This window comes from Pseudomonas frederiksbergensis (genome assembly GCF_003732705.1).
Classification (GTDB): domain Bacteria; phylum Pseudomonadota; class Gammaproteobacteria; order Pseudomonadales; family Pseudomonadaceae; genus Aquipseudomonas; species Aquipseudomonas frederiksbergensis_F.
On sequence record NZ_MOBR01000017.1, the window covers coordinates 227,833 to 285,503 of the forward strand.

The 57,671-nt window shown below is 60.6% G+C and carries 47 protein-coding genes (2 of these 47 only partly in view); 21 read left to right on the forward strand and 26 right to left on the reverse strand.

Features of this window, described 5'->3' with window-relative positions; all coding sequences use genetic code 11:
• A protein-coding gene (locus BK667_RS19470) for an ammonium transporter (protein ID WP_123598592.1) crosses the window boundary here: on the forward strand, nt 1-1,101 show its 3' portion. It extends 108 nt beyond the left edge of the window; only the last 1,101 of its 1,209 coding nucleotides appear in the window; its start codon lies off the left edge, out of view; the stop codon is at nt 1,099-1,101.
• Here the strand turns inward: BK667_RS19470 and BK667_RS19475 are convergent.
• Entirely contained in the window at nt 1,098-2,810 is a 1,713-nt protein-coding gene (locus BK667_RS19475) for a cation:proton antiporter (RefSeq protein WP_123598593.1), read from the reverse strand. The two genes, BK667_RS19470 and BK667_RS19475, sit on opposite strands and share 4 nt — an antisense overlap.
• A gap of 208 nt (nt 2,811-3,018) precedes the next feature.
• On the opposite strand from BK667_RS19475, the gene BK667_RS19480 reads away from it, so the two are divergent.
• From BK667_RS19480 to BK667_RS19490, 3 genes are all read left to right on the forward strand, one after another.
• A complete protein-coding gene (locus BK667_RS19480; RefSeq protein WP_123510309.1) occupies nt 3,019-3,276 on the forward strand; it encodes a glutaredoxin family protein in 258 nt (85 codons plus the stop codon).
• Between the two features lie 132 nt (nt 3,277-3,408).
• The gene (locus tag BK667_RS19485; RefSeq protein ID WP_123598594.1) at nt 3,409-3,717 is read left to right on the forward strand and encodes a transcriptional regulator; all 309 of its coding nucleotides are present in this window, start codon (nt 3,409-3,411) and stop codon (nt 3,715-3,717) included.
• A 71-nt stretch (nt 3,718-3,788) separates the two neighbouring features.
• Nucleotides 3,789-4,679 carry a pseudouridine synthase gene (locus tag BK667_RS19490; protein WP_123510313.1) on the forward strand — a complete coding sequence of 297 codons (891 nt, stop codon included), beginning with the start codon at nt 3,789-3,791 and terminating at the stop codon, nt 4,677-4,679.
• Nucleotides 4,680-4,757: 78 nt separating this feature from the next.
• On the opposite strand, the gene BK667_RS19495 is transcribed toward BK667_RS19490, so the two are convergent.
• Together BK667_RS19495 and mobA are read right to left on the reverse strand one after the other, a co-directional pair.
• Nucleotides 4,758-4,979, reverse strand: coding sequence for a YgdI/YgdR family lipoprotein (locus tag BK667_RS19495; RefSeq protein ID WP_054052090.1), 222 nt, complete (start codon nt 4,977-4,979; stop codon nt 4,758-4,760).
• A gap of 77 nt (nt 4,980-5,056) precedes the next feature.
• Entirely contained in the window at nt 5,057-5,659 is a 603-nt protein-coding gene (mobA, locus tag BK667_RS19500) for a molybdenum cofactor guanylyltransferase MobA (RefSeq protein ID WP_123598595.1), read from the reverse strand.
• Between the two features lie 81 nt (nt 5,660-5,740).
• Here mobA and moaB point away from each other — a divergent pair, with 81 nt between their 5' ends.
• A complete protein-coding gene (gene moaB, locus BK667_RS19505; RefSeq protein ID WP_092279602.1) occupies nt 5,741-6,280 on the forward strand; it encodes a molybdenum cofactor biosynthesis protein B in 540 nt (179 codons plus the stop codon).
• 22 nt (nt 6,281-6,302) lie between these two features.
• A complete protein-coding gene (locus BK667_RS19510) occupies nt 6,303-7,490 on the forward strand; it encodes a molybdopterin molybdotransferase MoeA (RefSeq protein ID WP_185058251.1) in 1,188 nt (395 codons plus the stop codon).
• Nucleotides 7,491-7,545: 55 nt separating this feature from the next.
• Here the strand turns inward: BK667_RS19510 and BK667_RS19515 are convergent, their stop codons facing one another.
• The gene (locus tag BK667_RS19515) at nt 7,546-7,812 is read right to left on the reverse strand and encodes a hypothetical protein (RefSeq protein WP_259698121.1); all 267 of its coding nucleotides are present in this window, start codon (nt 7,810-7,812) and stop codon (nt 7,546-7,548) included.
• Nucleotides 7,813-8,046: 234 nt separating this feature from the next.
• Between BK667_RS19515 and yegS the strand changes: the two genes are divergently transcribed.
• On the forward strand, nt 8,047-8,964 hold the full coding sequence (gene yegS, locus BK667_RS19520; RefSeq protein ID WP_123598597.1) for a lipid kinase YegS: 918 nt from the start codon (nt 8,047-8,049) through the stop codon (nt 8,962-8,964).
• Here yegS and BK667_RS19525 read toward each other — a convergent pair.
• The 3 genes from BK667_RS19525 to BK667_RS19535 form a co-directional block, all read right to left on the reverse strand.
• Nucleotides 8,948-9,607, reverse strand: coding sequence for a response regulator (locus BK667_RS19525; protein WP_123598598.1), 660 nt, complete (start codon nt 9,605-9,607; stop codon nt 8,948-8,950). The genes yegS and BK667_RS19525 overlap by 17 nt on opposite strands.
• Nucleotides 9,604-10,497, reverse strand: a complete 894-nt coding sequence (locus BK667_RS19530; protein WP_123510323.1) for a sensor histidine kinase — start codon at nt 10,495-10,497, stop codon at nt 9,604-9,606. Before BK667_RS19530 ends, BK667_RS19525 begins: the two co-directional genes overlap by 4 nt.
• 500 nt (nt 10,498-10,997) lie before the next feature.
• Nucleotides 10,998-11,468 (reverse strand): hypothetical protein, encoded by a 471-nt coding sequence (locus tag BK667_RS19535; protein WP_123598599.1) that lies wholly within the window; start codon nt 11,466-11,468, stop codon nt 10,998-11,000.
• Between the two features lie 443 nt (nt 11,469-11,911).
• Here BK667_RS19535 and BK667_RS19540 point away from each other — a divergent pair, with 443 nt between their 5' ends.
• Entirely contained in the window at nt 11,912-12,847 is a 936-nt protein-coding gene (locus BK667_RS19540; protein WP_054052105.1) for a chemotaxis protein CheV, read from the forward strand.
• A gap of 205 nt (nt 12,848-13,052) precedes the next feature.
• A complete protein-coding gene (locus BK667_RS19545) occupies nt 13,053-13,859 on the forward strand; it encodes an MOSC domain-containing protein (RefSeq protein WP_123598600.1) in 807 nt (268 codons plus the stop codon).
• A 75-nt stretch (nt 13,860-13,934) separates the two neighbouring features.
• Here BK667_RS19545 and ppnP read toward each other — a convergent pair whose 3' ends face one another.
• The 8 genes from ppnP to BK667_RS19585 all read right to left on the reverse strand — a co-directional run bounded on the left by ppnP (nt 13,935) and on the right by BK667_RS19585 (nt 23,271).
• The gene (gene ppnP / locus BK667_RS19550) at nt 13,935-14,219 is read right to left on the reverse strand and encodes a pyrimidine/purine nucleoside phosphorylase (protein ID WP_054614024.1); all 285 of its coding nucleotides are present in this window, start codon (nt 14,217-14,219) and stop codon (nt 13,935-13,937) included.
• Between the two features lie 62 nt (nt 14,220-14,281).
• A complete protein-coding gene (locus tag BK667_RS19555; protein WP_123510329.1) occupies nt 14,282-14,833 on the reverse strand; it encodes a 3'-5' exonuclease in 552 nt (183 codons plus the stop codon).
• A gap of 71 nt (nt 14,834-14,904) precedes the next feature.
• The gene (locus BK667_RS19560; protein ID WP_123598601.1) at nt 14,905-16,866 is read right to left on the reverse strand and encodes an acetyl/propionyl/methylcrotonyl-CoA carboxylase subunit alpha; all 1,962 of its coding nucleotides are present in this window, start codon (nt 16,864-16,866) and stop codon (nt 14,905-14,907) included.
• A 136-nt stretch (nt 16,867-17,002) separates the two neighbouring features.
• Nucleotides 17,003-17,800 carry an enoyl-CoA hydratase/isomerase family protein gene (locus tag BK667_RS19565; protein ID WP_123598602.1) on the reverse strand — a complete coding sequence of 266 codons (798 nt, stop codon included), beginning with the start codon at nt 17,798-17,800 and terminating at the stop codon, nt 17,003-17,005.
• Nucleotides 17,797-18,954, reverse strand: a complete 1,158-nt coding sequence (gene atuD, locus BK667_RS19570) for a citronellyl-CoA dehydrogenase (RefSeq protein WP_123598603.1) — start codon at nt 18,952-18,954, stop codon at nt 17,797-17,799. The genes BK667_RS19565 and atuD overlap by 4 nt, the downstream gene beginning before the upstream one ends.
• A 24-nt stretch (nt 18,955-18,978) precedes the next feature.
• Complete coding sequence (atuC, locus tag BK667_RS19575; RefSeq protein ID WP_123598604.1) at nt 18,979-20,595, reverse strand: geranyl-CoA carboxylase subunit beta; 1,617 nt, start codon at nt 20,593-20,595, stop codon at nt 18,979-18,981.
• Nucleotides 20,596-20,598: 3 nt separating this feature from the next.
• Nucleotides 20,599-21,468, reverse strand: coding sequence for an SDR family oxidoreductase (locus tag BK667_RS19580; protein WP_123510339.1), 870 nt, complete (start codon nt 21,466-21,468; stop codon nt 20,599-20,601).
• Nucleotides 21,469-21,480: 12 nt separating this feature from the next.
• Nucleotides 21,481-23,271, reverse strand: coding sequence for an acyclic terpene utilization AtuA family protein (locus BK667_RS19585; protein WP_185058245.1), 1,791 nt, complete (start codon nt 23,269-23,271; stop codon nt 21,481-21,483).
• A gap of 190 nt (nt 23,272-23,461) precedes the next feature.
• On the opposite strand from BK667_RS19585, the gene BK667_RS19590 reads away from it, so the two are divergent.
• The 5 genes from BK667_RS19590 (at nt 23,462) to BK667_RS19610 (ending at nt 28,080) form a co-directional block, all read left to right on the forward strand.
• On the forward strand, nt 23,462-24,088 hold the full coding sequence (locus BK667_RS19590; protein WP_123510343.1) for a TetR/AcrR family transcriptional regulator: 627 nt from the start codon (nt 23,462-23,464) through the stop codon (nt 24,086-24,088).
• Nucleotides 24,089-24,180: 92 nt separating this feature from the next.
• Nucleotides 24,181-24,975, forward strand: coding sequence for a substrate-binding periplasmic protein (locus BK667_RS19595; RefSeq protein ID WP_185058246.1), 795 nt, complete (start codon nt 24,181-24,183; stop codon nt 24,973-24,975).
• 131 nt (nt 24,976-25,106) lie between these two features.
• Complete coding sequence (locus tag BK667_RS19600; RefSeq protein WP_123598607.1) at nt 25,107-25,940, forward strand: sugar-binding protein; 834 nt, start codon at nt 25,107-25,109, stop codon at nt 25,938-25,940.
• Between the two features lie 215 nt (nt 25,941-26,155).
• Nucleotides 26,156-26,989 carry a sugar-binding protein gene (locus tag BK667_RS19605; protein WP_148060146.1) on the forward strand — a complete coding sequence of 278 codons (834 nt, stop codon included), beginning with the start codon at nt 26,156-26,158 and terminating at the stop codon, nt 26,987-26,989.
• A gap of 77 nt (nt 26,990-27,066) precedes the next feature.
• Nucleotides 27,067-28,080 carry a GNAT family N-acetyltransferase gene (locus BK667_RS19610; protein ID WP_123598609.1) on the forward strand — a complete coding sequence of 338 codons (1,014 nt, stop codon included), beginning with the start codon at nt 27,067-27,069 and terminating at the stop codon, nt 28,078-28,080.
• 127 nt (nt 28,081-28,207) lie between these two features.
• On the opposite strand, the gene BK667_RS19615 is transcribed toward BK667_RS19610, so the two are convergent.
• Entirely contained in the window at nt 28,208-28,756 is a 549-nt protein-coding gene (locus tag BK667_RS19615; RefSeq protein ID WP_054614033.1) for an RNA polymerase factor sigma-70, read from the reverse strand.
• A gap of 371 nt (nt 28,757-29,127) precedes the next feature.
• On the opposite strand from BK667_RS19615, the gene BK667_RS19620 reads away from it, so the two are divergent.
• Both BK667_RS19620 and BK667_RS19625 read left to right on the forward strand, forming a co-directional pair.
• A complete protein-coding gene (locus tag BK667_RS19620) occupies nt 29,128-42,111 on the forward strand; it encodes a non-ribosomal peptide synthetase (RefSeq protein WP_123598610.1) in 12,984 nt (4,327 codons plus the stop codon).
• 195 nt (nt 42,112-42,306) lie between these two features.
• Nucleotides 42,307-43,116, forward strand: a complete 810-nt coding sequence (locus BK667_RS19625) for an alpha/beta fold hydrolase (RefSeq protein WP_123598611.1) — start codon at nt 42,307-42,309, stop codon at nt 43,114-43,116.
• Nucleotides 43,117-43,235: 119 nt separating this feature from the next.
• On the opposite strand, the gene dsbG is transcribed toward BK667_RS19625, so the two are convergent.
• The 6 genes from dsbG to BK667_RS19655 form a co-directional block, all read right to left on the reverse strand.
• On the reverse strand, nt 43,236-44,006 hold the full coding sequence (dsbG, locus tag BK667_RS19630; RefSeq protein ID WP_123598612.1) for a thiol:disulfide interchange protein DsbG: 771 nt from the start codon (nt 44,004-44,006) through the stop codon (nt 43,236-43,238).
• A complete protein-coding gene (locus BK667_RS19635; RefSeq protein ID WP_123510357.1) occupies nt 43,982-44,833 on the reverse strand; it encodes a TlpA disulfide reductase family protein in 852 nt (283 codons plus the stop codon). Before BK667_RS19635 ends, dsbG begins: the two co-directional genes overlap by 25 nt.
• The gene (gene dsbD, locus BK667_RS19640; RefSeq protein WP_123598613.1) at nt 44,833-46,563 is read right to left on the reverse strand and encodes a protein-disulfide reductase DsbD; all 1,731 of its coding nucleotides are present in this window, start codon (nt 46,561-46,563) and stop codon (nt 44,833-44,835) included. The genes BK667_RS19635 and dsbD overlap by 1 nt, the downstream gene beginning before the upstream one ends.
• A 139-nt stretch (nt 46,564-46,702) precedes the next feature.
• A complete protein-coding gene (locus BK667_RS19645) occupies nt 46,703-47,644 on the reverse strand; it encodes a tetratricopeptide repeat protein (protein ID WP_123510361.1) in 942 nt (313 codons plus the stop codon).
• A gap of 102 nt (nt 47,645-47,746) precedes the next feature.
• Complete coding sequence (locus BK667_RS19650) at nt 47,747-48,454, reverse strand: hypothetical protein (protein WP_123598614.1); 708 nt, start codon at nt 48,452-48,454, stop codon at nt 47,747-47,749.
• 45 nt (nt 48,455-48,499) lie between these two features.
• Complete coding sequence (locus BK667_RS19655; RefSeq protein WP_123598615.1) at nt 48,500-49,201, reverse strand: hypothetical protein; 702 nt, start codon at nt 49,199-49,201, stop codon at nt 48,500-48,502.
• Between the two features lie 276 nt (nt 49,202-49,477).
• Here BK667_RS19655 and BK667_RS19660 point away from each other — a divergent pair, with 276 nt between their 5' ends.
• The 5 genes from BK667_RS19660 to BK667_RS19680 all read left to right on the forward strand — a co-directional run bounded on the left by BK667_RS19660 (nt 49,478) and on the right by BK667_RS19680 (nt 54,053).
• Nucleotides 49,478-50,158 carry a response regulator gene (locus BK667_RS19660; RefSeq protein ID WP_123510368.1) on the forward strand — a complete coding sequence of 227 codons (681 nt, stop codon included), beginning with the start codon at nt 49,478-49,480 and terminating at the stop codon, nt 50,156-50,158.
• Complete coding sequence (locus BK667_RS19665; RefSeq protein ID WP_123510370.1) at nt 50,155-51,480, forward strand: ATP-binding protein; 1,326 nt, start codon at nt 50,155-50,157, stop codon at nt 51,478-51,480. Before BK667_RS19660 ends, BK667_RS19665 begins: the two co-directional genes overlap by 4 nt.
• 221 nt (nt 51,481-51,701) lie before the next feature.
• On the forward strand, nt 51,702-52,187 hold the full coding sequence (locus BK667_RS19670; protein ID WP_123598616.1) for a GNAT family N-acetyltransferase: 486 nt from the start codon (nt 51,702-51,704) through the stop codon (nt 52,185-52,187).
• 143 nt (nt 52,188-52,330) lie between these two features.
• A complete protein-coding gene (locus BK667_RS19675; protein ID WP_123598617.1) occupies nt 52,331-53,743 on the forward strand; it encodes an aspartate aminotransferase family protein in 1,413 nt (470 codons plus the stop codon).
• A gap of 82 nt (nt 53,744-53,825) precedes the next feature.
• Nucleotides 53,826-54,053 carry an MbtH family protein gene (locus BK667_RS19680; protein ID WP_007990131.1) on the forward strand — a complete coding sequence of 76 codons (228 nt, stop codon included), beginning with the start codon at nt 53,826-53,828 and terminating at the stop codon, nt 54,051-54,053.
• 260 nt (nt 54,054-54,313) lie between these two features.
• Here the strand turns inward: BK667_RS19680 and BK667_RS19685 are convergent, their stop codons facing one another.
• The 4 genes in view from BK667_RS19685 to BK667_RS19700 are tightly spaced (each overlapping or abutting the next) and all read right to left on the reverse strand, a layout consistent with a single transcriptional unit that may run on beyond the window.
• A complete protein-coding gene (locus BK667_RS19685; protein ID WP_123598618.1) occupies nt 54,314-55,285 on the reverse strand; it encodes a metal ABC transporter substrate-binding protein in 972 nt (323 codons plus the stop codon).
• Complete coding sequence (locus BK667_RS19690) at nt 55,286-56,185, reverse strand: metal ABC transporter permease (RefSeq protein ID WP_054052155.1); 900 nt, start codon at nt 56,183-56,185, stop codon at nt 55,286-55,288.
• Nucleotides 56,185-57,048, reverse strand: coding sequence for a metal ABC transporter ATP-binding protein (locus tag BK667_RS19695; RefSeq protein WP_123598619.1), 864 nt, complete (start codon nt 57,046-57,048; stop codon nt 56,185-56,187). Before BK667_RS19695 ends, BK667_RS19690 begins: the two co-directional genes overlap by 1 nt.
• Nucleotides 57,045-57,671: the 3' portion of a metal ABC transporter substrate-binding protein gene (locus BK667_RS19700; RefSeq protein ID WP_123510383.1), read on the reverse strand. The gene runs 300 nt beyond the window's last position; the window shows 627 of its 927 coding nt (coding positions 301-927); its start codon lies off the right edge, out of view — the gene reads right to left on this strand; the stop codon is at nt 57,045-57,047. The genes BK667_RS19695 and BK667_RS19700 overlap by 4 nt, the downstream gene beginning before the upstream one ends.

The following is a 57,671-nucleotide window of genomic DNA, read 5'->3' on the forward strand; positions in this document are numbered from 1 at the left end:
CTGGAAGTCGGTACGGTTCGACAAAAGAACCAGGTCAACGCCTTGTCGAAGATCCTCAGCGACTTCGCCATTTCGACGTTGGCGTATTTCTTTATAGGCTACTGGATTTCCTACGGCGTCACTTTTATGCACCCGGCGGCGGTGATCAATGCCGATCACGGTTATGGTCTGGTGAAATTCTTCTTTCTGCTGACCTTTGCCGCGGCGATCCCGGCGATTATTTCCGGTGGCATCGCCGAACGTGCACGCTTCGTTCCGCAGTTGTGCGCGACGGCGCTGATCGTGGCGTTCATCTACCCGTTTTTCGAGGGCATGGTCTGGAACGGTAACTTCGGTTTGCAAGCCTGGTTGCTGGAACGCTTTGGCGCCAGCTTCCATGATTTCGCCGGCTCCGTGGTGGTCCACGCCATGGGCGGCTGGCTGGCGCTGGCGGCGGTGTTGTTGCTGGGGCCCCGGAACGGACGTTATCGCGATGGTCGCCTGGTGGCGTTCGCGCCGTCGAGCATTCCGTTCCTGGCCCTGGGTTCGTGGATTCTGATCGTCGGCTGGTTCGGCTTTAACGTCATGAGCGCGCAGACGTTGCAGGGCGTCAGTGGGCTGGTGGCAGTGAATTCGCTGATGGCCATGGTCGGCGGCACTGTGGCGGCGTTGATCGTCGGGCGCAACGACCCAGGCTTTCTGCATAACGGTCCGCTGGCCGGGCTGGTGGCGATTTGCGCCGGTTCCGACCTGATGCACCCGGTGGGCGCGCTGGTGACCGGTGCGATTGCCGGGGCATTGTTCGTCTGGTGCTTTACCGCCGCTCAAGGCAAATGGCATATCGACGATGTGCTCGGTGTGTGGCCTTTGCATGGTTTGTGTGGCGTGTGGGGCGGGATTGCTTGCGGCATTTTCGGTCAGACTGCGCTGGGCGGCCTGGGCGGTGTGAGCCTGATCAGTCAGTTGATCGGCACCTCGCTGGGTGTGATCGTGGCACTGGCCGGCGGCTTTGCGGTGTATGGCACGATCAAGGCATTCCATGGTTTGCGCCTGAGTCAGGAAGAAGAGTATTACGGTGCGGATTTGTCGGTGCACAAGATCGGCGCCGTAAGCCAGGACTAGTTTTCTTCATCTTCAGCACCGGGATAAAACCGGTGCAGCAGGCTGTAGCGGTCATGCCGGACCTGATCGACGCGCTCCTGAACCTGATGCGCCGGCAAGCCGAGCATAATCAGCGCATGGGAGGCGAGCATCAGGCTCGACTCCAACAGTTCCGGTACGACTTCATTGGCGCCAGCCGCTTTCAACTCGGCCCACTGACTGTCGTCCCGGGTGCGCACCAGGATCGGCACGCTCGAGTTGTATCGACGCGCTTCCTTCAGGATCAGCAAGGCAATATCCGTCTGATCCACGGCGATCACCAGCAACCGGGCTCGTTCCAGCCCCACGGCAGCCAGCAACTCGCCGCGCCGTGAGTCGCCGTAGTGCACGCTGCTTTCGCCGGCGGCCGCTTCCTGGACCCGAACGGGGTCGTTGTCCAGGGCGATATAAGGTTGCTGCGCATTGTGCAGGAACCGTCCGATGGACTGCCCCACGCGACCGTAACCGCAAATCACCACATGGCTGTGCAGCCCGGCGTTGAGTGCGCTGATTTCTTCAAGCTTCGCTTCTTCGTTGGGTTTACGGTGCAGGCGCGCGGCAATGCGTGGCGCGGCGCGCAGCAACAGCGGCGTGACCAGCATCGAACAGAACGTCGCGGCCAGCAGCAGGCCGCCAAGGTCGGCGGGCATCAGTTGGTGTTGCTGCATCTGCGCCATCAAGGCAAAGCAGAACTCGCCGCCCTGGGCCAGCGCCAGACCACTGCGCCACGCGGTTTCGCCATCGCTGCCGCGCCATTTGACCAGCAGGGCCACCACGCTGCCCTTGATCAGCAGCAACCCTAGGGTCAGGCCGAGGATCAGCAAGCCGTGGCTGGCAAACAACTGCAAGTCGATCAGCATGCCGATACTGACGAAAAACAACCCGAGCAGGATGTCGCGGAACGGCCGAATATCAGCCTCGATCTGATGCCGGTAATGGCTTTCCCCCAGCAGCATCCCGGCGAGGAACGCGCCGAGGGCAGGGGAGAGGCCAAGCAGATGCGTCAACCAAGCAGTCAGCAGCACAATCACCAGCGCCAGCAGCACGAACAGTTCCGCAGAACGGGACGCGGCGACTTCATGGAACAACCGGGGCAGCAACCAGCGACTGGCGAGCAGCAGGCCTACAAACAGCAAAACGGTCTTGGCCAGTGTCAGGGGGAGTGCCCAATACCAGGCTTGATCGCTGCTGCCGGCGAACACCGGCACCAAGGTCAGCAGCAACACCGCTACCACGTCCTGGAACAACAGCACGCCGATGGCATTCTGGCCGTGGCTGCTGAAAATCTCCCCCAGGCTGCCCAGCTCCTTGCTGACGATGGCCGTGGACGACAGCGCCAGACCGGCGCCGAGCAACAAGGCCGGGGTGACCGCCATGCCGAACAGCATCAGCAAGATCCCCAACAGCAGCCCGGAAATCAACACTTGCAGGCTGCCAAGTCCGAACACCACCCGGCGCAGCGCGAGCATTTTCGACAGGGAAAACTCCAGTCCCAGGGAGAACAGCAGAAACACCACGCCCAGTTCGGCAAGGTCCGGCAGTTCGTCGCTTTCGTTCACCCAGTTGAATGCCGTCGGGCCGACCATCAGTCCCACGCAGAGGTAGCCCAGCACCGGCGGCAAGCGCAGGCGACGGAACAGCGCGATGACTACCAGGGAGGAGGCGAGGATGATCAACAGATTGGCAAACACTGAAAACTCCGGTGAAGGATTCGGACTACCCCAGCGTAGAGGCAAAAAAAGTCCAGAGCATCGCGCAAACGCAATTGCGCGCAAATGATGTGCGTCAGGGAATTGCCGAAACCTTTTGAAATTGGTTCGCAGGCCCTGGGGGCGTTGGCTCGACGGTTGATGGCAGCGGGGCCTAGAATGAAACCCTACTTTATCGGGTCTGTTTGTCATGCCTCCTGAATGTCAGTTGTTCGGAACCCTGGGTTGCCATCTCTGTGAAATTGCCGAAGCCGAACTGATGCCCTTGGTCGAGCACGGTTTGATGGTGGAATTGGTGGATATCGCGGAAAACGAGGATTGGGTCGAAGACTACGGCCTGCGTATCCCGGTGCTGCGACGCCTCGATACCGGCGCTGAACTGGATTGGCCCTTCGACGCCGAGCTGGTCGTCAGATTCTTGGGCTTAGAGAATTCCCACTTGTCGTAGCGACATGTTCATCCATTGGCGAAAAACAGGTTATTCGGTTACTGTATGTTCATACAGTTATTCGGGTTGCCTGCCATGCGTCCTCCTTTTACGGATTTGGCCAGGTGATCCCGCTAGTCAGAGGGATGAGCCGTGGTCAATGTCGAACAATTGAAGAACAGCGTGAACCGGATGTCGATCGAGGTGGTGCGCGAGGCGGTGATCGAACTGCGCCTGGATGGCCTGGTCACTGAAGGTAAAACCCCCTTCAACAAGCTGCATTTCAACACCTGTTTCGCCGAAATCGAAGCCTTGTTCCAGCGTGCGGGTTATCACCGGCAGCTGGATGTGGTGGGTTATCAGGGCTTGATGTATGCGCTTTACGATCCCGGTCGCTGGGAAGCAGTGGATGTCCTGCGCTGGCTCAAGGAATTTACCGAAGCAGCCGCGCGGACCGCTTGAGGAATCTGCGCTAGGTTCGCTCCGGCCGCTGTTGGATAATGCCGCCCTGTATTGAGGGTTAGAGCGTTCGTATGTCCACTTCATCGTTTTCCGCCGCACACAGCCAAGCCAGTACCCTGTACCTGCCACCCGGCCCATGGCAGACCGTACTCGATTGCCTGTGCGAGCATTTCGGCGCCATCGGCCGTGAACAATGGCTGGATCGCATCGCTCGCGGCCGTGTCCTTGACGGCCAGGGTCAGCCGATCGCCCTTGATCTGCCGTACAAGGAAGGCCTGCGGATTCATTATTTCCGTGAGGTGCCGGACGAAAAGCCGATCCCGGTGGTCGAGTCGATCCTGTACGCCGACGAGCACTTGGTGGTCGCAGACAAACCGCACTTTCTGCCCGTGACGCCGGCTGGCGAATACGTGGAGCAGACCCTGCTGCGGCGATTGATCCACCGGTTGGATAACCCGCATCTGGTGCCGTTGCACCGTATTGACCGGCATACGGCGGGGCTGGTGCTGTTTTCGGCCAATCCCCAGACGCGTTCGGCGTATCAGTCGTTGTTTCCGACGCGGCAAATCGAAAAACGCTACGAAGCGATTGCCCGCGCGTTGCCTGAGTTGTCCTTCCCGTTGGTGCATAAAAGCCGTCTCGTGGACGGCGAACCGTTCTTCCGCATGCAGGAAGGCCCTGGCGTCAGCAATACCGAGACGGCGGTCGAGGTCCGGGAGAAAAACGGCGAACTCTGGCGTTATGGGCTCTACCCGGTCACGGGCAAGAAGCACCAGTTGCGGGTGCACATGACGGCCCTGGGCGCCAGTATCTGCAATGATCCGTTCTATCCTCAGGTACTCAAGGACGTCGAGGATGACTACGCCAACCCCTTGAAGCTGCTGGCCCAGGGGCTGCGTTTTGTAGACCCGGTCACCGGCCAGGAACGTGTCTTCGAGAGCACCATTACGTTGCAGTGGTGATCGATACCGCACTTTTCTTCGGACACGAAAAAGCCCGCATTTAGCGGGCTTTTCTGTATCCGATTGTCACCGCAAAGATTACAAGTCTTTAACGGTACGAACCTGATCCTTGTTGATGCGCGTGTGCTTGCCGTCCAGCTGTTCGAACTCGTAGAAACCCGACTCTTCATCGAATTTAGGTTGGTCGACGGCCTGGATTTCACGACCATCATTCAAGGTGATCACTGTTGGCGATGCGCAACCGGCGAGGGTAGCGAGGCCCAGTGCGAGCATGAAAGTGGCGAGGGTCCGTTGAGTCATGAGTGTGTCTCCGAATATGAATTCTTTTGGTTACTGAGCTTGTAGACGTATGCAACGCGCGCAAGTTCCTTCTCGTGTCAGTCTGACACAGTGTTGTGTGCAGTTAACAGTTCGGGTGTGTTCAGATTGGCCAGGCGAGGGTCATTGTCCGGGCATTGCAGGGCGGAGGCGCCCAGTTGCCGCATGATTCTGCCTGGGCTGCGTTCGCCCTCGTTCCAGGCATTTTCGAACGCATCTGAAAGGGCGACGGGAATAATGCACAACAAAGGTTCCCAATGGTCGCCGTGGCGCAGCATCAGTGGTTTGTCCGGATGCCGGGCGGCGGTTTCGCGCATGTCTTGAAGCAGGGCGGCATCAATACGCGGCACATCACAGGGTAAAACCAGCAAATGAGTATGGCGGGCGGCCTTCAGGCCGGCACGGATACCGGCCAGCGGCCCAGGAAAACCGGCGTGATCATCAACCACCAGTTGGTCGGCGTACGGTGCGTATTTTTCCTGGTTTCTGTTGCAGGAGATGATCAAGTCATCGCTCAGGGCGCGGGTCTTGCGATGCAGATGCGCAATCAACGGTTCGCCGTGCCACTCGATCAGCCCTTTGTCCTGGCCGCCCATGCGCTGGCCACGCCCACCCGCCAGGAGCAGAATTGAACAGGTCGGCAGCGGTGTATTTGAAGTCATGGCAGCTCTCCATGGGGGCGGCGAAAAAATGAGGCGCTGTGATATAACACCGGGCTGTTTCCCCTACAACTGGACGAGCCTATGAAAGCCAAGGCTGATGTACCTTTCGCGCCGCTCAATATCGCGGTGCTGACGGTCAGCGATACCCGGACCCTGGAAACCGACACCTCTGGCCAGGTCTTTGTCGACCGCCTGAGCGCTGCCGGTCACAACCTGGCGGCACGGGTGCTGCTTAAAGATGACCTGTACAAAATCCGTGCGCAAGTCGCCACCTGGATTGCCGATGACGTGGTTCAGGTCGTGCTGATTACTGGCGGCACCGGGTTCACCGGCCGCGACAGCACGCCGGAAGCCGTCAGTTGCCTGTTGGATAAGCAAGTCGATGGTTTTGGTGAGTTGTTCCGGCAGATTTCCGTGGCGGACATTGGCACCTCGACCGTGCAGTCCCGGGCATTGGCCGGTTTGGCCAATGGCACGCTGGTCTGCTGCTTGCCGGGTTCGACGAACGCCGTGCGTACTGGCTGGGATGGCATTCTGGCCGAGCAACTCGATTCGCGGCACCGTCCGTGTAATTTCGTTCCTCATCTGAAACAGGCGGCACCCTGTGAATCCCGCGGGTAAGCCTGGCAAAACCGGCAGCTTGATGCCGGTCGAGGTGGCACTGGCACGCTTGCTGGAAATGGCCGAAGCGGCACCGATCCGCGAGCGTGAACACTTGCCGCTGGCACAGGTTCAGGGTCGTGTGCTGGCAGAGGATCTGATTTCGACGCTGGACCTGCCGCCCTGGCCCAACAGTGCCATGGACGGTTATGCCTTGCGTCTGGCTGACTGGAACGGAGAGCCATTGGTGGTCAGTCAGAAGATTTTCGCTGGCCAGGCCCCACAACCGTTACAGCCAGGGACCTGTGCGCGAATCTTCACCGGTGCGCCGGTGCCCGCGGGTGCCGATTGCGTCGAGATGCAGGAGAACGCCGAGGTCCAGGCGGATGAGCGCGTGCTCTTCACCGAAACCATGACGCCGGGCCAGAACATTCGTCCACAGGGCCAGGAAACCACCGTCGGCGAGTTGGTCCTGTCTGCCGGTACGCGTCTTGGCCCCATTGAGCAGGGGCTGGCGGCGTCACTGGGGTGTGCTGAACTTGCGGTAGTGCGCAAGGTTCGTGTGGCGGTGCTGTCCACCGGTGATGAGCTGATCGAACCCGGTCAGGCGTTGGGCCCGGGACAGATCTACAACAGCAACCGTGTGTTGCTTTGCAGCTGGTTGCAGCGTTTGGGCTGCGAGGTGATTGATGCCGGCATCCTCGTGGATGATCTGGCGATAACTCGTGCTCGCTTGGGCGAATTGACCCATGTCGATCTGATTTTGTCCACGGGCGGTGTGTCCGTGGGGGAGGCCGACTTCCTGGGCATTGCCTTGCGCGAAGAAGGCGAGCTGGCCTTGTGGAAGCTCGCGATCAAACCCGGCAAACCGCTGACGTTTGGGCATTTCCGTGGCGTACCGGTGATTGGTCTGCCGGGTAACCCAGCCTCCACGCTGGTGACCTTTGCCCTGCTGGCGCGGCCTTATCTCCTGCGCCGTCAGGGTGTCCAAGAGGTCGAACCGCTGAAATTCCCGGTGCCGGCAGGGTTTGTCTGGCCCAAGGCTGGCAATCGACGGGAGTACCTGCGTGGGCGCATCGAGAGCGGTCGGGCAACCATTTACAGGAATCAGAGTTCCGGCGTACTGCGCAGCGCCGCCTGGGCTGAAGGCCTGGTGGAAGTGCTGGAAGACCGCACATTGATCGAGGGGGAATACGTCAACTTCATCCCCCTGAGTGAAGTCTTGGGTTAATGCCTGCCAATGCAAGCCCGGTGAATCGAGCCGGGTCTTGCGTTCACTCTGTCGTTCAATGGGACAGCAGTGTCACGACCTGATCGAACCGGCTGTTGGCGATCCATCCCAAAAGCCCCAGAGCCACGGCGCCCGCGCCGGCCGAGTAGGCCAGTCGGTGCTTGATGGATTTGACGTCACTACGCACTTCGTCCATGTCTCTGCGGATGTACTTGAGGTGGGTTTCCAGCTCAACGACGCGAGGTTCCATATCGACTTCTCCGGCAGGTTTTGCGCTGTTTTTGAATTCAGCCTGATGAGCCCTTAGGGCGTTTGCATTCATTGCGTGCACATCCTTGTGTGGTTGTATTTTGATGATCGAAACCGCAGGCCCCAAAGGTGTACCAATCACCGGGCCCGGTCAATTAAGCCGATTCCTCAGATATTGTAAGAAAACGTACCGCCCTGTAGGACCCACGTCGCCGGGACTCTGAATTAATTCAAGTTCTCCTGACTTTTTTGGGTGCCCGTGAGGTCAACATCTCCCATACGGATTCCAATCATAGGAGTGATAGCAATGGGTGAGCGCAAGGCGCTGTTGATTCTGCATGGCAAGCAGGCACTCAACGAGGAAGTCCGCGCGGCCGTTGAAGGCAAGCGCAAGCAAGGATGGGAGCTGGCCGTTCGGCTGACCTGGGAGGCCGGCGATGCCGGGCGCCTGGTGGATGAAGCGCTGGCCGCCGGTTACAGGCAGGTGATTGCCGGTGGCGGCGACGGTACCTTGCGTGATATCGCCGAAGCCATGGCGGCGCATTCAAGCGATGCCAGTCTGGTGCTGATGCCGTTGGGCACCGCCAACGATTTTGCTCGCGCCGCCGGTATTTCTCTGGAACCCGCTCAGGCATTGGAACTGCTGGACAGTGCACCGAGCGCCATCGATCTGGGAACCGTCGGCGGACAGGCGTTCCTGAACATGGCCACCGGCGGATTTGGCAGTAACGTCACCGCCAACACCTCGGAGGACCTGAAAAAGATCCTGGGCGGTGCGGCGTATCTGTTCACCGGTTTATCGCGCTTCAGTGAGTTGCATGCCGCTTATGGCGAATTGCAGGGGCCGGACTTTCATTGGCGTGGCGAATTGTTGGCATTGGGCATCGGCAATGGCCGACAGGCCGGTGGCGGTCGTGTGTTATGCCCACAGGCGTTGGTGGATGATGGGCTATTGGATATCAGCATTCTGCCGGCACCCCAGGAAGTGGTCGGCACATTGAAGAACTTGCTGACGGAGGGCTTCGGCATCGACAGCATGTTCGTGCGAGCCCGTTTACCGTGGGTCGAGATCAAAGTCTCGGAAGGTCTGCATATCAACCTGGATGGCGAACCCCTGGAGGGCGACAACTTGCGTTTCGAGGCGCGTCCGGCGGCGTTGCGGGTGCATTTGCCAGCGAACTCGCCACTGCTGGGTTCATCGCCAGTCGTCAATCGTCCAGACTGATGATTTGCTCACGCACGGCGAACAGCACCAGGCCGGCCACGTCGTAGATCTGCAGGCGTTTCATGATCTGCGAGCGATGGGTTTCGACGGTCTTGATGCTCAAGCCCAGGCCGTTGGCGATTTCCCGGGTGGATTTGCCACGCACGATCAGTCGCAGGATTTCCAGTTGGCGTGCCGTCAGGTTATGGGCGTCCGGGATGGGCGCCTGGTTTTTCTGGGTGCGGATCAGCGCCTGGTTGATCACGGTGTGGGCGATGGCCGGGCTCAAGTAGCGCTCGTTGTTGCGCAAGGCGTCCAAGGCGTGTTCGAGCTCAGTGGCCGTGGTGTCCTTGAGTAAGTATCCATGAGCCCCGGATTCCAGTGCCTGCATGATCAGAGTCGGGTCGGTGTGCATCGACAGGATCAGCACTTTGCTCTGCGGGCGAACCTTTTTAAGGCGCTGCAAGGCTTCGAGGCCGCCGGTCTCCTTCATGGAGATATCCAGCAGGACGATGTCCGGGGACAGTTGCTCGACCATCTCCAGCAGTTGCGAGCCACCATTGGCCTCGCCGATTACCGCGTAGCCGGGAATATCCAGCACCAGAGCGCGCACGCCTGCCCGGATCAGCGAGTGGTCATCCACCAGAAGTAAGTTACAAGTCAACGCATAACCTTATTCGTACTGGCCCGCTCAAGCGCGCGGGGCGCCCAGGGGAAAAGTGCTTCGATTTGAGTGCCTTTGCCTGGCTCGCTGGCCACGGTCAAAGTCCCGCCCAATTGCTCGATCCGCTCCGACATCCCGGCCATTCCACGCTGTCCCTCGCGCCCGGGGTTTGCCGCGGGCGCAAAGCCCAGGCCGTCATCGCTGATCAGCAATGTCAGGCCTTGGGGCAAGCGTTGCACGCGTACCAGTAAATTGCTGGCCTCGGCATGGCGCAGGATATTGGTCACTGCTTCCTGAGTAATCCGGAAGGCGGCCACGGCCATTTCTTCCGGGATGCCGGTCAAGCGCTGATGGCATTCCAGGCTCCAGTGCACCGAGGTATTGGCCAGGGTCTTGAGCAAATGTGCCCGCAGGCTGGCTTCGAGGCCAAGACTGGTCAACTGCCGGGGATTGAGGATGGCTGAGACGTCGCGCACCTTGGTCAAGGTTTCTTCCAGGGTTTCACAGAGCACCGAGCACTGCCCCTGCAGATCTTCGGGCAGCCGGCGCTTGAGCCATTCACTTTGGAGCTTTGCCGCTGTCAGCAATTGGCCGATGTCGTCGTGCAACTCGCGGCTGAGCCGATGGCGTTCGTTTTCCTGTACTTCCAGAAGCCGGTCGGCCAACTCTTGGGGCTGAAACTTGATCGACTTGCGCGACAGGCGATGCCCGACCCAGACACACGCCAGTGCTGCGATGTTGAGTAGCAGCAGGCTCGCTGGCAGGCGAGTGGACAAACCATAAACCAGCAGGCTGCCAAGCGCCGAGCAGGTACACAGCAACAGCGTGAACCGACGCGCGTTTTCTCGGGAGGGTGGCCACGTGGTAATTGACTTGAGGCTGGCGTACATAGCAGATGGAGCCAATGGATGTTCGCTGCGGGTAGATCCGTCATGGTGGCTGACGGGTCTCTGTCTGAAAAAAGGTTGGGTCAATCTTCGACTTCAATGGTGCAAGTCAGATGACGGAATCCAGCCCTGAAGTTTAGCCGTCGAGAATCGGTGTGCCATTAATTGAAGTCAACTAATGGCCGGCATAATACCACTTAAGATACCGTTGGTCGCGTTCGGTATATATGTCCAAACAGTCAGGAATTAACCAAATTGGACGTTGGTTCCATAATGGAAAAGTTTGCTTTTCGGGGGGCGAAGATAGTAAAGGTGCCTGGTTTATTTTTAAAGTCAGGCATTACCTGAGCCCAAGACAGAAAGTCCGCGCTCGACAAGAATAAATATGTCTAATGAACTGTCGTTGGCAGATATGACATTTTCAATTGCGACATTGCGTGTACAAGTTATTGATTCGGATGGAGCAATAACAACACCAGGCGACGCATAGTTGCCTGGCAAAATCAGGCTTGCCGTTCCGAGAATGTCACAAGGGTAAGCGGCTTGGCATGGACGGGTGGCTGAAACCGGCTCTGCCCGACTTGAAAGGCAAACGCCTCGATCAGCGATGTCTGCTCGCTGTCATCCAGGCTCAACTGGCCGGTTTTCGAGTCGATCAGTTCAAGTTGCCAGGCCAGCAAGGTCAGGCAATCTTTCAGCGCCATCAGGGCATGGTCGTTTAGCGCCATCTGATGTTGGGCATGGTTCAGCAAGCCATGAATATGCAGCGAAAACTCCGAAACCGCTTCCAGCCCCAGGGCATCCGCCTTGTTCGCCAGCTTGAGCAGGGTGCTAAGCATGCAGTCGATCGCGTCCGTATCATTGCTGATCAGTTGCAGATGGCTGAGGCATTCTCCGGTTTTGGCCAGGAGTGTTTCAGCCTCGACGAGAAACTCAGGAAGCCCTTGAGTCCCCTCTTTATGGTCGTTCGGCATGCTTATCTCCACAACGTCATGTCAGATGAGGGAATGTCGTGTGTGTCGATGATCACGAGTTTTTGTGCGAGCGCACCCCGGTGGGCCTTTGCGCACGCTGGATAACTCGAGAGGGTGGAGGGCCACTGACCTGCGATCGCACACAAAAGCCTGACTCCGTTCATGCAATGAGAATGGCGTCACATTAATGGCTATTGGATATTGCGAATATCAGGTTGGGCCTGATTGTTACTAGGGGAATCCCTTACACAGGGGAACCTAACGTGCAAACCGAGGTCGCGCGGGAGGGAGTAATGCGTGAAGAAAATCACGAGGCCAGTAAAGCATGATGTTAATGTGACATCAATGCCTGAGCATGGCATTTTGTCGCAGGGTCAAGGTCCGGCAATAACAGCCGATAACCCTCATTAGTGAATTCAACAGAACAAGCCCAGGAGTCATTGATGGCCGGCATTCTCGACACGGTAGACCAACGCACGCAACTGGTGGGTGAGAATCGCCTGGAAATTCTCATGTTCCGATTGGCCGGGCGACAATTGTTCGCGATCAACGTCTTCAAAGTTCAAGAAGTACTGCAACTGCCGAAACTGACGCTGATGCCCCAGCGTCATCCGTTTGTCTGCGGCGTGGTCAATCTGCGTGGCCAGACGTTGCCGGTCATCGATCTGTCCCAGGCCATCGGCATGCGTCCCCTGGTGCCAAGCCCCACCAGTACCATTATCGTCACCGAGTACAACCGCTCGGTGCAGGCATTCCTGGTCGGTGGCGTGGACCGCATCGTCAACATGAACTGGGAAGCCATTCTGCCGCCGCCGACCAGTGCCGGTCGCCAGCATTACCTGACGGCCATCAGCAAGGTCGATGACCAGTTGGTGGAAATCATCGACGTGGAAAAAGTCCTCGCCGAAATCGTCCCGTACAACGCCAAGGTGTCCAAGGACAAACTCGATGACCCGGTGCTGGAACGCGCCCGGGGCCGTGAAGTGCTGCTGGTGGACGACTCCAACGTGGCGCTTTCGCAATTGCGCGACACCCTCGGCCAGTTGGGTGTGAAGATGCACATCGCCAGCGACGGTCTGAAGGCACTGAACATGCTCAAGGCCTGGGCCGATACCGGCGTGGTCATGACCGACAAACTGCTGATGATCTTCACCGACGCGGAAATGCCGGAGATGGACGGCTATCGCCTGACCACCGAAATCCGTAACGACCCGCGCCTGCGTGGCCTCTACGTGGTCCTGCATACCTCGCTGTCCGGCAGTTTCAACGACTCGATGGTCAAGAAGGTTGGCTGTGACAACTTCCTTTCCAAGTTCCAGCCGGACAAGCTGGTTGACGTGGTGCGCCAGCGCCTGATGCTCGACGAAGTGCCGGCCTGATAAAGAATCAACGGCTGTGCATGGTCTATCTGTGGGAGCGAGCCTGCTCGCGAAGGCGGTTAAGCATTCGACATTGATGTTGACTGTCCTGACGCTTTCGCGAGCAGGCTCGCTCCCACAAGGTATCCAGTATTCAATTTTCAGCCTTTGATTCAGCGATCAAGCTCGTATAGGGTGGCGTTTTTGGCCCATCAGGAAGCTGGCAATGCTGCATCTGAGCGCGCTTTATCGTTATCCGTTGAAATCCGCCAAGGGCGAGACCCTGCAACAGGTCAGCCTCGACAAACTTGGCCTCGACGGAGACCGACGCTGGATGCTGGTAGATGAGGCCAGCGGGCGCTTCCTGACCCAAAGGGCGGTGGCGAAAATGAGCCAGCTGTCGGCGCTGTGGAATGCCGAAGGCGGCTTGACCCTCAGTGCGCCTGGCCATGCACCGATCGATATCGCCTTGCCCGGCAATGAGGCTGAGCTGCGCGGCGTGACCATTTGGCGCGACACCCTGCGTGTGCCCGATGCCGGCGACGCGGCGGGTGCCTGGGTCAGTCAATTCATCGGCAAACCAACGCGGCTGGTGCAAGTGCCTCTGGATCGCGCGCGCGCCACTCAATCCGGTTACGGCAAGGACGACGATCAGGTAGCGTTCGCCGATGGCTTCCCGCTGTTGCTGATTGGGCAGGCGTCGCTGGAAGACTTGTCCATCAAGGTCGGTCGGCCGCTGGAAATGCTGCGCTTCCGGCCCAATCTGGTGATCGAAGGCAGTGACGCTTATGCCGAAGATGGCTGGAAGCGCATCCGCATCGGTGATGTCGAGTTCCGGGTGGTCAAGTCGTGCGCCAGGTGCATCCTGACCACCATCGATCCGCAGACCGGTGTACGCAGCGATGATCGCGAGCCCCTGGCCACGCTGCAGAAGTATCGGGCTGAAGAGGATGGCGCGATGTTCGGCCAGAACCTGGTCAACGACAGCAATGGTCGACTTGAAGTCGGCATGCCGGTGACGATCCTCGAGTAACCAACGCTATAAACGAAAAATGCCCGTGTCCTTGGACACGGGCATTTTTTTTTAGCGCTGTGAAAACCCAGGGGTTTAGCCGCGGTATTCGCACAGGTAAGCGGTGTCGACGGCCACTTTCAGCTGGAACTTGCTGTTGGCCGGCACGTTGAACTGGCTGCCGGCGGCGAAGGTTTCCCAGTCGCTGCTGTCTGGCAGTTTGACAGTCAGGGCGCCGGTCACCACGTGCATGATTTCACGCTGGCTGGTACCGAATTCGTATTCGCCCGGTGCCATGACGCCAATCGTCGCCGGACCTTCAGCAGTGCCAAAGGCGATCGACTTGACGGTGCCGTCGAAGTACTCGTTGACTTTAAACATGGGCGATTCCTCGAAAAAGGGCTTAAAAGGGCCGGCCAGTATGCACAACGCCCTTTGCGCCGTCACCTCTCCTGGATGGGAAGCACCAGCGGTAACAACCGCGCGGTATTGCGTGCATCTTCCAGCGCCCGGTGCTGCTGGCCATTGAACTGCATGCCTGCCAGTTGCAGTGCGCCGTTGAGCCCCAGTGGCCGATCCAGTCGCCGCGCCTTGGCGAAACGCTGCTTGAGGTTCATGTGCGGTACTTGGCTCAAGAAGCTGTCGAGTTGCAGTCGCTGCCATTCCTGAACCAATTGCTGGCGGTCGTAGTCGCCCCAACTGACCCAACCTTCCAGGCGCGAATGATGCTGGCCGAGCCAGCGCTCGAACGCCGGCCAGACTTCGGTCAACGGTTGCGCGGTATCGATATTGGCTTGGGTGATATGGGTCAACTCGCGGCAAAACGGCGTCAGCAAAGGCCGGCGCGTCGGGCGTACGAAGCGCTGGAATTGATCCAGCTCCCGGCCTTTGCGGTCCACCAGGGTGGCGCCGATTTCGATGATTTCCATCTCTGTGACTGGCCAGCCGCCCTCATCGGTGGTGGCTTCCAAATCAATGACCAACCAGTGAGGCATCGCAGGGTTCCTGGTATCCGCGTCCTGATAGGGCTTGAGCGTAGCCAAACCCGGCGGATCCGCCTAGCGCCTTATTCAACCTCCAACAAAATCTGACGATTTTTGACCTGATCGCCGACCCGGACCTGCAAGCGCTTGAGCACGCCGTCGATGCCGGATTTGAGCGGATGCTCCATTTTCATCGCCTCCAGCACCACCAGCAGTTGCCCCTTGCTGACGGTGCTGCCCTCACTGACCAGCACATCGACGATCGCCCCGTCCATGGGGGCCTTGAGCGTGCCGGAGCTGACGCTGGCCTGGCTGGTCACGGCAACTTGTGTGCGATCCACCAGCCGCAAGCTGCCAGGGCGAGTGAACAACCACAGTTGCCCGGCGTCGAGGCGATAGGCGTGACGCTGGCGGATGCCGTTGATTTCCAGGGTGGCGTGGTGTCTGTCGAAGTGGATAAGCTTCAAAGCGAGCATTCGATCATCGACCTGTAGGCGGTACGGCTCGCCAGGCAAAGCATTCAGTTCCACCGTCCAGTCCTGATCCTCCACACCGATGCGATAGTGCAGCGGTACGCTGGCGTTATTGCGCCATCCCGCCAACGGGGCGGCGTGATGCTGTGCTGATGCCTGATAAAACAGCGCCGTCGCGATGGCCAGTTCTTCGGCGCTCGGGATGTGGGCATGCAGGCAGGGATGCTCGGCGAAGTGCGTCGGGATAAACCCGGTGCTGAATGCGCCACTGATAAATTGTGGGTGTTCGAGCAGGCTGGCGAGCAGGCGCTGATTGCTTTGCACGCCCAGCAGCACGCTGTCTTGTACTGCCCGTAAGAGCTTGCGTCGGGCTTCTTCGCGGGTGGCGCCGTGGGCGATGAGTTTGCCGAGCATTGGATCGTAGAAGGGGCTGATGTGCTGGCCTTCGATCAGGCCATGGTCGATGCGCACGCCGTTTTGCGATGCGGGTTCCCACGCGCCGATACGTCCGGTCTGGGGCAGGAAACCCTGGGCCGGGTCCTCGGCGTACAGGCGCACTTCGATGGCATGCCCGTTGAGTTGCACCTGATCCTGACGCAACGGCAGCGGCAGGCCTTCGGCGACGTGTAGTTGCCACGCCACCAGGTCCAGGCCGGTGATCAGTTCGGTCACCGGGTGTTCCACTTGCAGTCGGGTATTCATCTCCAGAAAGTAAAACTGCCCGCGCGCATCCAGCAGAAATTCCACGGTGCCGGCGCCGACATAGCTCACCGCGCGTCCAGCCTTGAGCGCCGCCTCGCCCATGGCCTGGCGCAGCTCGGCGGTCATCACCGGGCAGGGCGCTTCCTCGATGATTTTCTGGTGCCGGCGCTGGATCGAACAGTCGCGCTCGCCGAGGTAGATAAGATGGCCGTGCTGGTCGCCGAACACTTGAACCTCGACGTGGCGCGGCTCGATCAGTGCCTGTTCGAGGATCAGTTCATCGCTGCCAAAGCCGTGCAGGGCTTCGGAGCGGGCGGTGCGCAGCTGCTCCAGCAAATCGCTGGCGTCGTGCACCAGGCGCATGCCACGCCCGCCACCGCCGGCACTGGCCTTGATCATCAGCGGATAGCCGATGCGTTCGGCCTCGCGGCTCAGGGTCGCGTCGTCCTGTGCTGCCCCTTGATAGCCGCTGATGCAGGGCACACCTACTTTGATCATGGCGAGTTTCGACAGGCGCTTGCTGCCCATCAGCTCGATGGCGTCCGGGCTGGGGCCAATGAAGGTGATGTTGGCCTGTTGACAGGCGAGGGCGAACCCGGCGTTTTCCGAGAGGAAGCCGTAGCCGGGGTGGATCGCATCGGCGCCGGTGCGGCGAGCGGCCTCGATGATCGCCGGGATGTTCAGGTAGGACTGCTGCACGGGGGCCGGGCCGAGGTTCACGGCTTCGTCGGCCATTTGTACGTGCAGGGCATCGGCGTCGGCATCGCTGAACACGGCGACGGTGCGGTAGCCCAGGGCCTGGGCGGTGCGCTGGATGCGGCAGGCGATTTCACCGCGGTTGGCGATCAGGATTTTGGTGAATCCGGGCATAGGTCTTTCCCTTGGTGTTTGCGGAGAATTTCAGGGCCTCTTCGCGGGCAAGCCTCGCTCCTACAGGGGGGGTGTCTGCCGCAAATGTTGGGCATGACAGAAAACCTGTAGGAGCGAGGCTTGCCCGCGAAGCTCTTCAGGAGGCCCACCCCGGTTTTCGCTTTTGCACGAAGGCCATCGCTCCCTCGATGCCCTCGGCCCCGGTCACCGCTTCGCTGAACCATTCGGCCGCTTGATCCAACAGTTCATCCGAAGGCTGCCCGGCACTCGCCAACAGCAGTTTTTTCGTCTGCGCATTCGCCCCCGGTGCGCAGCACAGCACATGGGCCAATACCTCTTCAAGGCGTTCGGCCAGGGCTTGCTGGTCGTGCTCGACAAAATGCACCAGGCCCATTCGCCGTGCGTGGGTGCCGTCGAATCGCGCCGCGGTGAGGGCCAGTCTGCGGGTCTGGGTCAGGCCGATGCGCTGGACCACAAAGGGTGCGATTTGCGCCGGTAGCAGACCGAGGCTGGTTTCCGGCAAACCGAATTGCGCCTGGTGATCGGCCAGGGCGACATCGCTGACGCAGGCCAGGCCGAAGCCACCACCCAGCACCGCGCCTTGCAACACCGTAATCACTACTTGCGGGGCGTGTTGCACCTCTTGCAGCAATGCACCGAATGCTCGGTTCAAGTCGCGATAAGCCTGGGGGCCTTGAGCGCGAGCGTTGGCCATGTCCTTGATGTCGCCGCCTGCGCAGAAATGTCCGCCGGCACCACTGATCACCAAGGCCCGCACAGCCCGGTCATCGTGCACTGCCGCCAGCACCGCACGCAGTTCAGCGACCATCTGCAAACTCATGGCGTTGCGGCTTTCCGGGCGGTTGAGGGTGATGTGCAATACGCCGTTGTGTCGTTCGAGCAACAGCGTCTGGCAAACCGGCAGGCTGTTCATTTCTTTTTCCCCGGCAGGGTGCCCATGAGTTTGCAGATGATCCCCAGCATGATTTCATCGGCGCCGCCGCCAATCGACACCAGTCGTACGTCACGATAGGCACGGGCCACCGGGTTGTCCCACATGAAGCCCATGCCGCCCCAGTATTGCAGGCAACTGTCGCTGACTTCCCGACCCAGGCGCCCGGCCTTGAGTTTGGCCATCGACGCCAGGCGCGTGACGTCCTGGCCTTTGATGTACTGCTCGGTAGCCTGGTAGACCAGCGCCCGCAGGCATTCGATTTCGGTTTGCAATTCCGCCAGACGGAAGTGAATCACCTGGTTGTCGATCAGCGCATTGCCGAAGGTCTTGCGCTCCTTGCAGTACTCGATGGTGCTGTCGATGCAGTATTCCAGGCCCTTGATCATGTTCGCGGCGCCGAACAGGCGTTCCTCCTGGAACTGCAACATCTGCATCATGAACCCCGCGCCTTCGTGGCCGATGCGGTTGCGCTGCGGCACGCGCACGTTGTCGAAAAACACCTGGGCGGTTTCCGAACTGCGCATGCCGAGCTTGTCCAGGTGCGAACTCAGGCTGATGCCGGGCGTGTTCATCGGCACCATGATCAGCGACTTGTTGACGTGGGGTTTGTCGTCGGAAGTATTGGCCAGCAGGCAGATGAAATCGGCGCTCGGCGAGTTGGTGATCCACATCTTGCTGCCGTTGATCACGTAGTCGTCACCGTCCTTGCGCGCGGTGGTTTTCAGCCCGGCGACGTCGGAACCGGCACCGACTTCCGAGACGCCGATGCACCCAACTTGCTCGCCGGTGATCGCCGGGCGCAGGAACTCTTCACGCAATTCATCGGAGCCGAAGCGGGCGAGGGCCGGGGTGCACATGTCGGTTTGCACGCCGATGGACATCGGAATCCCGCCGCAATGAATCGTGCCGAACGCTTCGGCGGCGACGATCGAATAGCTGTAGTCCAAACCCATGCCACCGAATTTTTCCGGTTTGGATATCCCCAGCAAGCCCAGATCGCCGGCCTTGCGGAAGATCTCATGGATCGGAAAGCGTCCGGCCTTTTCCCATTCCTCGACGTGCGGGTTGATCTCGTGATCGACGAATTGGCGAACGGTGCGGCGCAGTGCTTCGTGTTCCTGGGTGAAGATCATTTTTATTGTTCTCCTGAGCGCCGCTTAAAAGCGGGCGACACCAAAACTGTTGGCTTGCAGCGGCCGAACCTCGGCCTCCTGGCAGATATCCAGCAAATACCCGAGCAACGTCCGGGTGTCCCGGGGATCGATCAACCCGTCGTCCCACAAACTGGCGCTGCCGTAGAGCGCGGTGGACTGGCTGTCGAGTTTCTGTGCGGTGACCTGCTCCAGCATGTCGAGCATTTTCGGGTCCGGCACCAGGCCATCCTTGAGTTGCTTGGCCTCGGTGACGATCCGCAACACCTTACCGGCCTGGGCGCCGCCCATCACCGCCGTGCGGCTGTTGGGCCAGGCGAAGATGAAGCGTGGGTCGAGGCCACGGCCGCACATCGCGTAGTTGCCGGCCCCGTAGGAACCGCCGACGACGATGGTCAGTTTCGCCACCCGGGCGTTGGCCACCGCCTGGATCATCTTCGCGCCGTGCTTGATCACGCCTTGCTGCTCCGACTCGGTGCCGACCATAAAACCGGTGGTGTTGTGGAAAAACAGCAGCGGCGTCTGGCTCTGATCACAGAGCTGAATAAACTGCGCAGCCTTGCTCGCGCCCTTGGGTGTGATCGGGCCGTTGTTGCCGATAAAGCCGCAGGCGCGACCTTGAATGTGCAGGCGGCCACAGATCGTCTGCTGATCGAACTCGCCCTTGAACTCAAGGAAGTTCGAACCGTCGGCAATCCGGGCGATGATTTCGCGCACGTCGTAGGGTTTTTTCGGGTCATCCGGGATCAGGCCCAGCAATTCGTCGATGGGGTAGAGCGGTTCTTTCCATTGGCGTTCGGGTAACCATTGCAGCTGCTCGTTCCACGACAACAGGCTGACAATCTCGCGCACCACGCGCACGCCGTCGGCGTCGTTCTCGGCCAGGTACTCGGCGGTGCCGGCGGTTTGCGCGTGCATTTCGGCGCCGCCCAATTCTTCATCAGTGGCGACTTCGCCGGTGGCGGCTTTTAACAGCGGCGGGCCGGCGAGAAAGAGCTTGGCCTTGCCGCGCACCACCACGACGTAGTCCGACAAACCCGGTTGATACGCGCCGCCAGCGGTGGCCGAGCCGTGGACCACGGTGATTTGCGGCAACCCCATGGCCGACATCCGCGCCTGATTGGCAAAGCTGCGCGCACCCTCAATGAAAATCTCGGCGGCGTAATTGAGGTTGGCGCCGCCGCTCTCGGCCAGGGTGATCACCGGCAGTTTGTTTTCCATGGCAATTTGCTGCAGGCGCAGGGATTTTTTCAAACCGCTGGGGGAAATGGTACCGCCCTTGATTGCGCTATTGTTCGCCACCACCAACACCCGCACGCCGGACACGTAACCGATCCCGGCAATCAAGCCGCCGCCGGCCGAACTGCCGTCCTTGTCGTCGTGCAGCTTGTAGCCCGCAAGGCTCGCCAGTTCGAGAAACGGTGCACCGGGGTCGAGCAACAGATTGAGTCGTTCACGGGGCAGCAGTTGCCCGCGTTTGTCGAATTTGGCTTTGGCTTCGGCGGCCTTGTTCAGCAGATTCTGTTCGAGTTGGCGGACGTGCTCGATGCCCACCAGCATCACCGCACGGTTTTGCGCGAACTGTTCACTGAAAGGGTCGACTTGCGACTGGATCACCGGCATGACTTATTCCTTGTCCTTCAATACATCGGGTAAGTACGCGCGATGGAAACCGTTGTACGACTCGCTGTTCTGCGCCTTGTGAATCGGCCACGCCCGTCCGCCAAGACTCGCCGCACCGTCAATGCGCAACGTGCTGCCGCTGACGAATGCCGCCGCCGGGCTGAGCAGGAACACAATCGCTGCGCTGACTTCCGATTCGGTGCCGATGCGTTTGAGCGGCACGTGTTCGCGCAGGGTCGGGATCACGGCCTTGAACGCGCCTTCGTAAGTGTCCATGCCGCTTGAGGCGATCCAGCCCGGTGCCACGGCGTTGACCCGCACCCCGGCGTAACCCCATTCGAACGCGGCGGTCTTGGTCAGGTTGTCCATGCCCGAGCGCGACGCACCCGAATGGCCCATGCCGGGCATGCCGCCCCACATGTCGGCGAGCATGTTGACGATGGCCCCGCCGTGCTTGCTCATGGATTGATTGAACACTTCCCGGGCCATCAGGAAACCGCCCACCAGATTGGTGCGCATCACGGTTTCGAAACCCTTCTGGTTGATCGAGGCCAGGGGTGACGGGAACTGGCCACCGGCGTTGTTGACCAGGCCATGGATCGGGCCATGCAGGCGGATCAACTCGCTGACCAGATGCTTGACCGCTTCTTCCTCACGAATATCGCAAGTCTTCCAGTCCGCCTTGCCGCCATCCTCGGCAATCTCCAGGGCGACGTTTTTCAGTTTGTCGGCGTTGCGTCCCACCAGCAGCACATGGGCACCGAGGGCCGCCAGTTCGTGGGCGGTGCAACGGCCGATGCCGCTGCCGCCGCCGGTGACAATAATGGTTTGGCCAGCGAACAGATCGGGTTTGAAAATCGAGTCGTAAGCCATGGCAGCGGTCCTCTAGTTGACCAGGTCGGCGATGCGCTGGGGCACCGGAATCTGCATCTCCAGCAGTTGCTGGGCGAAGGCTTTGCCTTGCGGATCGATCCGCAGGCTGGCTACGCCACCACCGCCGAGGGCGTTTTCCAGCAGGAAGTTCAAGCTGTGGGTGCCGGGTAAATACCAGCGCTCGACACGGCCGCGAACCGGGTCGAGCACGTGGCTCATCCAGTCGACGATCACCTCCGGCGTCAGCGCTTCGGCGATCCACGGCAGGAACTGCGGCTGCCGTGCCATGACCCCGATGTTGCTGTGATTGCCCTTGTCGCCGGAGCGGGCGACCGCGAGTTTGACCAGCGCGACGCTGGCATCGGCACGCTCGGTGGGTTTGGGAGGCTCAAGCGGCACGGGCAAATCAGCGGAGTCGAGCGCATCGAGGGCGGGCAGGGCGCAGGGATGGCGTTGCCCCTTGAGATCAATCTCCAGCGTGCAGGCGGTTTTGTCGATCAGGAACGAGAACAGCCGGATCAGCGGATACACCGTCGGCCGGCCGCCGACGATCCCGGTCAACCCCGGGGCCATGCCGGTGGCGGCCTGGGCGATCTCCCGGGAGAACACGATCAACGCCTGTTTGTTCGGGTGGCGCACCGCAAGTTTGATCACCACTTCGCGGCTGTCCTGGCGTTGGCCGTGGGGGCCGTAGGTCGCCTCGCTGCCGAGCAGTTCGATATTCACTTCGCTGTAGGGCGCCCAGCCGCGCTGGCTGAAAATCTCCGAGGTTTTGTTGATGATCGCTTCGCTGACGCGCCGGGCCTTGTCCACCGCGTCAATGCCGGCAATCAGGCAACTGGCGGTGCAGCGGAAACCGTCCGGGTAGGTCGCGCTGACTTTGTATTGATCTGTCGGCGGCAAACCTTTGGCGCCGTGCACCTGCACTGCGTTTTTGCCCTGCTGTTGGAGTTTGACCTGACTGAAATTGCACACCACGTCCGGCAGCAGATAAGCCTGCGGGTCGCCGATTTCGTAGAGCATCTGCTCGCCGACGGTCAATGGCGTGACCAATCCGCCGGAGCCTTCGGGTTTGCTGACGATGAACTGGCTGTCGGCGCTGACTTCAACGATAGGAAAGCCGATGTGCTCGTAATCGGGCACCTCGCGCCAGTCAGTGAAATTGCCGCCCGTGCATTGGGCGCCACATTCGATGATGTGCCCGGCCAGTGCGGCCTGGGCCAGTTTGTCGTAGTCGTGCCATGACCAGCCGAATTCATGCACCAGCGCGGCGCTGACCACGGCGCTGTCCACCACCCGCCCGGTGATCACGATGTCCGCGCCAAGGCGCAGGGCTTCGACGATGCCCGGTGCGCCGAGATACGCGTTGGTAGAAACGCACATCGGCGGCAACGGCGCGCCGCTGAACATTTCGTGGATACCTTGGCTGCCGAGCTGTTTGAACTGCGGTTGCAGGTCATCCCCCAGCAACACGGCGATCTTCAGCGCCACACCGGCCTGGTCGCACGCCGCTTGCAGGGCGGCGGCGCAGGCTTGCGGGTTGACGCCGCCGGCGTTGCTGATGACGCGGATCTTCTGTTCGGCGAGTTGCGACAACAAAGGACTGAGGACTTCGATGAAGTCGCTGGCAAAGCCTGCCTGCGCGTCTTTCATCCGGGCGCCGGCCATGATCGACAGGGTGATTTCGGCGAGGTAATCGAACACCAGATAGTCCAGGCGCCCGCCCTCTACCAATTGCGCGGCGGCGGTCGAGGTGTCGCCCCAGAAGGCGCTGGCGCAACCGATGCGGATTGTTTTTGGCACAGTCAACTCCATGCTCAGCTCCGACAGAAGTGCTCCGAGACTACCAAGCAAGCGCTTGGTTTGTAAACGCCCAAAATATCTTCGTCCCAAGCGCTTGCTTGGTCGTCCCGGCCAGCTTAAATTGCCCGCGCAACCCCGCTGATTTAGCGGCGAGCGGCGCATCTGACTGAACGACTGTAGGAGAGAACGGGTGGACGAGCAAAAAGCCCTGAGGGTGATGCGCGAATTGGTCGACAACGGCCAGTTGACCGACCCGGACAGTGCCCGCGGCAAACTGCTGCAAGTGGCGGCTCACCTGTTCCGCAACAAAGGCTATGAACGCACCACGGTGCGGGATCTGGCCAGTGCGGTGGGCATTCAGTCGGGCAGTATTTTTCATCACTTCAAAAGCAAGGACGAGATCCTGCGCGCGGTGATGGAAGAAACCATCCGTTACAACACTGCGCTGATGCGTGCCGCGTTGGCCGAGGCCGGCAACGTACGCGAACGGGTGCTGGCGCTGATCCGTTGCGAATTGCAGTCGATCATGGGCGGCAGCGGCGAAGCCATGGCGGTGCTGGTTTACGAATGGCGCTCGTTGTCCGCAGAAGGGCAGGTCCAGGTGTTGGCCCTGCGGGACATTTATGAAGAAATCTGGCTACAGGTGCTGGGCGAGGCCAAAGACGCCGGGTTTATCCGCGGTGATGTGTTCATCACTCGGCGGTTTTTGACGGGCGCCTTGTCCTGGACCACCACCTGGTTTCGCGCCGGCGGCAGCATGAGCCTCGATCAATTGGCCGATGAGGCGTTGATTCTGGTGCTGGAAGAGCGGCAGTGACACGTCTATCTCGACGATAAACTGGCTAAGTAGGCGAAACCGCCTAGGTTGAATGCATTGATGCGTATTTTTTTGGGGAGTGGGTTGTTTTGATGTCTTCGCCAAGTTGGACGGTCTCGCGGCTTTTGCTGGCGGCACTCGCGGTGCTATGGGTGTTGCCGTCCCAGGCAGCGCAACAGGTGCGGGTCGGTGCGGCGCATTTTCCGCCTTACACCGTGCGTCCGGAGTCCGGCGCCGACACCGGTTTGTTGCCGCAATTGGTCGAAGCCTTGAATCAATTGCAGACCGATTACGAATTCGTGCTGGTGCCGACCTCGATTCCCCGGCGTTTCGGTGATTTCAAGCAGGGCCGGGTGGACATGGCGATCTTCGAGAACCCGGATTGGGGCTGGAAGGACATTCCCCACACCACGGTCGACATGGGCCTGGAAGACGCCGAGATTTTTGTCGCGCAACGCAAACCCGACCGTCAGCAGAGTTACTTTGCCGACCTCGCCGGCAAACGTCTGGCGCTGTTCAGTGGCTATCACTACGAATTCGCCAACTTCAATGCCGACCCGAAATTCCTCGCGCAGAACTTCAACGCCACGCTGACCTACTCCCATGACAGCAACCTGCTGATGGTCTTGCGTGATCGCGCGGACATCGCCCTGGTCACGCGCTCCTACCTGAGCGATTACCTGCTGCGCAACGAGAAAGTCGCCGATGAGTTGCTGGTGTCCCAGCGCATTGACCAGGTCTACCACCACTACGCACTGCTCAGCCCCGCCGCGCCGATCAGTGGCCCGGCGTTCAGCAAGTTGCTGCAAGGCTTGCGCGATAACGGCCAGATGCTGAAGATTTTTGAGCCGTACAAAATCTCTCTGGTGCCGGTGCCCAAGTCCTGACCGATTGTCTGAAAGAGCATGTTTTTGCCACGGACCTGTCAGATCTGACAGTAGAAAATCCATGAATCCCACGTTTAGATAACCTCCTGTTGTCGGCCTTCACGGGCCGACCGTGCCGAGAGGTTATTGCCATGTCGCAACCAGTCTTCGTCAACCTGAAATGTGTTCCATCACTGCGCGTTCCACAGGCCCCTGATAACAAACTCAAGGTCAGACCGACCGATGATGGAGCGGGCATCTCGGTGGCGGTGGAACCCTGGCCGTTTATGGCGCCTTCCAACACCGTAACCCTGCACGTCTGCGGCGTGCGCCAGGATGGCAGCCCGTTTATGTTGCGCCAGGTGTATGCCGAGCCGGTCACTGATACCGACGTCAACGAGGGTTGGGAGCGATCGATTCCGTGGGATGTGCTCAATGACCTGCAACACGGCAGTTCGTTGGTGTTCGTATTTCAAGTGGCCTTCGACGATTGCTGTGGCTGCTGCCCGTTGTTGTTTCCACCGCTGGCAATCGAGGTGCGCATACCCTTTGAGGACTTGACCACGTTTACCGATGGCAACTGGAATCATTGGGAAAAAGGGGATGCAATAAAAGATGCCAGGGATTTGCTGTTGGTTAACAGTAACGGTAACGAGTGTCTGGAAAACATTACTTACTCCCGCGACTCATCTGGCGTGGTTTTGATCAAGACCTTTGATCAGCTTGATGCAGGCCTGCGTTATGAGTTCGGTTTGTCGGTTCGGCGATTGAACAATTACAACCCTGTTCCAGTCCTGTCCTTGCAGACCAGCTCGGGCCCGGTGACTGCTCAAACCACTATCACTGACTTATCCTGGCATCCGCTCAAGGGCGAATTCATGGCTGATGCCAGCACCATGCAGTTGTGGATCTACAGTCATGAGCCTGATATCGGAATCAGGGGCAACGATTATGGGTTGGATGACATTCTGGTCAGGGAGCTGTAGCGCTTCGTTCTAACCCTGAAGCGATGTCATGGCGAGAAAACGCCCAGGCCTGATCGCCGTGGTGCCGGTGCCCAAGCCCTGACCGATGGTCGGAAAGCACGCTTTCTTGCCACGTACCTGTCAGATCTGACAGTAGAAAACCCATGAGCCACGCGTTTAGATGACCTCCTGTCGTCGGCCTCGTCACGGGCCGACCTTACTGAGAGGTTATCGCCATGTCGCAACCCGTCTTCGTCAATCTGGCCTGCGTTCCTTCACCTGAAGTCACCCAGGCGCCTGATAACCCGATTAGTGTCCGGCGAGTGGATGTCGGTCAATCAGAGATCACTGTTCATGTAAGACCGTGGCCGTTCATGGCGCCTTCCAACACGGTAACGCTGCATGTCTGCGGGCAGCGCAATGATGGCAGCCCCTTCATGCTGCGTGTGGCCTATGCCGAGCGGGTCACCGACGCCGACCTCGACGAGGGCTGGCAGTGTTCGATTTCCTGGAATGGGATCGAAGATCTGCTGCACGGCAGTTCGCTGGTGTTTGTATTTCAAGTGGCCTTTGACGATTGCTGCGGGTGCTGTCCTTTACTGTTGCCGCCAGTGAGCCTGCAGGTGAACGTGCCTTGGCGGGACCTCACAACCTTCACCGATGGCGATTACAACGGCTGGCAGGCCGGGCCGGCGGCTGCCGATCCACAGGATTTAAGCATCATCAAACTGCCGGACGGCAATGAGGTGCTTTTCAACAATACCTATACAAGCAACTCCAACGGCGTGGTGCTATTTAAGACCTATTCCGAACTGCGGGTGGGTGAGGTCTATGAGTTCAGCATGAGGACTCGCCGATCAACTGTGGTAGGCACCAGGCCGATTCTCGCGCTCCGGGCCGGCGACACGGTGGTGGCGGGACCGGAAGAAATCCCCGGCGCCGACTGGATGATATTGAGGGGGAGCTTCACGGCGAGCGCTGCGACGATGACATTCAATATCGTCAGCGAAGTGGCTACCGGGTCAGGTAATGATTATTACGTGGACGATATTCTGCTCAGGACGTTGTAGCAGGGGAGAGCGGGTTAAATTTACTGTTGGTGCTTACGTCCTTGTTGAAACTGTCGACGATTACGTGAGCCCGACCCATGTCCAATCTGAATGACCTGACTGCCCTGGCGTTGCCGTCAGGGCGCAGTCTTGTAGCCGATGAAACCGAAAGCCGGTTGAGCCTCAGCCTGGAAGGGCAGCCGTTGATTCGTTTGCGTCTGTTCCGCGAGCTGGCATTGCACATCGAGGTCGAAGAGCGCTTCGGCCTGCCAGCCGGTCAGGCATTCTGGGCCGCTTGCTATTGGCTGTTTGCCCGGAATCCGGATTGCCAGCACCTGACCTGGCGTCTGGGCGAAGCACCCACCGAAGCCTTGCTCAGCGGTTTGCTGATCCCGACCGAAACGGTGGGTGAGTACCGCTGTGAACGCACGCTGTTCTGGCAATTGCCGCAGCCGTGGCTGGGGGCGTCGCGGACCGACAGCTATCCGCAGCAAATGGTCATCAGCGCTGGCAAGCGCCATCCGTTGCGCCCGGCCAAACCCCGGGGTGAAGTCTATCGACGTTTCGATGCGCGCCTCGGTGCGTGGATTTCCTTGCGTAGCGTGGAAATCGAACAGGACCTGGTGCGTTTCAATCGCTGGCAGAACAGCCCGCGAGTGGCGAGTTTCTGGGAAGAGGAAGGCAGTCTCCAGAAGCATCGCGAGTACTTGAGCAAGCTCGACGCCGATCCGCACACCCTGACGTTGATCGGGTGTTTCGATGATCAGCCGTTCGCCTATTTTGAAGCCTACTGGGCCAAGGAAGATCGCATCGCGCCGTTCTACGACGCCGGCGATTACGACCGCGGCATTCACATGCTGGTGGGTGAAGAAGCGCATCGCGGCCCGCACAAAGTAGCGAGCTGGTTATCGGCGCTGGTGCATTACCTGTTTCTGGATGATCCGCGCACCCAGCGCGTGGTCGCCGAGCCTCGCGCGGACAACGCGAAGATGATCGGGCACCTGCACAACCAGTGCTTTCACTGCGAGAAAGAGTTCGACTTCCCGCACAAGCGCGCGGCGCTGATGGTGTTGGGGCGGGAGCGGTTTTTTGATCGGTGCAAGTTGGCGTGAGGCGTAGGACTCAAGATCCGTTGCGGTCTTGGGTCCGCTATCGCGAGCAAGCTCGCTCCCACAGGGTTTGCACTGAACCTGTGGGAGCGAGCTTGCTCGCGATTGGGGGCGACGAAAATCTCGGCTCTCAACGACGAGCGAAGGTATCCGCCCGACTGCCCGACACCTTGCGGCAGTGCACCAACGCATCGCGAATCATGAAGTTCACCAGGGTCGGCGAGACGCCGAGTTCCTTGGCGATGTCCTTTTGCGGCACGCCGTGCAGGCGATACATCTCGAAGGCATAGCGCGTGCGGCTGGGCAGCTCGGTCAGCGCGTCGGCGATGTGTTCCAGGGTCGAGAAGTTGATGTGCGAGGTTTCTGGCGAAGCGCCCTGGATCACCACGTTCAGACCTTCCTCTTCAGGGCCTGAATACTTCTGCTCCAGCGCCTGTTTGCGGTAGTGATCGATCGCCAGGTTGCGCACGATCTGGAACAGGTAGCTGAGCTGAGCCTTGAACGAAGAGGTGATCTGCGGCGCCGATTGCAGCCGGAAGAACGCGTCTTGCACCACGTCCTCAGCCCGCGACCGGCAGCCGGTAATGCGGGCTGCAATTTTGACCAGAATCAGTCGGTTGTCGACAAAGGCCTGAAGTAGCGGTGAATCGCACCTGCTTGTGGATACTTGTTCCGTCATGGAAATCACCTTGCTGCAAATAGGGTTGCGGGACGACAAGCGTTTCGGAGCCGTCCTACACATCGAGCGACAAATTATGTTGAATGATAATGATTGTCAATTGAGAAAGAGAATTAATGCGTCACAAAAGTGCAGCGTGTGAACTGCGACACGCTGTCGCGCCCGGCCCTGTTGGGGGGCAAGCCTGCGGACTAATTATTTCAGGACATCAATCGTTCTCATTGGTGAATGGTTCCGGATACGTCCCGGCCAAAACAGCATTCCCAAGCCTTGCGCGGTCGGCGAAGACCGCGCCCTGCACGCCATTTGAATGAGCGTGACGTACGAAAACCGATTCCAAACTTGCAAGCCGAATTCAGGCAGGAAACCTCATGACCGACGCGTTCGAACTCCCCAGCACACTGGTCCAAGCCCTCCAGCGCCGCGCGGCCCTGACGCCGGATCGCGTGGCTTTGCGTTTTCTCGCCGAAACCGCGGATCAGGCTGTAGTACTCAGTTATGCCGAGCTTGATCAACGGGCGCGGACCATTGCCGGCGCGTTGCAGGCTCAGGCCGCATTCGGCGATCGCGCGGTGCTGCTGTTCCCCAGCGGCCCGGATTACGTCGCGGCGTTTTTTGGCTGCCTGTATGCCGGCGTGATCGCGGTGCCGGCCTATCCGCAGGAATCGACCAAGCGCCATCACCAGGAACGCTTGCTGTCGATCATCAGCGACGCCGAACCGCGTCTGCTGCTGACCAGCGCTGGCCTGCGCGACGCCTTGCAGCAAATCGAAGGCGCGCCGCCGTTGCTCTGCGTCGATACCCTCGACAGCGCACTGGCGGACAGCTGGGTGTTGCCGGCGCTTGAAAACGAACACATCGCCTTTCTGCAATACACCTCCGGCTCCACCGCGTTGCCCAAAGGCGTGCAAGTCAGCCACGGCAACCTGGTGGCCAATGAGCTGCTGATCCGTCACGGCTTCGGCATCGACCTGAACCCGGACGACGTGATCGTCAGTTGGTTGCCGCTGTACCACGACATGGGCCTGATCGGCGGTCTGTTGCAGCCGATTTTCAGTGGCGTGCCGTGCGTGTTGATGTCCCCGGCGTACTTCCTCGGGCGGCCGTTGCGCTGGCTCGAAGCGATCAGCGAATACGGCGGCACCATCAGCGGTGGGCCGGACTTCGCTTATCGCCTGTGCAGCGAAAGGGTCAGTGAATCGGCGCTGGAACGTCTCGACCTGAACGGCTGGCGCGTGGCGTATTCCGGTTCCGAACCGATTCGTTTCGACACCCTCGAACGTTTCGCCGATAAATTCGCAAGCTGCGGCTTCACCCCGGACTGCTTCATGGCGTCTTACGGTTTGGCGGAGGCCACGCTGTTCGTCGCCGGTACGCCGCGCGGTCAGGGCATCGGCAACCTGCGGGTCGACGATCAGGCCCTGGCGCAAAACCGCGCCGAAGCAGGCGAGGGCGCGGCGATCATGAGTTGCGGCATCAGTCAGCCAGATCACGCCGTGCTGATTGTCGATCCGCTGGCGCTCACCGAACTGGCTGACAACGCTATCGGCGAAGTCTGGGCCACCGGGCCGAGCATCGCCCATGGCTACTGGCGCAACCCCGAGGCGAGCGCCAAGACCTTTGTTCAGCACGCGGGCCGCACCTGGCTGCGCACCGGTGACCTGGGCTTCAAGCGTAACGGTGAATTTTTCATCACCGGGCGCCTGAAAGACATGCTGATCGTGCGCGGCCATAACCTGTACCCGCAAGACATCGAGCAAACCGTCGAGCGCGAAGTGGAAGTGGTGCGCAAAGGTCGCGTCGCGGCGTTCGCGGTCAATATCGACGGCCAGGAAGGCATCGGCATCGCTGCGGAAATCAGCCGCAGCGTGCAGAAAATCCTGCCGCCCGACGCGCTGATCAAAGCCATCCGCCAAGCGGTGGCCGAGGCTTATCAGGAAGCGCCGAGCGTGGTGGTGTTACTCAATCCGGGCGCGCTGCCGAAGACCTCCAGCGGCAAACTGCAACGCTCGGCGTGCCGCAATCGCCTGGCGGACGGTAGCCTCGACAGCTATGCACTGTTCCCGTCGGCAGAGGTTAAAAGCGAAACAACGGCGCAATCCGCTTCCGAACTGCAAACCCTGATCGCCAACATCTGGTGCGAGCAGCTCAACGTCCAGCAGGTCAACGCTGACGATCACTTCTTCCTGCTCGGCGGCAACTCCATCGCCGCGACCCAAGTGGTCGCGCGGTTGCGTGAAGAGCTCGGCCTGGAGCTGAACCTGCGCCTGCTGTTCGAAGCACCGACCCTTGGCGCCTTCGCCGAGGCCGTCGCCCGACTGCAACAGGACGGCGGCCTGGCCCAAGGCGCGATTACGCCGCTGTCGCGCAGCGAAGCGATGCCGCAATCCCTGGCCCAAAACCGTCTGTGGATCACCTGGCAACTCGATCCGCAGAGCAGCGCCTTCAACATTCCCGGTGCCTTGCGTTTGCGCGGCGAACTGGACGAAGACGCGTTGCGCGCCAGTTTCCAACAATTGATCGAACGCCACGAATCCCTGCGCACGCGGTTCTTCGAACGTGACGGCGTGGCCCTGCAACGGGTTGACGCTGCGGGCGAATTCAACCTGCAACTGATCGACATCAGCGATTTGCCGGTCGACAAACGTGAAGTCCGCGCGCAACAAATTCGTGAAGACGAAGCGCGCACCCAGTTCGATCTGGAGAAAGGCCCGCTGCTCTGGGTGACGCTGGTGCGCCTCGACGACGAGGACCATCAACTGCTGGTGACGCTGCACCACATCATCGCTGACGGCTGGTCGCTGAATGTGTTGATCGATGAATTCTCGCGGCTGTATGCGGCGGCGTCTCAAGGCCAGAAAGCCACGCTCGCGGCATTGCCGACCCAGTACGCCGATTACGGCAGCTGGCAGCGCCAATGGCTGGCCCAAGGCGAGGGTGAACGGCAACTGGCCTACTGGAAAAACCAGTTGGGCGACGAGCATCCGGTGCTGAGCCTGGCCACTGACCATCCGCGCTCGGCACATCACGTCCACAGCGCCGCCCGCCACACTGTGCGTTTGGGCGTGAGCCTGAGCGAAGCCATCCGCCAGACGGCCCAGGCTCACGAATCCACCTCGTTCATGCTGTTGCTCGCCGCGTTCCAGAGTCTGCTGCACCGCTACAGCGGCCAGCGCGATATCCGCATCGGCGTGCCCAACGCCAACCGTCCACGCCTGGAAACCCAAGGGCTGATCGGCTTCTTCATCAACACCCAAGTGCTGCGCGCCGAAGTCGATTCACGCCTGCCGTTCGTTGAACTGCTGGCGCAAACCCGCCAAGCGGCGTTGGGTGCACAAGCCCATCAGGACCTGCCGTTCGAACAACTGCTCGAAGCGTTCCCCGAGGCTCGCGAATCCGGGTTGTTCCAGGTCATGTTCAACCACCAGCAACGGGATTTGAGCGCCCTGCGCCGCTTGCCGGGGCTGCTCGCCGAAGAGTTGCCGTGGCACAGCCGCGAAGCCAAGTTCGACTTGCAACTGCACAGCGAAGAAGACCGAAATGGGCGGCTGAGCCTGTCCTTCGACTACGCCAACGAACTGTTCGATGTGGCAACCATCGAGCGCCTGGCCGAGCACTTCACCAATCTGCTGCGCGAAGTCTGCGAGCAGCCACAACAGGCCATCGGTGATCTGCAACTGCTGACTTCGGATGAGCACGATCAACAAGCCTCGTGGAGCACGGCAACCTGCACACCGGCCAGCCAATGGTTGCCGGAATTACTCAATGAACAACTGCGCCTGACCCCGGAGCGCACCGCGCTGATCTGGGACGGTGGCGAACTCGATTTCGCCGAACTGCACGCCCAGGCCAATCGCCTGGCTCATTACCTGCGCGACAAAGGCGTCGGCCCGGATGTGTGCGTGGCCATCGCCGCCGAGCGTTCGCCGCAACTGTTGATCGGCCTGCTGGCGATCATCAAGGCTGGCGGCGCCTACGTGCCGCTGGATCCGGATTACCCGGCCGAACGCCTGGCCTACATGCTCAGCGACAGTGGCGTCGAATTGCTGCTGACCCAGACCGAATTGCTCGACCGCTTGCCGGCCAGCGACGGCGTCAGCGTCATCGCCATGGACGCGCTGCACCTGGAAAACTGGCCGAGCCAGGCACCGGGCCTGCACCTGCACGGCGACAACCTGGCCTACGTGATTTACACCTCGGGCTCCACCGGCCAACCGAAAGGCGTTGGCAACACCCACGCCGCCCTCGCCGAACGTTTGCAATGGATGCAGAACACCTATCGCCTCGACGAAACCGACGTGCTGATGCAAAAAGCGCCGATCAGTTTCGACGTGTCGGTATGGGAATGCTTCTGGCCGCTGATCACTGGCGCGCGCCTGCTGATTGCCGATCCCGGCGAACACCGCGATCCCCATCGAATCGCGCAATTGGTTCAGCAATACGCCGTGACCACGCTGCACTTCGTGCCGCCATTGCTGGCGCTGTTTATCGAAGAACCGCTGACCAGTGAATGCACCAGCCTGCGCCGGGTGTTCTCCGGCGGCGAAGCCTTGCCCGCCGAGTTGCGCAACCGCGTGCTGGAGCAACTGCCAGCGGTGCAACTGCACAACCGCTACGGCCCGACCGAAACCGCGATCAACGTCACCCATTGGCATTGCACGATGGCTGATGGCGAGCGTTCGCCGATTGGCCGGCCATTGGGCAACGTGATCTGCCGCGTGCTCGACAGCGACCTCAATCCCTTGCCGGCCGGCGTGCCCGGCGAACTGTGCATCAGCGGTATCGGCTTGGCGCGAGGCTACCTCGGTCGCCCGAGCCTGACCGCCGAACGCTTTGTGGTCGACCCACTGGGCGAGCAGGGCGCGCGGTTGTACCGCACCGGCGACCGTGCACGCTGGACCGCTGACGGCGTGATCGAATACCTCGGACGCCTCGATCAGCAGGTCAAGTTGCGCGGCTTCCGGGTCGAACCGGAAGAAATCGAAGCGCGTCTGCTGGCCCAGGACGGCGTCGCCCAAGCCGTGGTGTTGGTGCGCGAAACAGCCGCTGGCGGCCAGTTGATCGGTTACTACACCTCAACCGATTCTTCCGAAGAGATTGATGTTCAAACCCAACGTCTGAAAGCCGCGCTGGCCGCCGAGCTGCCGGAATACATGGTCCCGGCGCAACTGATGCGCCTGGACGAAATGCCCTTGAGCCCAAGCGGCAAACTCGACCGTCGTGCCTTGCCGGAACCGCAATGGCAAGTGCGCGAACACGTCGAACCGGTCACCGTCCTTCAGCAGCAAATCGCCGGCATCTGGCGTGAAGTGCTGGGCCTGAAGCAAATCGGTCTGCGTGACGATTTCTTCGCCCTCGGCGGCCATTCGCTGCTGGCGACACAAATCATCTCCCGCACCCGTCAGGCCTGTGACGTCGAATTGCCCCTGCGTGCGTTGTTCGAAAACAGTGAGCTGGGGGCGTTCGCCGAACAGGTGCGCTTGATCCAGGTCAGCAGCAACACCAACAAACAGCCACCCATCGAGAAGGTCGACCGCAGCCAACCGGTGCCGCTGTCCTATTCCCAACAACGGATGTGGTTCCTCTGGCAGATGGAGCCGGACAGCCCGGCCTACAACGTCGGTGGCATGGCGCGGCTGCGCGGGGTGCTGGATGTCGGGCGTTTCGAAGCGGCGCTGCAAGCGTTGATCATCCGCCACGAAACCCTGCGCACCACGTTCCCAAGCATCGATGGCGTGGCCCGGCAACAGGTGCATGCGGACACTGGCATGCGCATGGACTGGAAGGATTTCTCGGCGCTCGACGTCGAATTGCGCGAGCAACGGGTCCAGGCCCTGGCGGATAGCGAAGCCCACACCCCGTTCAATCTGGAAACCGGTCCGCTGCTGCGCGCCTGCCTGGTCAAGACCGCCGACCAGGAACACTACCTGGTGCTGACCCTGCACCACATCGTCACCGAGGGATGGGCGATGGACATCTTCGCCCGGGAACTGAGCGCGCTCTACGAAGCCTTCGTCGATGACCGCGACTCGCCGCTGGAAGCGCTGCCGGTGCAGTACCTGGATTACAGCGTCTGGCAGCGGCAGTGGCTGGAGTCCGGCGAACGTCAACGCCAACTCGACTACTGGACTGCGCAACTGGGTCGCGAACATCCGTTGCTGGAATTGCCCGGCGACCGTCCGCGTCCGCCAGTGCAAAGCCATCGGGGTGAGCTGTTCCGTTTCGACCTGAGCGATGACCTCGCCGCCCGCGTTCGCGCCTTCAACGCGCAAAACGGTCTGACCCTGTTCATGACCATGACCGCTGCCCTGGCCGTGCTGCTTTACCGCTACAGCGGCCAGACTGATTTGCGGATCGGCGCACCCGTCGCCAACCGCATCCGTCCGGAAAGCGAAGGGTTGATCGGCGCGTTCCTCAACACCCAAGTGTTGCGTTGCCAACTCGACGGGCAGATGTCCGTCGGCGAATTGTTTGAGCAGGTTCGCCACACCGTGATCGAAGGTCAGTCCCATCAGGACCTGCCGTTCGATCATTTGGTGGAAGCACTGCAACCACCGCGCAGCGCCGCTTACAACCCGCTGTTCCAGGTGATGTGCAACGTGCAGCGCTGGGAATTCCAGCAGAGCCGCACCCTGGCCGGCATGACCGTCGAGTACCTGGCCAACGATGCCCGGGCGACCAAGTTTGACCTCAACCTGGAAGTCACCGACCTCGATCATCGCCTGGGTTGCTGCCTGACCTACAGCACCGACCTGTTCGATGAACCGCGCATTGCACGGATGGCCGGGCATTGGCGCAATCTGCTGGAAGCGCTGTTGGCTGACCCGCAACAACGCCTCAGCGAATTGCCGTTGCTCGACACCACCGAGCAGAAAAACCTGCTGGACAGCCTCGGCATCGAACCGGGCGAACATCGTCTGGACCAGTGCATTCATCACCTGTTCAGCGAGCAAGCCCTGGCCCGCAAAGATGCGCCGGCCCTGACCTTTGCTGGCGAAACCCTGAGCTACGCCGAACTCGACAGCCGCGCCAATCGCCTGGCCTGGATGCTGCGCGAGCGTGGCGTCGGCCCACAAGTTCGGGTCGGCCTGGCGCTTGAGCGTTCGCTGGAAATGGTCGTCGGCCTGTTGGCGATCCTCAAGGCCGGCGGTGCCTACGTGCCGCTGGATCCGGAATATCCGCTGGATCGTCTGCACTACATGATCGAAGACAGTGGCATCCGTCTGCTTCTCAGTGACACAGCCATGTTCAACGCACTCGGTGAGTTGCCATCGACCGTGGGCCGCTGGTGCCTGGAGGATGACGCCGCCGAACTGGCCAACTACCCGGCCACCGAGCTGCCGTTTATCAGCCTGCCGCAGCATCAGGCGTACCTGATTTACACCTCCGGCTCCACCGGCAAACCGAAAGGCGTGGTGGTGTCCCACGGCGAAATCGCCATGCACTGCCAGGCTGTGATCGAGCGCTTCGGCATGCGTCCTGACGACTGCGAACTGCATTTCTATTCGATCAACTTCGACGCCGCCACCGAGCGTTTGCTGGTGCCGCTGTTGAGCGGTGCGCAAGTGGTGTTGCGCGCCCAAGGGCAATGGGACGCGGAAGAAATCTGCGGCCTGATTCGTCAGCATCAGATCAACATCCTCGGCTTCACCCCAAGCTATGGCAGCCAGTTGGCGCAATGGCTGGCAACCCAGGGCGAAACCCTGCCGGTGCGCATGATCATCACCGGCGGCGAAGCCCTGACCGGCGAACACCTGTCGCGGATTCGCGCAGCGTTCACACCCAGTGTGTTCTTCAACGCCTACGGCCCGACGGAAACCGTGGTTATGCCGCTGGCCAGTCTGGCGCCCGAGGTGTTGGAAGAAGGCCTGGGCAGTGTGCCGATAGGCAGCGTGATTGGCGCTCGCGTGGCGTACATTCTCGACGCCGATCTGGCGTTGGTGCCCCAAGGCGCGACCGGCGAGTTGTACGTCGGCGGTGCTGGCCTGGCCCAGGGTTATCACGAGCGGGCGGGCATGACGGCGGAGCGCTTTGTGGCGGATCCGTTTGCCAGCAATGGCGGGCGTATTTATCGCACCGGCGACCTGGTGCGTCAGCGCGCCGATGGTTTGGTGGAATACCTTGGGCGCATCGACCATCAAGTGAAAATCCGGGGTTTCCGCATCGAGTTGGGCGAGATCGAAACGCGCCTGCTGGAACACGAATCCATCCGCGAAGCCGTGGTGCTGGCGCTGGATGCGCCGAGCGGTAAACAACTGGTCGGCTACCTCGTCACCGAAGTCGCCGAACAGGACGAAGCGCAACAAGCCGCACTGCGCGAAGCGCTCAAGGCTCACCTCAAATCCCAACTGCCGGACTACATGGTGCCGACGCACCTGATCCTGCTGGCCAGCATGCCGCTGACCGCCAACGGCAAACTTGACCGTCGCGCACTGCCGGCGCCGGACCCGGAGCTGAACCGTCAGCACTACGTGGCGCCGAGCAACGAACTGGAGCTGACCCTGGCCGGCATCTGGTGCGAAGTGCTGAACGTGGCGCAGGTCGGTCTCAACGACAACTTCTTCGAACTGGGCGGCGATTCGATTCTGTCGATCCAGGTGGTCAGCCGCGCGCGGCAGCAGGGCATTCACTTCAGCCCTCGCGACCTGTTCCAGCACCAGACCGTGCAGACCCTCGCCGCCGTCGCGACGCGCACCGAGCAGGTCAGCGCCGAGCAAGGTTTGCTCACCGGCGAATCCGGTTTGACCCCGATCCAGCATTGGTTCTTCGACACCGAGATTCCTGAGCGTCAGCACTGGAATCAGGCGTTGCTGCTGGAGCCGACGGTGGCGCTGGAACCTCATCGTCTGGAGCAAGCGCTGCTGGCAGTGATCGAACAACATGACGCCTTGCGCCTGCGCTTCACCCAAACCGAGGCGCAATGGCACGCCGAGCACCAAGCGGTGAATGACACCCCGGTGCTGTGGCAGGTGCGCGTTGCGTCCATGGACAAATGCACCGCGCTGTTCGCCGATGCCCAACGCAGTCTCGATCTCGAACAGGGGCCGCTGATCCGTGCGCTGCTGGTCGATGGACCTGAAGGCCAGCAACGCTTGTTCATCGCCATTCACCACTTGGTGGTCGATGGGGTTTCCTGGCGGGTTTTGCTGGACGATCTGCAAACGGTTTACCGTCAACTGGACGCTGAACAGTCAGTCAAACTGCCGGCGAAAACCAGCGCCTTCAAGGACTGGGCCGCACGCTTGCAGGCCTACGCCGGCAGCGAATCCCTGCGCGAAGAACTGAGCTGGTGGCAGACGCAATTGGCCGGGCCCTGCGCTGAGTTGCCGTGTGATCGTCCGCAAGGTGGGCAGCAGAATCGTCACGCACAAACCGTCAGCGTACGCCTGGATGCCGAGCGCACCCGGCAATTGCTGCAACAGGCGCCGAGCGCATACCGCACCCAGGTCAACGACCTGCTGCTGAGCGCATTGGCCCGCGTGATGTGCCGCTGGAGCGGCCACGAATCGGCGTTGATTCAACTTGAAGGTCACGGCCGCGAAACCCTGTTCGACGAGATCGACCTGACCCGCACCGTGGGTTGGTTCACCAGCGCTTATCCGCTGCGTCTGGTGCCAGCGGCTGAGCAGGGCGCCTCGATCAAAGCGATCAAGGAGCAACTGCGCGCCGTGCCGCACAAAGGTTTGGGTTATGGCGTGTTGCGCTACCTCGCCGATGACCTGTGCCGCCAGACCATGGCCGCGTTGCCGGTGGCGCCGATCACCTTCAACTACCTCGGCCAGTTCGACCAGAGCTTCGGCGCAGACGCGTTGTTCCGTCCTCTCGATGAGCCGGTGGGCGCGGCCCATGATCCTCATGCGCCGTTGCCGAACGAATTGAGCGTCGACAGTCAGGTCTACGGCGGCGAATTGGTGCTGCGCTGGACTTTCAGCGCCGAACGCCACGACCCGCAAACCATCAGCGATCTGGCGAATAGTTATCTCGCAGAGCTGCAAAGCCTGATCGAACATTGCCTGCTCGATGAGGCCGGTGGCCTGACCCCGTCCGACTTCCCGCTGGCCCGACTGACCCAGCCACAACTCGACGCGCTGCCGATCCCGGCCGCCGTGATCGAAGACGTCTACCCGCTGACCCCGATGCAGGAAGGCATGCTGCTGCACACCTTGCTGGAACCGGGCACCGGCCTCTACTTCATGCAGGACCGCTACCGCATCAACAGCGAGCTGGATCCCGAGCGTTTCGCCCAGGCCTGGCAAGCGGTGATTGCCCGTCACGAAGCCTTGCGCGCGTCGTTCTGCTGGAACGTCGGCGAAGACATGCTGCAAGTGATCCACAAACCGGGCAGCACACCGATCGAGTACCTCGACTGGACCGCTATCGCCGAAACCGAGCAAGAACCGAAACTGCAAACGCTGCTGAAAACCGAGCGTGAAGCCGGGTTCGATCTGCTCAATCAGGCGCCGTTCCATCTGCGTTTGATCAAGGTTGGTGAAGCGCGCTACTGGTTCATGATGAGCAACCACCACATCCTGATCGATGCCTGGTGCCGTTCGCTGCTGATGAACGATTTCTTTGAAATCTACATGGCCCTGGGCGAAGGCCGGGACGCGCAATTGGCCGTGCCGCCGCGTTATCGCGACTACATCGGCTGGCTGCAACGCCAGAGCCTGGCCGAGGCGCGGCAGTGGTGGAAAACCAACCTGCAAGGCTTCGAGCGCACCACGCCGATTCCGAGCGACCGACCGTTCCTGCGTGAACACGCCGGTGACAGCGGCGGCATGGTCGTGGGCGACCGCTACACGAGGCTCGATGCCCGTGACGGTGCGCAATTGCGGGAACTGGCCCAGGCCCATCAACTGACCATCAACACCTTCGCCCAAGCGGCGTGGGCCCTGGTGCTGCGGCGCTTGAGCGGTGATCGCGACGTGCTGTTTGGCGTCACGGTGGCTGGGCGCCCGGTGGAAATGCCGGAGATGCAACGCACGGTCGGGCTGTTCATCAACAGCATCGCGCTACGGGTGAAAATGCCCGAGGACGATCAGCGTGTCAGCGTGCGCCAGTGGCTTAGTGGATTGCTCGACAGCAACATGCAACTGCGCGAATACGAATACCTGCCGCTGGTGACGATCCAGGAAAACAGCGAATTGCCCAAAGGCCAGCCGTTGTTCGACAGCCTGTTTGTGTTCGAAAACGCCCCGGTGGAAGTCTCGGTGCTCGACCGTGCGCAAAGCCTCAATGCCACCTCGGACTCGGGCCGCACCCACACCAACTTCCCGCTGACGGCGGTTTGCTATCCGGGGGATGACCTCGGTTTGCACCTGTCCTACGACCAGCGTTATTTCGATGAGTCCACGGTCGAGCGCATGCTCGGTGAGTTCAAGCGTTTGCTGCTGGCGCTGGTGGAAGGTTTCCATGGCGACATGGCCGACTTGCCGCTGCTGGGTACCGAGGAACAGGACTTCCTGATCCACGGCTGCAACCAGAGCGAACATGAATACCCGTTGGAAAAAAGCTACGTCGAGCTGTTCGAAGCCCAGGTTGCGCAGCATCCGCAGCGCATCGCCGCCAGTTGCCTCGACCGTTTGCACAGCTATGTCGAACTGAACCAGCGCAGTAACCGCTTCGGTCATGCCTTGATTGCGGCGGGTGTCGGGCTGGACCAACCGGTGGCGTTGCTCGCCGAACGTAATCTCGATCTGCTGGGCATGATCATCGGCAGCTTCAAGGCTGGCGCCGGTTACCTGCCGCTGGATCCTGGCCTGCCGAGTCAGCGTCTGAGCCGGATCATCGACTTGAGCCGCACGCCGTTGCTGGTCTGCACCCAGGCTTGCCACGAGCAAGCGGTGGCGTTGCTGGACGAATTCGGTTGCGCCAATCGACCGAAGTTGCTCGTTTGGGAAGAGGTGCAAGCGAGCGATGCGTCGGTGCAAAACCCGGGCATCTACAGCGCGCCGGACAACCTGGCCTACGTGATCTACACCTCGGGCTCCACCGGGTTGCCGAAAGGCGTGATGGTCGAACAGCGCGGCATGCTCAATAACCAGTTGAGCAAAGTGCCGTACCTGAACCTGAGCGCCGCCGATGTCATCGCGCAAACCGCTTCGCAAAGCTTCGATATTTCGGTCTGGCAGTTCCTCGCCGCGCCGCTGTTCGGGGCGCGGGTGGACATCGTGCCGAACACCATCGCCCATGATCCCCAAGGCTTGCTCGCTCATGTGCAGAGCCAGGGCATCACCGTGCTGGAAAGCGTGCCGTCGCTGATCCAGGGCATGCTCACCCAAGAGCGCATGAGCCTCGACGGCTTGCGCTGGATGCTGCCGACCGGTGAAGCGATGCCGCCGGAACTGGCGCACCAATGGCTGTTGCGCTACCCGCAGATCGGGCTGGTCAACGCCTATGGCCCGGCGGAATGTTCCGATGACGTGGCGTTCTTCCGAGTGGACATGGCGTCGACCCGCGGCAGCTATTTGCCGATTGGTACGCCGACCGACAACAACCGTTTGTACCTGCTCGATGGCGCGCTGGAACTGGTGCCGCTGGGTGCGGTGGGTGAGTTGTGTGTCGCCGGCACCGGTGTCGGTCGCGGTTACGTCAGCGATCCGCTGCGCACCGCCCAGGTGTTTGTGCCGAACCCGTTTGGCGAGCCCGGTGATCGTCTGTATCGCACCGGTGACCTGGCGCGGCGACGCAGTGACGGCGTGCTGGAGTACGTCGGCCGGATCGACCATCAGGTGAAGATTCGCGGTTACCGCATTGAACTGGGGGAAATCGAGGCGCGGCTGCACGAACAACCGGAAGTCCGCGACGGGGCGGTCGGCGTGCAGGAAGGCGTCAACGGCAAGCACCTGGTGGGTTATCTGGTGGCGGCGGATTCGGCGCTCAACCCGAGCGAACGCCTGGAACGCATCAAGCAACGCCTGCGCGCCGAACTGCCGGAATACATGGTGCCGCTGCACTGGTTGTGGCTCGACAAACTGCCGCTCAATGCCAACGGCAAACTGGATCGCAAGGCCTTACCGGCGCTGGAGATCGGCCAGTTGCAGAGCCAGGATTACCAGGCGCCACGCAATGAAATGGAGCAGACCCTGGCGCAGATCTGGGCCGAAGTGTTGAAGGTCGAGAAGGTCGGTATTCGCGACAACTTCTTCGAACTGGGCGGTCATTCGCTGCTGGCGACACAGATTGCGTCGCGGGTGCAGAAATCGCTGCAACGTGACGTGCCGCTGCGGGCGATGTTCGAGTGCAGCACGGTGGAGGAACTGGCCGAGTACATCGAGGGATTGGCGGCGAGTGAGATGACCGAGGAGAAGGTGGATCGGTTGAATGATTTGATGGCGGAGTTGGAGGGGTTGTAGTTCTTTAGCGTCTGGACTGGCCTCTTCGCGGGCAAGCCTCGCTCCTACGGGTATGTGTTGATCACAAGGGTTGTGATCACTCGATACCTGTAGGAGCGAGGCTTGCCCGCGAAGGCGTCAGCCCAGACACCCCAAGGTTGACTGCCAAGCCACACCAGCCCAGTCTTCCTGCTCCATTTGGTGAGGAGACAGCTAATGCCCTTCGCAACAATAGACGGACAACCCCTGCACTACACCGACCAAGGCACCGGCCCGGCCGTGCTGTTGGCGGGCAGTTACCTGTGGGACCAGGCCATGTGGGCGCCGCAGATCGCCGCGCTGTCGCAGCAGTACCGGGTGATTGCCCTGGACCTCTGGGGCCACGGTCAATCCGGTCAACTGCCCGAAGGCACCACGTCACTGGATGACATCGCGCGCCAGGCTCTGGCGTTGCTCGATCATCTGGATATCGACCGCATCACCCTGGTCGGATTGTCGGTCGGTGGCATGTGGGGCGTGCGTCTGGCGCTGTCGGCACCCCAGCGGCTCAATGGCCTGGTGCTGATGGACACCTACGTCGGCGTCGAGCCCGAGCCGACCCGCCAATACTATTTCTCGCTGTTCAAGCAGATCGAAGACACCGGCGTGATCTCCCCGCAACTGCTGGACATCGTGGTGCCGATCTTCTTCCGGCCGGGCATCGATCCGCAGTCGGCGCTGTATCAGGACTTCCGCGCGTCATTGGCAGCGCTGCCGGCGCAGCGTCTGCGCGAGAGCGTCGTACCGATGGGGCGCATTACCTTTGGCCGGGACGATCTGTTGCCGCGTCTGGGTGAGTTGAACCCTGAAACCACGTTGGTGATGTGTGGCGATCAGGACAAACCGCGTCCGCCGAGCGAGGCTCGGGAAATGGCTGAGTTGATTGGTTGCCCGTGTGTGCTGGTGCCGGAGGCGGGGCATATCTCCAATCTGGAGAATGCGGGGTTTGTCACTGAGGCGTTGTTGAAGTTTTTGGCGCAACGCTGATCAAGATCGTTCCCACGCTCTGCGTGGGAATGCCGCCCGGGACGCTCCGCGTCCCTTCGCAGGCGTGACGCAGAGCGTCACAGGATGCATTCCCACGCAGAGCGTGGGAACGATCAAAACTACTTAGGTCCCAAAATCTTCAACAACTTGTCCGGCGACGGAGCGCCTTGTTGTTGCTGCAATTCGCCCTTGTCGTCCATGTAGAAAATCGCCGGGGTTGCCTGCAACTCCAGGTCTTCCATCAACTGCATGTTCGCCGCCAGTTTCGCCTGGATCGCCGGGGGTACGTCCTTCAGGGCTTTGAGCGAACTTTGCTTGCCGGACTTCTCGTGATCTTCCAGGGCTTTGCTCGGGTCCTTGGCCGCCAGCAGCGCGGCGGATTTGCCGGGGCTGTCTTCGCGGATGATGCCGACCATGATGTGGCGCAACTGTACTTTGCCGGACTTGACCCACGGCCGCGCCTGTTCCCAGAACATGTTGCAGTAAGGGCAGTTTGGATCGCTGAACAGGTACACAACCCGCGGTGCGTCTTTGTTGCCGTCGCCGATCCAGTTGCTCGCTTCCATCTTGCCCCAGACTTCCTTGGACATCGGCGCGTACACCAGTTTCTGCAACGGCGCGCTGCTCAGGTCGTTGCCGTCGGCATCGTACAGATTGCCGAGCAGGACGTGCTTGCCATCCGGGGTCAGGTACAGCGCCATGCCACGGTTCTGGTATTGCGCCGCGTAACCGCGCAAACCGTCCGGTGCATCGAACTGGCCGACGATTTTCGCGCCTTTGGCTTCGATCTTCTTGATCGCCTCGGGCAGTTCTTCAACAGCCTGCGCCGACGGCAGGTGCAGCAGGGCTGCGCCCAGGGTCAGGGTCAGCAGGTGGCGGAGGCGGGGCATGGCAATTTCCTTGTGGCGGGATTGGGGGTGTCGAAGTTTTCCAGGGCGCGGGCCAGGCTGGCTTCCGACAATTCGCCCAGATGGCTGCCCAGCAGGCGACCGTCGTTGCTATAAAACAGCGTAGTCGGCAACGCCATGGAACCGACGGCCTGGCCCAAGCGACCGCTGCCATCGAACAACACGTTGGACAGGCTCAGGCCCTGGGTTTCCAGGAAGGTACTGACGCTTTGCATGCTCTCGGCCTGGTTGACGAACAGGAAGGTCAGGTCCGGGCGCTGTTGCTGGGCGTTTTCCAGCACCGGCATTTCCCGGCGGCACGGCGGGCACCAGGTTGCCCAGAGATTGATCACCAGCGGGCCACCCTGATAGTCGGCCAGTTGCACGGTTTCCCCGGCGGCATTGCGCAAGGTGATGTCCGGCAGGCGCGTGCCTTGTTCGTAAAGACTCAAGGAGAAGGTCGCCAGCAACCAGAAGAACAGGCCAGTGCCCACCCCGAAACCCAGTGGCCGACGCAAACCCGGTCGGCGCCAGCCGCGATACAACGCGGCGAGCACCAGCACGATCACGCCGGGCCAGGCGAGAAAACCGCCATCGCGCAGGTCGATGATCTGCCACGGATCATTTCGATACTGCGCCCAATAGGCGATCACGAAACTGATCCGTGCCGCCAGCATGCCCAACAGGAACAGGCTGAACAGCACCGACTCGGGGTTCTCGCCGCCGCGCTTGGCCACCCGCCAGCCAACGAAGGTGGCCAGCGCCAGGGCACTGATCAGCAGCAGGTGATTAAGCGCGATGGCAAAGGTGCCGAGGGTAAAGGTCAGCATTAACGGGCTTCTCGGGTAGTGTTCCAGCGTTGCAGGAAAGTCTCGGCATCGACCTCGCCGGTGATGCGCTGGCTGCGGCGTTCGCTGCCGTCGGCACCGATCCACAACAGGCTTGGTGGCCCCGGCACTTTATAGCGGCCGAGCAGCTCGCGGCTGGCGGCATTGTCGGCGGTGACGTCCAGCCGTAGCAAGCGCACGTCTTTTAATGCGTCCAATACCTGGGGTTTGGCGAAAACCTGTTTTTCCATGACTTTGCACGCCACGCACCAGTCGGCGTAGTAATCCAGCAGCACCCATTGGCCCTGGGCCTGGGCGGCGTCGAGTTCCCGTTGCAGGGCGGTGGGGTCCTTGATCGTGGTAAACGCATCGTGGCCGACAGGCGCACTGTTTGCCCGTGCAGCGCTATAAACCTGCAACGGCTTGAACAGATCATCACTGCCACCCGCCGCACCGACCATCAGCAGACTGCCCCACACGCCGAGCAGCAGCGAACTGGCGCCGAACACCTGGGCGACACGACCGAAACCTTCGGACTGCTTCCAGGCGCTGTAGGCCGCGATCAGCAGCAGGGCGCCGCACAGGCCGATCCACAACGATTGATCCAGCACCGGCCGCAACATCAGCAACGCCGTGGCGAGGAACAGGAAACCGAACACGCCTTTGAGCAGGTTCATCCAGGCGCCGGGTTTGGGCAGGAACCGGTTGCCGACGGTCACCAGCAACAGCAGCGGGATGCCCATGCCGATGCCCATGGCGAATAGAATCAGCCCACCGTGCAGCGCGTTGCCGCTCTGGGCGATGTAGAGCAGGGCGCCGGCCAGGGGCGCGGTCATGCACGGGCCGACCAACAGACCGGACAAGGCCCCGAGCACACCGGCGCCGATCAGGCTGCCGCCGCGTTGATTGCGCGAGACGTTTTCCAGTCGATCACGCAGCGCCACCGGCAATTGCAATTCAAAGAAGCCGAACATCGGCAACGCCAGCAGCACGAACACCGCAGCAAAACTGCCCAGCAACCACGGGTTTTGCAGTAGCGCCTGGAGGTTCGCTCCCAATAGCGATGCCAAAACCCCCATCGCCGCGTACACCAGCGCCATGCAAATCACATAGCTGCTGGCCAGGGCGAAACCGCGCTTGGGGGTGGCGCCGCTGCCGACGATCAAACCGGCGAGGATCGGCAGCATCGGCAGCGTGCAAGGAGTAAACGCCAGCAACAGCCCAAGGCCGAAGAACACTAAAAGGCTCCAGCCCAGCGCCCGCTGTTGCAGGTTGCTGGCCAAGGCTTGATCCGGTGCCTCGTTGGTCGCTGTGGTTGCAGCAGCGCCCCCCAGATCGACCACTTGGGTTTGCGGCGGATAACACAGCCCCGCATCGGCACAGCCCTGGAAACCGACCTTGATCTGGCCAGTGGCCCCGGCCGGGATTTTCAGCTCCAGGCCTTGGCGATAGACCGGTTGTTCACCGAAGAACTCATCACTGTGGGACTCGCCCTCGGGCAAAACAGGCATGTTTTGCGGGGCCAGGCCATCGAATTTAAGACGCTTCTGATACAGGTAATAGCCGTCGGCAATCTGCCAGAACAGCTGGGTTTCACCACTTTCAAGACGTTCGGAGGTAAAGATGAACGCTTTCTCCACAGGGAGAAATTCAGGTTTGGTGTCGAACGGATTCGAGCCTGCGTGGGCGATACCCGAGAGCAAGAGAATAAAGAGTAAGAAAAAACGCCGCATGAGCCATCCAGTGCCGGTACAAGTTACGGCACGATGCTGGTCGCCGATTAACCGGTGATTAATGGGTTGTTGCCGGTCTGATTGACCCGACCGACAACAACCCGCAAAGGCGATTCAGGCTACTGCGCTGTCGCGATGGTCAGACACCGTGATAGGTCAGTCGATTTTCCGACAGGGGCGGGTGCGTGGCCTTCCAGGTCTGGGCAACCTTCAGGGCCAGAGCGATTTCTTGCGGGTTCATGGCCTTGCCGAGGTCGTCCAGGAACAGGGCTGCGCTGTTATGCAGTTGGTATTCCGGGGCCGAATTCACCACCAGCCAGACGAGGGCGTAGCTGAGGGGATAATTTTTTTTGTAGCCATACTCGGGATCACCACCCGATTCACCATGGCCAAGGGCGAACCCATATTTGAGCACGCCATAGAGATCATTCAGCGCGGCGGTTTTTTCCAGCCATTCGCGCCTCAGCGATGGGAAGGTGGTCACTTTCTGACGGTTGGTGTACCAGTTCATCGCCAGGGGGAAGTTGACATGGGCCGCCCGTTCCAGCAGCAGATCGATAACATCCGTTGGATTGTGACCCTCCGGGACCAGACTTCTATCTCGGTCGTACTGCAGTGCCAGGATGTACAAGGCTTCGGGAAATCGCGTGTTCGCCGATTTTTTCAGCCACGTGATCTCCTTGGTCAATTCGTACATTTGCAGCATCGCTTCGCCATCGCCCTGCTCGATACGTGGCGGCAGGAGTTCTCGGGCCTTATCCAGCGATTCTTTGTCACCCAGTCGCAACAAGGCGTAGACATCCTCTTGGGCGGCGGCCAGTCGATACCACTTTTTGGCCTCTTCGGTGATGCTGCCTTGCCGGCGCCTGAGCACTTCAGCCAAGGCATATTGCGCTGGCCGGTCACCGGCGGAGGCGGCGATGGTCAGGTAGGGCTCTGACGCCCTGAAGCTGCCCAGATTGTAGAGCTCCAGGCCTTTTTTCCGGGCGTTTTCCTGGTGCACGTTCAGTTCGGCGATCAGGGCGGACAAGCTGTTGATCAGGTTGAAAAAGGTGGTCAAGTCATCTGTATGCGCTTGCATGGTCAATACCTTCGTAAGAGTTGATTAAGCTCGTCTAGGGTATTGATCGGTGAAGGGCAGGATGCGTTACATATGTATCGCATCGTGCAATCAGCGCATTTTTCAGTTGCGTAACAATCCGGGCCAACTGACGTCGTCCACTTTGATCGGGCCTGCCTCAATTTCGTTTTTTGGAATGTTGTAGCGAATGTATTCGTTATTGGTCAGGAAAATGTAGTAGCAGCTATCAGTGAAGGATCGATCATTTTGTACCGCCGTGATGATCCGATGTTTATAACGCTCAAGTCCCGGCCAACTGGTTTCGCTAATGGCTTCGCGGGTGAGCTTTTGCGTGGGCAGGTCGAGGTAAAGGGAATGTCCGCCATTCAGCAGAAAGCGGAACAATTGAACGTCGCGGTTATTTTGCCACCAGGTGCCCGCGATGATTTGATCGAAGTAAGGACTGAGCTTTCGCCAGGTTGAATCTTCCAAACGGTCAACACTGTGCACCTTGTCAGTGTCTTGGTCGTAGCGACACACCATGGGCACGTCATCGTGATAATAGAAGAGCCATAAAATATCCGAATCCACTCCGGAAATGCCTGAGTACACAGGTCTGATGCCGGTGGTGGTGAAGCCAAAACGCAGATGTTTGAAATAAGGGTAGAAGCCGTGCCAGTTGCTGTCGGTGATCGTGGCCGGATAGCCGTCTGGAACCTTGTTGTCGCAAATATCAAATCGGGAGTATTGGTTGCTGTCCTTGAAAAAGAAATAACAACGATCCGCTCCGGCGCGCCAATCGACGGCGACTACGTTTGTAAGCTCAGGCATGTTTTGAATCCTTTCAATTTGAAATAGCGGGAATGCGCGGCGTTGTCAGTCTCGCAATAGTCCTGGCCAGGACACGTCATCCACGGGCAATGGTCCGGCGAGCAGCCTGTTGGTCTGAAGGCCGTATCTCAAGTACTCATTGTTGGTCAGGAAGATGTAGAAGTAATTGTCAGCAAACGTCCGGTCACTCTGCACCGCGGTGATGATCCGGTCTGTATAAGGGGCCAGGCCGGGCCAGGTTTTATTGTTGACGGCCTCTTGTGTCAGTTTTCCGGTGACCAGATTAAGCGACAGGCAGTGGCCATCGTTCATCAGGAAACGAAACAAACGCGGATGCGGCGACTGTTGCCACCAAGTGCCTGCCACGATGCGTTCAAAGAAGGGCAGTAGTTGATGCCAGATAGAGTCAGCCAGTGGAAAGACATTATTGACAGTGTCAGTGTCCTGGTCATATTTGCAGACCGTGGGAATGCCCTCTTCATAATAGAAGAACCATAAAATGTCTGAGTCAAACCCGAATCGTTCCGCCGGGCTTATTCCTGTGGTGGTGAAACCGAATCGCAAGTTTGCAAGTTTGCTATGGACAGTATCCCAGTTGCCGGCATTGATAGCCTTTGGGTAGCCCTCGGGGACCTTATTATCGCCAAGGTCAAATCGGGTGTAGGTGTGGGTGTCCTTGAAGAAGAAATAGCAGCGATCCAAACCTGAACGCCAGTCGACGGCAACAAAGTTTTTGAGTTCGGGCATGTGAAGTTCCTTCTTTGCATGTTCAGTTGTTGGGTGACGTTTGCGCAGGTTAATGAGTTGGTCTGGAGGTGTATAGTTGCGAAGTGTTGATGTTTGTTTCTTTTGAAAGTTAGGGGGCTGCGATGTTTTTATATTGAATGATGAGGGTTGTTTGCTGCAGCCTCTGTGCAGATTCACCAGGATTGAAATCCCGCCCACCCGGTCGGTTGTCGCCCTGCCATAATTGCGGCTTAATCCTGTTCTGTTTGACTCGCCTTTTTGGCTCAGGGAGCTCCCATGCACGTACTGGTTTGCGAAGACGACGAGCTGATCGCCAGCGGTATCGTCGCCGGCCTCACCGCCCAGGGCTTGACCGTGGAGCACGTCGCCACGGCGTCTTCGGCGCGTGCGATGCTTAAAGTCGCGGAATTCGACGTTATGGTGCTCGACCTCGGCTTGCCGGACGAAGACGGCCTCAAGCTGTTGCAGCAGTTGCGCCATAACGGTCTGGAGATTCCGGTGCTGATCCTCACCGCGCGGGATTCGGTGACCGACCGGGTCGATGGCCTGCAGGCCGGTGCTGACGATTACCTGCTCAAACCGTTCGACCTGCGCGAACTCGCCGCGCGCCTGCACACGTTGTTGCGACGGGTGGCCGGGCGCAGCGTCAACCTGATCGAACATGGCGCCCTGACGTATGACCCGAGCAGCCGTGAAACCATGCTCGCCGGCCAACCGGTGGACCTGTCGCGCCGCGAGCAATCGCTGTTGCAAGCCCTGCTGCACAACCGTGGCCGAGTGCTGTCCACCGAGCAATTGAAAGACAGCGTCTACGGTTTCAACGATGAGCTGGAAAGCAACGCGCTCAACGTTCATATCCATCACCTGCGGCGTAAACTCGGCAATGGCATCGTCGAAACGGTGCGCGGTCTGGGTTATCGCCTCGGGCCTGCGGATGGCGGAGATCAATCGAAGTGATGAGCCTGCGTTTGCGCCTGAGCCTGACCCTCGGCGCCGCGTTTGCGCTGATCTGGGCGCTGGCGGCAGCCTGGATGCTCAGCGACCTGCGTAACCAAATGATGTTTTCCCTCGACCAGCGCCTGGTGGCTTCAGCGCGGATGGTTGCCGGGCTGATGGAACAATTGCCGGCGCTGCCGACCAAGGGCGAGGGCACGCATTTCAGCGCCGAACAACTAAATGTCCCCGGTGGCATGGCCTGTCAGGTCAGTTCGTTGCGCGGCGAAATCCTGGCGCGCAGTCACACCGACCCGCAACAAACCCTCGAAGCCGAAAAAATGGGCTTCCATGACCAGATGATCGATGGCGCGCCGTGGCGTAGTTTCACCCTGGCGCGGGGCGATTTGCGCATTACCACGGCGGATCGGCAGATCGAGCGCGAAGCCCTGAACATGTCGATTCTGCTGGCCGCTTCGGTGCCGGTAGGCGTGGCGTTGCTCGGCTGTCTGTGCCTGTTGTGGCTGGGCATCGGCCAGGGACTGGCGCCGCTCAACCGCATGCGCGATGCCTTGATGCGCCGTAGCGCCGATTCACTCGAACCGTTGCAGATCCAGCCGCTGCCCAGCGAGTTACAACCGTTGCTCGATACTCAGAATCAACTGTTCCAGCGCATCGGCCGGACCATCGAGCGTGAACGACGCCTGACCGGCGACGCCGCCCACGAATTGCGCAGCCCGCTGACCGCGATCAAGACCCACCTGCAAGTGGCGCGCATGACCGACGGCGCGGCCCGGGATCAATCCCTGGCCCGGGCCGAAGAGGGCGCCGACCGTCTGCACCGCACCCTTGAACAATTGCTCCTGCTGGCGCGGGTCGAGGGCAGTCTGTCGTTCGATGACGGCGTTCAGTGCAGCGCCGAGCAAGTGGCGAAACTGGCGATTCAGGACGCCGCGAGCGGTGATCGCCAGCGCATCAAGTTTCAACCGCCGATCAAGTGTTCCGCCGCCCCGGTGCAAATGCCCGCGGTCCTGTCGATTGCCGCGCTGCGCAACCTGCTGGACAACGCCTTGCGCCATACCCCAAGCGACGGGGCCGTGGAGTTGAGCCTGGAAACCACCGGCAACCGCGTGCGTTTCGTGGTCCGCGACCATGGGCCGGGGATTGCCGACGATGACCTGCAACACCTGACCCAACGTTTCTGGCGCAACGGCCAGAGCACCGGTTGCGGGTTGGGATTGGCGATTGTCCAGGCGATCGTTCAGCGCTGTGCCTGCACCTTGCATTTCGACAGCCGGCCGGATGGGTTGCGGGTCGAGCTGACCATGCCGCTGCAAACGGTCTAAAACACGAAGCAACTCACCTGTAGGAGCAAAGCTTGCTCGCGATAGCGGCGTGACATTCAACATCAATGTTGACTGGTCTACCGCAATCGCGAGCAAGCTTTGCTCCTACAGGGGGCGCCTGTGTTGCACATCAAATGTAACTTCTCTCCATTAGCCATTCCGCCACCCCCGGCGCTATCTTCCCCCGCAGCTTTGACTCAATGGATTGAGGTAACAGCGCCATGGATGCACCCCTGCACATCTGCCAGGCAACCCCTGCCGATGCCGGCATTATCAGCCGCATCGTCGAACGTTCGATCCGCGTCGGCTGCGCGCTCGATCACCGCAACGACGCGAAAATCGTCGCAGCCTGGACCCACAACAAAACCGCCGAACATATCCACACCTGGCTAACCGACCCACGGTTGTACCTGAATATCGCCTTGCTTCAGGACAAACCGATTGGCGTCGCCATGGCCGCGAGCAGTGGCCAAATCGCCTTCTGCTACGTGCAGCCGGAATGGTTTCGGCGGGGTGCCGGGCAGGCCCTGATTCGCGACCTGGAAGCCTGGCTTCTCGATCAGCACTTACACCAGGCTCGACTCAACAGCACCCGTACCAGCGAAGCCTTTTATCGGCACCTGGGTTATCGCGCCAGCGCTGAAACCTTCAGCGTGGCGGGGTTGCAAGCCATCCCCATGCACAAGGCACTGGCCCCACCTTCATAGAAAGCTGATCGCGGGTCTAAATCCTCAAGGCTCTGATGCGTTTCCAGAACAGGAAAACCTGCAAGTGCGCCCCGTGACCGGAATGCGCACCTGCCCGGTGTGCAGTTTTGGTCACTATCCACAGCGTATTGAGGGGTCGAGAGATGTCAGTCGCTACCAGCCTTATCGAAGATCACCCGGCCCGGGTCGCCCCGACGCCTGCCGAGACGCTTTACCAGTTCAATGAATCGCCCTTGCTGGCCCGTCAGAGCCAACAGGAATCCAATGCTCGCAGCTACCCGCGACGCATTCCCCTGGCACTCAAGCGGGCCAAGGGCATTTATGTCGAAGACGTCGAGGGCCGCCGTTTTATCGATTGCCTGGCCGGTGCCGGGACGTTGGCCCTGGGGCACAACCATGCGGTGGTGATCGACGCGATCCAGCAAGTGCTGACCGATGAACTGCCGCTGCACACCCTTGACCTGACCACGCCGGTCAAGGATCAGTTTGTCCAGGACTTGTTCGGTCTGCTGCCGCCGGCATTGGCGGCTGAAGCCAAGATTCAATTCTGCGGCCCTACCGGCACCGATGCGGTAGAAGCCGCGCTGAAACTGGTGCGCACCGCCACCGGACGCAGCACCGTGTTGTCGTTCCAGGGCGGATATCACGGCATGAGCCAGGGTGCGTTGAGCCTGATGGGCAGCCTGGGGCCAAAAAAACCCTTGGGCGCCTTGCTCAGCAGCGGCGTGCAGTTCATGCCGTATCCCTACGATTACCGCTGCCCGTTCGGGCTCGGCGGCGCGCAAGGGGTGCAGGTCAACCTCAACTATCTGGAAAACCTGCTCAACGACCCGGAGGCTGGCGTGCAGTTGCCAGCGGCGGTGATCGTCGAAGTGGTGCAGGGCGAAGGTGGGGTGATTCCGGCGGATCTCGATTGGTTGCGCGGCTTGCGGCGCATCACCGAGCAGGCCGGCGTGGCGCTGATCGTCGATGAAATCCAGAGCGGATTCGCCCGCACCGGCAAGATGTTTGCCTTCGAACACGCCGGGATCATTCCGGACGTGGTGGTGCTGTCCAAGGCCATCGGCGGCAGTCTGCCGCTGGCGGTGGTGGTGTATCGCGACTGGCTCGACACCTGGCTGCCGGGCGCGCATGCCGGGACTTTCCGTGGCAATCAGATGGCCATGGCCGCCGGTTCGGCAGTGATGCGTTACCTCAAAGACAACAATGTCTGCGAGCACGCCGCTGCCATGGGCGAACGCTTGAGTGAACACTTACGCATCCTGCAACGGGACTTCCCGCAACTGGGTGACATCCGTGGTCGCGGCTTGATGCTCGGCGTCGAATTGGTCGACCCGACCGGCACGCCGGACGTGCAAGGCCATCCACCGGCGTTCGGTCGCCTGGCGCCGTTGGTGCAGCGCGAATGCCTCAAGCGCGGTTTGATCCTCGAACTGGGCGGTCGGCATGGCGCGGTGGTGCGCTTCCTGCCGCCGCTGGTGATCACCGCTACGGAAATCGACCGGGTCGCGGAGATTTTTGGCCGGGCGTTGGCAGCGGCCACCGCCAGTCTCTAAATTTTCCGGCGCCCCGAACGTTCCTTCTACATACCGGCTGCACACGCCGTGCAGCCTACCCCTACAGCGATGGAGAGACACCATGACGTCAGTATTCGACCGCGAGGACATCCTCTTTCAGGTCGTGGTCAACCACGAAGAGCAATACTCGATCTGGCCCGACTACAAAGCCGTGCCACAAGGCTGGCGCACCGTGGGCAAGAGTGGCCTGAAGAAAGAATGCCTGGCCTACATCGAAGAAACCTGGACCGACATGCGTCCACTGAGCTTGCGCCAGAAGATGGAAGAGCAGGCGGCTGTGGCTCACTAAAGTCAGCGCCCATAAAAAACCGCTGAACCGGTAACGGTCAGCGGTTTTTTTTGTGATCGTTCCCACGCTCTGCGTGGGAATGCAGCCCGGGACGCTCCGCGTCCCTTCAAAGCCGAACGCGGAGCGTCCGTTGAGGCATTCCCACGCAGAGCGTGGGAACGAGAGGCCCGGTGGAGCGAGAAGGTCGGCGGGCTTTTTCAGTTTCGGGATTTGTGTCGTCTGTCAGGCCGCCTTCGCGGGCAAGCCTCGCTCCTACAGGGTTATGCGCCGCTCAACCCCTTGATCACCAAATCCACATTTCCCTCCAATTCCGCCACCGGATCCGCCCCGTCGGTGCTCAACACCACCAATTGACTCCCGGCCTCGCTGATCACTGCTTTCAGCGCCTCCGACGGCTGGCGATGATGCAACACCACAGCCACGTCGTTGGCTTTGAGCGTCGCGCCCAATTGCTTGAGCGCCTCTGGTGTCCACTCGGCATCTGGCCGCGCGTCGAGGCCGACCAGTTCCAGATTGAGCCCGCCGACCAAGTAGCCGAAGTGATCGCTCAGGCTCATCACCGTGAGGTTGTCGGCGCTGGCCAGTCGTGCCTCGCTGTCAGCGCTGAGCTTGAGCAAACGCTGCTTGAGCGCCGCCAGGTTGGCTTCGATTTTCGGCTTGGCCTCGGGGGCCAGGCGCACCAGGTCCGCCGCCATCACGTCGGCCATGCGCCCCATGTTGTTGCTGGAAAACCAGGGCTGGCTGTTCAAGCCATCGACCTTGTTGCCCGGCTGCACGGCGATGCCGGGCAGGGCGCCGTCAACCGGGCGGGCGGCGTCGATTTCAATGATGCGGATATTGCTGCGACGGGCATTCGGGTACAGCGGATCGTCCGGCCACAGTGAGCGCAGGCCAATCACCGCGTCAGCGTCGGACGCCAGCTTGCTCAGTTCCGCCGCGCCACGGCCCGTGAAGTAAGCGGTCTGGCGTGTACCGGGCAGGTTGGCCGGCGCTGCACGCTCAATGGCGACATCGGTGCCGTTCAGCAACACGGTGCCCAGGCCATAGGTCACTGGCAGCGAGGCCAGGACCAGGATTTTGTGCGCGGACGACGAGGCGAAGAGGGCCGTATTACCGACCCCGTGATTGGCCACCAGGCGCATCGGTTCGAAGCTGTCGCCAGCCAACGCATTGAAGGAGGCTGTCCCGCACAGGGCCACGGCCAGACTCAATTGACGCAGAGTAAAAGACATTTATCCGAGATTCCCTTTCAGACTTGGAACGACACCGCGCGCAATGGCGGACAGGGCGAAGGCGATACCGGCCACCAGAATGATCGCGGCACCGGACGGGATCGGCAGGTCGAAGACAATCGGCGCCAGAATCCCGCACAACGTGCTGACCGTCGCAATCGCCACCGAACACCAGAAAAACCCCTTCAGTGACTGGCTGAGCAACCGCGCTGCCGCCGCCGGAATCACCAGCAATGCACCGACCAGAATCGCGCCGATGACTTTCACGGCGGCGACGGTGATCAGGGTCACCAGAATCACGAACAGGTAGTCCAGGGTCTTCACCGCCACCCCGCGCACCGCCGCCAGTTGCGGGTTGAAACTGGCGAGCATGATGCGGTTGTACAGCGGCAGGGCCAGGGCCATCACCAGTGAGCCGACGATCGCCAGGACCAGCAGGTCATTGCCATTGACCGTCAGCACCGAACCGAACAGCACGTTTTCCAGAATGTGCACGTTGATCTTGCCCGCCAGAATCAACAGCAGGCTCGCCCCTAACGCCAGGGACACCGAGAGGAACACGCCGATCAGCGTGTCCGGCGCCAGGCCGGTGCGGTTGCGCAGGTAGTTGAGCAGGATGCCGAACAGCAGACAGTAACCGAACAGGCTGCCATACGGCCCGGTGTAGGGTTCGCCGAGCAGGATGCCGATGGCCACGCCGGTCAACGCCGCGTGACCTACCGCTTCGGAGAAAAACGCGAAGCGCTTGACCACCACCAGCGTGCCCAGGCCACCGAGCACCGGGCCGATCAGCAGTCCGGCGAGCAAGGCGTTGACCACAAACCCATAGGCCAGCGCCTCGGGCAAATAACCTGAAGAGGCCCAGCCCTGGACCATCAAACGAAAGGCTTCATAACTCATCAGACAGCGCTCCGGGGATGGGTCGAGAACAAGGTCAGCAAGCGTTCCGGGGTCAGCGCCTGTTTCGGCGTAGCGTCGAACAACACCCGGCGATTGAGCCCGGTAACCCGGTCCGCCAGACGCCCGACCGCCTCCAGGTCATGCTCGATCCACAACACGGTGATGCCGCTCTGGCGCCAGTCGCCGAGCAGCCGTTCGAACACCTGAATCCCGGCTTCATCGAGGGCCGACATCGGCTCGTCGAGCACCAGCAATTGCGGCGCCGGGATCAGCCCCTGGGCCAACAACACCCGCTGGCGCTCACCGCCGGACAGCGCGCCCATGCGGCGCTTGCGTTTGTCCTGCATGCCGACCCGTTCCAGCGCTTCGCCAATCGCTGCGGCGTAATGCCTGCTCAAGCCGAGAAACGCCGGGCGCCGCTGACACATGGCGGCCATGAAATCGTCGACGGTCATCGGCAAGCCCCGGTCAAACTCCAGCGCTTGCGGCACATAGCCGATGGTGCCGGGGTCGCCGGGCCATTGCAGGCTCAGACGCCCCTGGTGCGGCATCTGCCCGAGCAAGGTCTTGATCAGCGAACTCTTGCCGCCACCGTTGGGGCCGACCAACGCATGCACGGTGCCGGGCTGAACGGTAAAGGTGACCTTATCGAGGATCGTCGTGCGCCCCAGCGTCAGACTGACATTGTTGAAATCCAGAGTCGGCCCAAATACCTGTGGGAGCGAGCCTGCTCGCGAATGCGGTATGTCATTCAACAAGGATGGTGACTGATCCACCGCTTTCGCGAGCAGGCTCGCTCCCACAGGGGATTGGGTGTCAGTCAGAAGGGGATTTTGTGTGCTGATGGATTCTTTCGCCGTCATGCCCCCGACTCCTGAATCGCCCGCACCACGGTGTTGAGGTTGCCGGTCATTTCTTTTTCGTATTTGTCGGCGGTGTATTCGCCATAGGAAATGTGCGACAGCGGGTACAGCTTCACCCCGGATTCACGCTGGATGGTGTCGACGTAAGTGGACGGGAAGTCCATCTCCGAGAAGATCACTTTCACGTCCAGTTCCCGCAGTTGATCGATGGTTTTTTTCAACTGGCTCGGGCTCGGTTCGATGCCGTGGGCCGGTTCGACCACGGCGGTCACTTCCAGGCCAAACTCGCGCAGCAGGTAGTCGTAGGCCGCGTGGACCGTGGCCACCCGCAGTTCGGCATTCGGTGCCTGGGTCAGTTTGGCCAGGGCGTCGGCGCGCATTTGCCGCAGGCGTTTGCCATAGGCGCGGGCATTCTGGGTGTAGGTCTTGGCGTTGTCCGGGTCGAGCTTGCCGAGTTCCCGGGCGATGTTGTTGACCTGGGCAATCGAGGCGCTGATCGAGAGGAAGGTGTGCGGGTTGACGACCTTGCCGGCGCCCCGTGCGGCAGTGCCGGTGGCGGCCAGCAGCGGCACGTTTTCATTGGCTTCGATCACCGGGATGTTCGGGGTTTCGCTGGCGGCGAT

Coding starts and splice junctions, on each gene's coding strand:
- BK667_RS19480 (WP_123510309.1), top strand. CDS start 3,019: ATGCCTCCTGAATGTCAGTTGTTCGGAACCCTGGGTTGCCATCTCTGT.
- BK667_RS19490 (WP_123510313.1), top strand. CDS start 3,789: ATGTCCACTTCATCGTTTTCCGCCGCACACAGCCAAGCCAGTACCCTG.
- BK667_RS19495 (WP_054052090.1), bottom strand. CDS start 4,979: ATGACTCAACGGACCCTCGCCACTTTCATGCTCGCACTGGGCCTCGCT.
- mobA (WP_123598595.1), bottom strand. CDS start 5,659: ATGACTTCAAATACACCGCTGCCGACCTGTTCAATTCTGCTCCTGGCG.
- moaB (WP_092279602.1), top strand. CDS start 5,741: ATGAAAGCCAAGGCTGATGTACCTTTCGCGCCGCTCAATATCGCGGTG.
- BK667_RS19510 (WP_185058251.1), top strand. CDS start 6,303: ATGCCGGTCGAGGTGGCACTGGCACGCTTGCTGGAAATGGCCGAAGCG.
- BK667_RS19515 (WP_259698121.1), bottom strand. CDS start 7,812: ATGAATGCAAACGCCCTAAGGGCTCATCAGGCTGAATTCAAAAACAGC.
- yegS (WP_123598597.1), top strand. CDS start 8,047: ATGGGTGAGCGCAAGGCGCTGTTGATTCTGCATGGCAAGCAGGCACTC.
- BK667_RS19530 (WP_123510323.1), bottom strand. CDS start 10,497: ATGTACGCCAGCCTCAAGTCAATTACCACGTGGCCACCCTCCCGAGAA.
- BK667_RS19535 (WP_123598599.1), bottom strand. CDS start 11,468: ATGCCGAACGACCATAAAGAGGGGACTCAAGGGCTTCCTGAGTTTCTC.
- BK667_RS19540 (WP_054052105.1), top strand. CDS start 11,912: ATGGCCGGCATTCTCGACACGGTAGACCAACGCACGCAACTGGTGGGT.
- BK667_RS19545 (WP_123598600.1), top strand. CDS start 13,053: ATGCTGCATCTGAGCGCGCTTTATCGTTATCCGTTGAAATCCGCCAAG.
- ppnP (WP_054614024.1), bottom strand. CDS start 14,219: ATGTTTAAAGTCAACGAGTACTTCGACGGCACCGTCAAGTCGATCGCC.
- BK667_RS19555 (WP_123510329.1), bottom strand. CDS start 14,833: ATGCCTCACTGGTTGGTCATTGATTTGGAAGCCACCACCGATGAGGGC.
- BK667_RS19560 (WP_123598601.1), bottom strand. CDS start 16,866: ATGCCCGGATTCACCAAAATCCTGATCGCCAACCGCGGTGAAATCGCC.
- BK667_RS19565 (WP_123598602.1), bottom strand. CDS start 17,800: ATGAACAGCCTGCCGGTTTGCCAGACGCTGTTGCTCGAACGACACAAC.
- atuD (WP_123598603.1), bottom strand. CDS start 18,954: ATGATCTTCACCCAGGAACACGAAGCACTGCGCCGCACCGTTCGCCAA.
- atuC (WP_123598604.1), bottom strand. CDS start 20,595: ATGCCGGTGATCCAGTCGCAAGTCGACCCTTTCAGTGAACAGTTCGCG.
- BK667_RS19580 (WP_123510339.1), bottom strand. CDS start 21,468: ATGGCTTACGACTCGATTTTCAAACCCGATCTGTTCGCTGGCCAAACC.
- BK667_RS19595 (WP_185058246.1), top strand. CDS start 24,181: ATGTCTTCGCCAAGTTGGACGGTCTCGCGGCTTTTGCTGGCGGCACTC.
- BK667_RS19600 (WP_123598607.1), top strand. CDS start 25,107: ATGTCGCAACCAGTCTTCGTCAACCTGAAATGTGTTCCATCACTGCGC.
- BK667_RS19605 (WP_148060146.1), top strand. CDS start 26,156: ATGTCGCAACCCGTCTTCGTCAATCTGGCCTGCGTTCCTTCACCTGAA.
- BK667_RS19610 (WP_123598609.1), top strand. CDS start 27,067: ATGTCCAATCTGAATGACCTGACTGCCCTGGCGTTGCCGTCAGGGCGC.
- BK667_RS19615 (WP_054614033.1), bottom strand. CDS start 28,756: ATGACGGAACAAGTATCCACAAGCAGGTGCGATTCACCGCTACTTCAG.
- BK667_RS19620 (WP_123598610.1), top strand. CDS start 29,128: ATGACCGACGCGTTCGAACTCCCCAGCACACTGGTCCAAGCCCTCCAG.
- BK667_RS19625 (WP_123598611.1), top strand. CDS start 42,307: ATGCCCTTCGCAACAATAGACGGACAACCCCTGCACTACACCGACCAA.
- dsbG (WP_123598612.1), bottom strand. CDS start 44,006: ATGCCCCGCCTCCGCCACCTGCTGACCCTGACCCTGGGCGCAGCCCTG.
- BK667_RS19635 (WP_123510357.1), bottom strand. CDS start 44,833: ATGCTGACCTTTACCCTCGGCACCTTTGCCATCGCGCTTAATCACCTG.
- dsbD (WP_123598613.1), bottom strand. CDS start 46,563: ATGCGGCGTTTTTTCTTACTCTTTATTCTCTTGCTCTCGGGTATCGCC.
- BK667_RS19645 (WP_123510361.1), bottom strand. CDS start 47,644: ATGCAAGCGCATACAGATGACTTGACCACCTTTTTCAACCTGATCAAC.
- BK667_RS19650 (WP_123598614.1), bottom strand. CDS start 48,454: ATGCCTGAGCTTACAAACGTAGTCGCCGTCGATTGGCGCGCCGGAGCG.
- BK667_RS19655 (WP_123598615.1), bottom strand. CDS start 49,201: ATGCCCGAACTCAAAAACTTTGTTGCCGTCGACTGGCGTTCAGGTTTG.
- BK667_RS19660 (WP_123510368.1), top strand. CDS start 49,478: ATGCACGTACTGGTTTGCGAAGACGACGAGCTGATCGCCAGCGGTATC.
- BK667_RS19670 (WP_123598616.1), top strand. CDS start 51,702: ATGGATGCACCCCTGCACATCTGCCAGGCAACCCCTGCCGATGCCGGC.
- BK667_RS19675 (WP_123598617.1), top strand. CDS start 52,331: ATGTCAGTCGCTACCAGCCTTATCGAAGATCACCCGGCCCGGGTCGCC.
- BK667_RS19680 (WP_007990131.1), top strand. CDS start 53,826: ATGACGTCAGTATTCGACCGCGAGGACATCCTCTTTCAGGTCGTGGTC.
- BK667_RS19685 (WP_123598618.1), bottom strand. CDS start 55,285: ATGTCTTTTACTCTGCGTCAATTGAGTCTGGCCGTGGCCCTGTGCGGG.
- BK667_RS19690 (WP_054052155.1), bottom strand. CDS start 56,185: ATGAGTTATGAAGCCTTTCGTTTGATGGTCCAGGGCTGGGCCTCTTCA.
- BK667_RS19695 (WP_123598619.1), bottom strand. CDS start 57,048: ATGACGGCGAAAGAATCCATCAGCACACAAAATCCCCTTCTGACTGAC.